Origin of the sequence: Amycolatopsis ruanii, assembly GCF_003385175.1 — a bacterium.
GTDB lineage: Bacteria > Actinomycetota > Actinomycetes > Mycobacteriales > Pseudonocardiaceae > Amycolatopsis_E > Amycolatopsis_E thermalba.
Map to the genome: position 1 here is coordinate 1 of NZ_PQHY01000063.1, position 40,435 is coordinate 40,435.

The 40,435-nt window shown below is 72.3% G+C and carries 48 protein-coding genes and 1 pseudogene; 24 read left to right on the plus strand and 25 right to left on the minus strand.

Features of this window, described 5'->3' with window-relative positions; genetic code table 11:
* Positions 1-334: 334 nt before the first annotated feature.
* Positions 335-1,090, minus strand: coding sequence for an acyltransferase (locus D0D28_RS26925; protein WP_116113472.1), 756 nt, complete (start codon positions 1,088-1,090; stop codon positions 335-337).
* A gap of 11 nt (positions 1,091-1,101) precedes the next feature.
* On the opposite strand from D0D28_RS26925, the gene D0D28_RS26930 reads away from it, so the two are divergent.
* Positions 1,102-2,064, plus strand: a complete 963-nt coding sequence (locus D0D28_RS26930; RefSeq protein ID WP_094009007.1) for a nucleoside hydrolase — start codon at positions 1,102-1,104, stop codon at positions 2,062-2,064.
* A 6-nt stretch (positions 2,065-2,070) separates the two neighbouring features.
* On the opposite strand, the gene D0D28_RS26935 is transcribed toward D0D28_RS26930, so the two are convergent.
* On the minus strand, positions 2,071-2,475 hold the full coding sequence (locus D0D28_RS26935; protein ID WP_116113475.1) for a VOC family protein: 405 nt from the start codon (positions 2,473-2,475) through the stop codon (positions 2,071-2,073).
* An 84-nt stretch (positions 2,476-2,559) separates the two neighbouring features.
* Here D0D28_RS26935 and D0D28_RS26940 point away from each other — a divergent pair, with 84 nt between their 5' ends.
* The gene (locus D0D28_RS26940) at positions 2,560-3,528 is read left to right on the plus strand and encodes a helix-turn-helix transcriptional regulator (RefSeq protein ID WP_205413367.1); all 969 of its coding nucleotides are present in this window, start codon (positions 2,560-2,562) and stop codon (positions 3,526-3,528) included.
* Here D0D28_RS26940 and D0D28_RS26945 read toward each other — a convergent pair whose 3' ends face one another.
* Positions 3,529-5,025, minus strand: a complete 1,497-nt coding sequence (locus tag D0D28_RS26945) for a plasmid pRiA4b ORF-3 family protein (RefSeq protein ID WP_240323370.1) — start codon at positions 5,023-5,025, stop codon at positions 3,529-3,531.
* Between the two features lie 122 nt (positions 5,026-5,147).
* On the opposite strand from D0D28_RS26945, the gene D0D28_RS26950 reads away from it, so the two are divergent.
* Positions 5,148-5,561: a hypothetical protein gene (locus D0D28_RS26950; protein ID WP_240323371.1), complete on the plus strand. Its 414-nt coding sequence runs from the start codon at positions 5,148-5,150 to the stop codon at positions 5,559-5,561.
* On the opposite strand, the gene D0D28_RS26955 is transcribed toward D0D28_RS26950, so the two are convergent.
* Positions 5,558-5,941: a nitroreductase/quinone reductase family protein gene (locus D0D28_RS26955; RefSeq protein ID WP_116113478.1), complete on the minus strand. Its 384-nt coding sequence runs from the start codon at positions 5,939-5,941 to the stop codon at positions 5,558-5,560. The genes D0D28_RS26950 and D0D28_RS26955 overlap by 4 nt on opposite strands.
* 83 nt (positions 5,942-6,024) lie before the next feature.
* Between D0D28_RS26955 and D0D28_RS26960 the strand changes: the two genes are divergently transcribed.
* The 5 genes from D0D28_RS26960 to D0D28_RS26980 all read left to right on the plus strand — a co-directional run bounded on the left by D0D28_RS26960 (position 6,025) and on the right by D0D28_RS26980 (position 9,525).
* A complete protein-coding gene (locus D0D28_RS26960) occupies positions 6,025-6,465 on the plus strand; it encodes a MarR family winged helix-turn-helix transcriptional regulator (protein WP_429727749.1) in 441 nt (146 codons plus the stop codon).
* On the plus strand, positions 6,462-7,268 hold the full coding sequence (locus tag D0D28_RS26965) for an ABC transporter ATP-binding protein (protein ID WP_116113484.1): 807 nt from the start codon (positions 6,462-6,464) through the stop codon (positions 7,266-7,268). Before D0D28_RS26960 ends, D0D28_RS26965 begins: the two co-directional genes overlap by 4 nt.
* A complete protein-coding gene (locus tag D0D28_RS26970) occupies positions 7,228-8,040 on the plus strand; it encodes an ABC transporter permease (protein WP_094009002.1) in 813 nt (270 codons plus the stop codon). Before D0D28_RS26965 ends, D0D28_RS26970 begins: the two co-directional genes overlap by 41 nt.
* An 81-nt stretch (positions 8,041-8,121) precedes the next feature.
* The gene (locus tag D0D28_RS26975; RefSeq protein ID WP_094009001.1) at positions 8,122-8,763 is read left to right on the plus strand and encodes a DUF4383 domain-containing protein; all 642 of its coding nucleotides are present in this window, start codon (positions 8,122-8,124) and stop codon (positions 8,761-8,763) included.
* Between the two features lie 21 nt (positions 8,764-8,784).
* A complete protein-coding gene (locus tag D0D28_RS26980; protein WP_094009000.1) occupies positions 8,785-9,525 on the plus strand; it encodes an SDR family NAD(P)-dependent oxidoreductase in 741 nt (246 codons plus the stop codon).
* Positions 9,526-9,576: 51 nt separating this feature from the next.
* Here the strand turns inward: D0D28_RS26980 and D0D28_RS26985 are convergent, their stop codons facing one another.
* On the minus strand, positions 9,577-10,377 hold the full coding sequence (locus tag D0D28_RS26985; RefSeq protein ID WP_116113486.1) for a hypothetical protein: 801 nt from the start codon (positions 10,375-10,377) through the stop codon (positions 9,577-9,579).
* A 179-nt stretch (positions 10,378-10,556) separates the two neighbouring features.
* On the opposite strand from D0D28_RS26985, the gene D0D28_RS26990 reads away from it, so the two are divergent.
* From D0D28_RS26990 to bcp, 3 genes are all read left to right on the plus strand, one after another.
* Positions 10,557-10,739 (plus strand): hypothetical protein, encoded by a 183-nt coding sequence (locus D0D28_RS26990; protein WP_116113528.1) that lies wholly within the window; start codon positions 10,557-10,559, stop codon positions 10,737-10,739.
* Between the two features lie 196 nt (positions 10,740-10,935).
* The gene (locus D0D28_RS26995) at positions 10,936-11,463 is read left to right on the plus strand and encodes a hypothetical protein (protein ID WP_429727748.1); all 528 of its coding nucleotides are present in this window, start codon (positions 10,936-10,938) and stop codon (positions 11,461-11,463) included.
* Between the two features lie 24 nt (positions 11,464-11,487).
* Entirely contained in the window at positions 11,488-11,967 is a 480-nt protein-coding gene (gene bcp, locus D0D28_RS27000) for a thioredoxin-dependent thiol peroxidase (protein ID WP_094008997.1), read from the plus strand.
* Positions 11,968-12,126: 159 nt separating this feature from the next.
* Here the strand turns inward: bcp and D0D28_RS27005 are convergent, their stop codons facing one another.
* Positions 12,127-12,837 carry a GntR family transcriptional regulator gene (locus D0D28_RS27005; RefSeq protein ID WP_116113491.1) on the minus strand — a complete coding sequence of 237 codons (711 nt, stop codon included), beginning with the start codon at positions 12,835-12,837 and terminating at the stop codon, positions 12,127-12,129.
* A gap of 196 nt (positions 12,838-13,033) precedes the next feature.
* Between D0D28_RS27005 and D0D28_RS27010 the strand changes: the two genes are divergently transcribed.
* From D0D28_RS27010 to D0D28_RS27025, 4 genes are read left to right on the plus strand one after another with little or no spacing between them, the layout of a single operon-like run.
* Positions 13,034-14,371: an MFS transporter gene (locus D0D28_RS27010; protein WP_094008995.1), complete on the plus strand. Its 1,338-nt coding sequence runs from the start codon at positions 13,034-13,036 to the stop codon at positions 14,369-14,371.
* Positions 14,368-15,144, plus strand: coding sequence for a LamB/YcsF family protein (locus tag D0D28_RS27015; RefSeq protein ID WP_017987380.1), 777 nt, complete (start codon positions 14,368-14,370; stop codon positions 15,142-15,144). Before D0D28_RS27010 ends, D0D28_RS27015 begins: the two co-directional genes overlap by 4 nt.
* Positions 15,141-15,761, plus strand: a complete 621-nt coding sequence (pxpB, locus tag D0D28_RS27020) for a 5-oxoprolinase subunit PxpB (RefSeq protein ID WP_094008994.1) — start codon at positions 15,141-15,143, stop codon at positions 15,759-15,761. The genes D0D28_RS27015 and pxpB overlap by 4 nt, the downstream gene beginning before the upstream one ends.
* Positions 15,758-16,636, plus strand: coding sequence for a biotin-dependent carboxyltransferase family protein (locus tag D0D28_RS27025; RefSeq protein WP_094008993.1), 879 nt, complete (start codon positions 15,758-15,760; stop codon positions 16,634-16,636). Before pxpB ends, D0D28_RS27025 begins: the two co-directional genes overlap by 4 nt.
* Positions 16,637-16,894: 258 nt before the next feature.
* Here D0D28_RS27025 and rdgB read toward each other — a convergent pair whose 3' ends face one another.
* Complete coding sequence (gene rdgB / locus D0D28_RS27030; RefSeq protein ID WP_116113493.1) at positions 16,895-17,512, minus strand: RdgB/HAM1 family non-canonical purine NTP pyrophosphatase; 618 nt, start codon at positions 17,510-17,512, stop codon at positions 16,895-16,897.
* Positions 17,509-18,285, minus strand: a complete 777-nt coding sequence (gene rph / locus D0D28_RS27035) for a ribonuclease PH (RefSeq protein ID WP_094008991.1) — start codon at positions 18,283-18,285, stop codon at positions 17,509-17,511. Before rph ends, rdgB begins: the two co-directional genes overlap by 4 nt.
* 35 nt (positions 18,286-18,320) lie before the next feature.
* Here rph and D0D28_RS27040 point away from each other — a divergent pair, with 35 nt between their 5' ends.
* Complete coding sequence (locus D0D28_RS27040) at positions 18,321-19,118, plus strand: hypothetical protein (protein WP_094008990.1); 798 nt, start codon at positions 18,321-18,323, stop codon at positions 19,116-19,118.
* 574 nt (positions 19,119-19,692) lie between these two features.
* Positions 19,693-19,812, plus strand: a pseudogene (locus D0D28_RS37055) (UPF0104 family protein); the annotation flags it as partial.
* A gap of 72 nt (positions 19,813-19,884) precedes the next feature.
* Here D0D28_RS37055 and D0D28_RS37060 read toward each other — a convergent pair.
* The 11 genes from D0D28_RS37060 to clpS form a co-directional block, all read right to left on the minus strand.
* A complete protein-coding gene (locus D0D28_RS37060) occupies positions 19,885-20,652 on the minus strand; it encodes an MBL fold metallo-hydrolase (RefSeq protein WP_094008989.1) in 768 nt (255 codons plus the stop codon).
* A gap of 19 nt (positions 20,653-20,671) precedes the next feature.
* A complete protein-coding gene (gene murI / locus D0D28_RS27055; protein WP_116113495.1) occupies positions 20,672-21,472 on the minus strand; it encodes a glutamate racemase in 801 nt (266 codons plus the stop codon).
* A complete protein-coding gene (locus tag D0D28_RS27060; RefSeq protein ID WP_094008987.1) occupies positions 21,469-22,092 on the minus strand; it encodes a rhomboid family intramembrane serine protease in 624 nt (207 codons plus the stop codon). The genes murI and D0D28_RS27060 overlap by 4 nt, the downstream gene beginning before the upstream one ends.
* A gap of 112 nt (positions 22,093-22,204) precedes the next feature.
* Complete coding sequence (locus D0D28_RS27065; RefSeq protein WP_094008986.1) at positions 22,205-23,155, minus strand: PLP-dependent cysteine synthase family protein; 951 nt, start codon at positions 23,153-23,155, stop codon at positions 22,205-22,207.
* Positions 23,156-23,158: 3 nt separating this feature from the next.
* Positions 23,159-23,437 carry a MoaD/ThiS family protein gene (locus D0D28_RS27070; RefSeq protein ID WP_094008985.1) on the minus strand — a complete coding sequence of 93 codons (279 nt, stop codon included), beginning with the start codon at positions 23,435-23,437 and terminating at the stop codon, positions 23,159-23,161.
* 54 nt (positions 23,438-23,491) lie between these two features.
* Complete coding sequence (locus tag D0D28_RS27075; RefSeq protein WP_017987367.1) at positions 23,492-23,908, minus strand: Mov34/MPN/PAD-1 family protein; 417 nt, start codon at positions 23,906-23,908, stop codon at positions 23,492-23,494.
* Position 23,909: 1 nt separating this feature from the next.
* The gene (locus tag D0D28_RS27080; RefSeq protein ID WP_116113498.1) at positions 23,910-24,410 is read right to left on the minus strand and encodes a hypothetical protein; all 501 of its coding nucleotides are present in this window, start codon (positions 24,408-24,410) and stop codon (positions 23,910-23,912) included.
* A 1-nt stretch (position 24,411) separates the two neighbouring features.
* A complete protein-coding gene (locus D0D28_RS27085; RefSeq protein WP_094008983.1) occupies positions 24,412-24,660 on the minus strand; it encodes an ATP-dependent Clp protease adaptor ClpS in 249 nt (82 codons plus the stop codon).
* A 24-nt stretch (positions 24,661-24,684) separates the two neighbouring features.
* On the minus strand, positions 24,685-25,674 hold the full coding sequence (locus D0D28_RS27090; RefSeq protein ID WP_094008982.1) for a P1 family peptidase: 990 nt from the start codon (positions 25,672-25,674) through the stop codon (positions 24,685-24,687).
* On the minus strand, positions 25,671-26,228 hold the full coding sequence (locus tag D0D28_RS27095) for a DUF2017 domain-containing protein (RefSeq protein ID WP_094008981.1): 558 nt from the start codon (positions 26,226-26,228) through the stop codon (positions 25,671-25,673). Before D0D28_RS27095 ends, D0D28_RS27090 begins: the two co-directional genes overlap by 4 nt.
* Positions 26,225-26,524 carry an ATP-dependent Clp protease adapter ClpS gene (gene clpS, locus D0D28_RS27100; protein ID WP_115944692.1) on the minus strand — a complete coding sequence of 100 codons (300 nt, stop codon included), beginning with the start codon at positions 26,522-26,524 and terminating at the stop codon, positions 26,225-26,227. Before clpS ends, D0D28_RS27095 begins: the two co-directional genes overlap by 4 nt.
* Before the next feature lie 97 nt (positions 26,525-26,621).
* Here clpS and D0D28_RS27105 point away from each other — a divergent pair, with 97 nt between their 5' ends.
* Genes D0D28_RS27105 through D0D28_RS27115 form a run of 3 tightly spaced genes read left to right on the plus strand, consistent with a single transcriptional unit; the run spans position 26,622 to position 29,154 of the window.
* Positions 26,622-27,926: a nicotinate phosphoribosyltransferase gene (locus D0D28_RS27105; protein ID WP_094008979.1), complete on the plus strand. Its 1,305-nt coding sequence runs from the start codon at positions 26,622-26,624 to the stop codon at positions 27,924-27,926.
* The gene (locus D0D28_RS27110) at positions 27,926-28,495 is read left to right on the plus strand and encodes an isochorismatase family protein (RefSeq protein WP_116113500.1); all 570 of its coding nucleotides are present in this window, start codon (positions 27,926-27,928) and stop codon (positions 28,493-28,495) included. Before D0D28_RS27105 ends, D0D28_RS27110 begins: the two co-directional genes overlap by 1 nt.
* Positions 28,495-29,154 (plus strand): bifunctional 4-hydroxy-2-oxoglutarate aldolase/2-dehydro-3-deoxy-phosphogluconate aldolase, encoded by a 660-nt coding sequence (locus D0D28_RS27115; RefSeq protein ID WP_094008977.1) that lies wholly within the window; start codon positions 28,495-28,497, stop codon positions 29,152-29,154. Before D0D28_RS27110 ends, D0D28_RS27115 begins: the two co-directional genes overlap by 1 nt.
* A gap of 274 nt (positions 29,155-29,428) precedes the next feature.
* Here the strand turns inward: D0D28_RS27115 and D0D28_RS27120 are convergent, their stop codons facing one another.
* On the minus strand, positions 29,429-30,079 hold the full coding sequence (locus tag D0D28_RS27120) for a hypothetical protein (RefSeq protein WP_116113503.1): 651 nt from the start codon (positions 30,077-30,079) through the stop codon (positions 29,429-29,431).
* Positions 30,080-30,241: 162 nt separating this feature from the next.
* Between D0D28_RS27120 and D0D28_RS27125 the strand changes: the two genes are divergently transcribed.
* Positions 30,242-32,287 carry an ATP-dependent DNA helicase gene (locus tag D0D28_RS27125; RefSeq protein WP_116113505.1) on the plus strand — a complete coding sequence of 682 codons (2,046 nt, stop codon included), beginning with the start codon at positions 30,242-30,244 and terminating at the stop codon, positions 32,285-32,287.
* A gap of 274 nt (positions 32,288-32,561) precedes the next feature.
* Here D0D28_RS27125 and D0D28_RS27130 read toward each other — a convergent pair whose 3' ends face one another.
* The 4 genes from D0D28_RS27130 to ctaD are packed head-to-tail and all read right to left on the minus strand — an operon-like array spanning position 32,562 to position 36,762.
* Positions 32,562-32,957 (minus strand): OsmC family protein, encoded by a 396-nt coding sequence (locus tag D0D28_RS27130; RefSeq protein WP_116113507.1) that lies wholly within the window; start codon positions 32,955-32,957, stop codon positions 32,562-32,564.
* Positions 32,958-32,976: 19 nt separating this feature from the next.
* Positions 32,977-33,732 (minus strand): peptidyl-tRNA hydrolase, encoded by a 756-nt coding sequence (locus D0D28_RS27135; protein ID WP_116113509.1) that lies wholly within the window; start codon positions 33,730-33,732, stop codon positions 32,977-32,979.
* Positions 33,729-34,952: a phosphoserine phosphatase SerB gene (gene serB, locus D0D28_RS27140; RefSeq protein ID WP_094008972.1), complete on the minus strand. Its 1,224-nt coding sequence runs from the start codon at positions 34,950-34,952 to the stop codon at positions 33,729-33,731. Before serB ends, D0D28_RS27135 begins: the two co-directional genes overlap by 4 nt.
* Before the next feature lie 28 nt (positions 34,953-34,980).
* Positions 34,981-36,762, minus strand: a complete 1,782-nt coding sequence (gene ctaD, locus D0D28_RS27145; protein ID WP_116113512.1) for an aa3-type cytochrome oxidase subunit I — start codon at positions 36,760-36,762, stop codon at positions 34,981-34,983.
* 110 nt (positions 36,763-36,872) lie between these two features.
* Here ctaD and D0D28_RS27150 point away from each other — a divergent pair, with 110 nt between their 5' ends.
* Complete coding sequence (locus D0D28_RS27150; RefSeq protein ID WP_162831203.1) at positions 36,873-37,706, plus strand: phosphotransferase; 834 nt, start codon at positions 36,873-36,875, stop codon at positions 37,704-37,706.
* Positions 37,707-37,716: 10 nt separating this feature from the next.
* Positions 37,717-38,427 (plus strand): maleylpyruvate isomerase family mycothiol-dependent enzyme, encoded by a 711-nt coding sequence (locus D0D28_RS27155; protein WP_116113517.1) that lies wholly within the window; start codon positions 37,717-37,719, stop codon positions 38,425-38,427.
* Positions 38,428-39,005: 578 nt separating this feature from the next.
* Here D0D28_RS27155 and D0D28_RS27160 read toward each other — a convergent pair.
* Complete coding sequence (locus D0D28_RS27160; protein ID WP_116113520.1) at positions 39,006-39,758, minus strand: alpha/beta fold hydrolase; 753 nt, start codon at positions 39,756-39,758, stop codon at positions 39,006-39,008.
* Between the two features lie 39 nt (positions 39,759-39,797).
* Here D0D28_RS27160 and D0D28_RS27165 point away from each other — a divergent pair, with 39 nt between their 5' ends.
* A complete protein-coding gene (locus D0D28_RS27165) occupies positions 39,798-40,307 on the plus strand; it encodes a GNAT family N-acetyltransferase (RefSeq protein ID WP_094006551.1) in 510 nt (169 codons plus the stop codon).
* Positions 40,308-40,435 lie beyond the last annotated feature (128 nt).

Below are 40,435 nucleotides of genomic sequence, written 5' to 3' on the forward strand. Positions count from 1 at the left end.
TCTTCCGCCGCTGCACCCAGTTCCGCAACGTCTGTGCCTCATCAACGGACAAGGCCAACTCAGGCAGCTTCGGATTCGGCATGCCGCACCCTACAGCTGAACTCGAATTAACGACTCAGGACACTAGAGGGCGGGAGTGATCGGCCAGCGCGGGTGTGCAGGAAGGTGTAGCCGCCGCCGTCGCGGTGGCGCGGTAGCCTGCGGCCAGGACTTAGCCGGACCGGGCCGATCTTGTGCTCGCGACCTAGGTCGACGACCAGGGGACCAACCCGTGCTAGACCCTTGTGGCCAGCCCCTCGCCCACCGCCACCCTCAACGGAGCCGCTACGCGGCGCTAGCTTTGCTCGAGGGTCTTCTGCAGCGCCTTGTTCGCCTTGCGGGCCATGTCGGCGATGGCCTCGCGGCGTTCGGCGTCGGCTTCGTAGTCGGCGCGGCGGTCGCGCACCACGCGCGCCGGGGAGCCGACCGCGATGGCGTAGTCGGGGATGTCGCCGCGCACCACGGCGTGTGCGCCGAGGACGCAACCGCGGCCGACGCGGGTGCCGCGCAGCACCGAAACCTTCGTGCCGATCCAGGTGTCCGGCCCGATGCGGACCGGGGTCTTCACGATCCCCTGGTCCTTGATCGGCAGGTTGATGTCCGCCGTGATGTGGTCGAAGTCACAGATGTAGACCCAGTCGGCCACCAGGGTCGCCGCGCCGAGCTCGATGTCGAGGTAGCAGTTGATGACGTTCTGGCGCCCGAAGACGGCCTTGTTCCCGATGCGCAGCGAGCCCTCGTGGCAGCGGATCGCGTTGCCGTCGCCGATGTGCACCCAGCGCCCGATCTCCAGGCGGCCGTAACCGGGGCGGCAGTGGATCTCCACGTCCTTGCCGAGGAACACCATGCCGCGCAGGATGACGTGCGGGTTCGCCAGCCGGAACTTCAGCAGCCGCCAGTACCGCACCAGGTACCAGGGGGTGTAGGCGCGGTTGCGCAGGACCCAGCGCAGCGAATCGGCGGTCAGGAACTTCGCCTGACGAGGGTCGCGCCGGGCGCGGCGCCACGCCTGCACCCGGGACAGCACCGGCGATCCCCACATCGATGTCATAGGTTGACAGTATGCCGACACCGTTGATCATCGATACCGACCCGGGCGTGGACGACGCCTTCGCGATCGCGCTGGCGGCGCTGAGCGAGGACGTCGACCTGCTGGGGGTCACGACGGTCTTCGGCAACGTCCCGCTCGAAGCGACCACCCGCAACGCGCGCCGCGTGCTGGCGCTGTGCGGGCGCGCGGACGTGCCGGTGGCGGCCGGGGCCGCGCGGCCGCTGGTGCACGCCCAGCTGCACCGCGCCAGCCACGTGCACGGGTCGGACGGGTTGTCCGGACGCTCGGCCGCGCTGCCCGAGCCGGGCCGGGCGCTGGAGCCGGGCGGTGCGATGAGCCTGCTGGTGTCGTTGCTGGAGGCCGCCGACGAGCCGGTGACGATCGCGCCGATCGGGCCGCTGACGAACATCGCGCTGCTGCTCGCCGCGCACCCCGAGGTGCGGGAGAAGATCGGCCGCATCGTCGTCATGGGCGGCGGGCTGGCCGGCGGCAACACGACGGGTGCGGCGGAGTTCAACATCTGGAGCGACCCGGAGGCGGCGCGGCGGGTGCTGGTCGAGGAGACCGTGCCGTGCGTGCTGGTGCCGATGGACCTGACCTACCGGTGCGCGGTGGACCGCACGTGGCTGGGCAAGCTGGCCGCGTCCGGGCCGATCGGCGCCGCACTGGAGGCGCTGACACCGGACTACGTCGCGCACTACCGCAAGGCCCTCGGGTGGGACGGCGTGGTGCTGCACGACGCGGTCGCCGTCGCGGAGGCGATCCGGCCGGGCATCCTGCGGACCGAGACCTACCCGGTCGAGGTGGAGTGCTCGCTGGGCCCGGCCCGCGGCGCCACGCTGGTCGACCGGCGCCGGCAGGCCCTGCGCGAGGACGCGGAAGGCGATGTGGCGCCCGGCCGGATCGAGGTCGCGGTGGACACCGAGCTGGAGGGGCTGCGGGCCTTCATCCTGGAGCGGCTGGCGCGCGGCTGAAGCCGGTCAGTGCGCGAGCCTCGCCCTGGCCTCTTCGGTGAGCGGCGCGAAGAAGTTGACCAGGTTGCCGTCGGGGTCGCGGAACAGCAGCGACCGGTTGCCCCACGGCATCGTCGTCGGCTTCTGCACGATCTCGGGGACGACCGCCAGCGCCGTCAGCCGTTCGTACGCCCGGTCCACGTCCTCGACGAGGAACTCCAGGATCGCGCTCCGGTTCGACTCGGGCACGGCCGCCCCGGGGCTGAACAGCGCCATCGTCTCGGCGCCGCCGATCGCCAGCGTGCACGAAGATCCGGCGAACTCGGCGAACTGCTCGGCGAGCCACCGCGCCCGGAGGCCGGTCACCTGCTCGTAGAACTCGGCGAGGCGGGCGACGTCGTCGGTGATGACGCGGACGGAGAGAAGCTGCACGGCGGGTTCCTTTCTGCGGAGGGACACCGGCCACGCTAGAGGCGATAGTGGACAGGATCCGCCCGGTATTGCGAGGATCTTCGGGTGACCCGGCCGATCGCCCGAGTGCTGGCCCTGCTGGAGATCCTCCAGAGCGGTGGGACCCGGACCGTCGCCGAGCTCGCCGGGCGGCTCGACGTCGACGAGCGCACCGTCCGCCGCTACGTCGATCACCTCCGCGACCTCGACGTCCCGGTCCGCGCGGTGCGCGGACGGCACGGCGGATACCGGCTGTCGCCCGGCTACCGGATGCCCCCGCTGATGCTCACCGACGAGGAGGCGCTCGCCGTCCTGCTCGGTCTGGTCGCGGGGCGGCGAGCCGGCCTGATCACCACGTCGGTCGCGGCCGCCGAGAGCGCGGTCGCGAAGATCCGGCGGGTGCTGCCCGACGCCGTCGGGCAGCGGCTCGACGCGCTGCTGGAGATCGCCGGCTTCACCGCGCCCCCACGACCGGCGCTCACGGCGGAGGCCGGGGTGCTGCTCACCGTGGCGGAGGCGGCGCGGGATAGCCGGCCGCTCGAAATCGCTTACACCGCGGGCCATGGCGGCGCCAGCGAACGCGTCGTCCACCCGTACGGGGTGGTGGCGCACTCCGGGCGGTGGTACCTGAGCGGCTTCGACTCCGCCGGCGGGCAGGTGCGCACGTTCCGGATCGACCGGATCAGGACCGTCGAAATCGGCGCCGGAACATTCGACGTGCCGGCGGGATTCGACCCTGCCGAGCGGGTGCTCAGCGCCCTCGCCGAGACGCCGTACGAGCACGAGGTGTCCGTGCGGATCCGCTCGGCGCCCGAACGGATCCGCTCCGTCTTCCCGCCGTCCGTCGCGTCGCTGGAGACGATCACCGGCGGCGAGCCCTGGGTGCGGGCCCGGATCCGGGCGCAGCGGCTCGACTGGATACCGCCCCTGCTCGCGGCGCTCGACCAGCCGTTCGTCGTCGAGCAGCCCGGCGCGCTCCGCGACCTGGTCCGGGCACTGGCAGAAAGGCTGGCCCGCCATGCCGCGGACGGCTGATCACCAGGGGTGCGCGGGGTGCGGGATGCGCACGGCGGCCAGGCGCTTGTTCCGGGCGGAAACGCTTTCCCCGGCCTTGGACACGCTCGTGCAGCGCGGATAGCTCAGCTGCGGGTCGGGGTCGAGGATCTTCTCGCACGTGACGGAGTGCTCGACCGCGCCCACGAAGAACCGCAGGCTCGTCCCCGGCCGCACCAGCACGTGCGACAACCGCACGTCGTGCTCGTCGCGGTCCTCGCCCAGGCCGAAGAACGGGTCGGCGTACCGCACACCGTCGGCCTCGAAGTGGTGCTCCTCGCCGTCCGCGTCGAGCGCCTCGGCGAAGACGTCGAGCGTCACGCTCGCCGGGATCACCAATCGCCACCACTGCGGCGGCTTCCGGCCGGTCACGGTGATCTTCAGCTGGTACACGGTCAGCCGCACCGACTCGGCGAACGCCCGCAGCTCACGGCGCAACGCCGTCGCCTCGGGCTCCAGCGCGTCGAGCCCGCCGCGGTCGCGTACGTAGTGGTACGCCTCCTCGACCCCGCTGCGCTCCCGCGCGGACAACGCGTACTCGGTGACCAGCCGCCGCCGCTCCGCTCCGGACAACCCCGGGCCCTCGTCCCACATCTCCAGCATCGCCGCGGCGTGCGGGCGCACGTTGCGGTAACTCAGCGCGACGTGCCAGGCCGGCAGCACCTCGTCGCCGAAACCGGCGACCACCTCGATGGCCGCCACGCGCTCGACCGGTGACGCGAACTCCGCGGCGTGCAGCAGTTGCGCGGCGCCGTCCACCGGGCGCCTGCCCTCGAACCAGCGCAGTGCCTGGTGCCACGCCTCGTCGGCGGGCAGCGGCGCGAGACGGCCCAGCAGCTGCGCGGCGCGCAGCTCGGGCGTGACCGGCCGCGGTTCACGAGCGGCCCACTCGTCTAGCGCCCACTGGCCCAGCGGCGTGACCTTCCGGTCGCCGTCCAGCGCGCCGAACTCGGTGAGCACGTCCAGTGCGGCGTCGAGCGGGAACAGTTCCGCGCCACCGAAACTCGAAGCGACCGCGTCGCCGTCCTCGCTGCCCTTGAGCAGCCGGTGCACCGAGAACACCAGGTCGTCCAGCAGCGGGCCGTTGGCCAGCGCGGTCAGCACCGCCCGGCACAACGCGAACGCGCCACGACGGCGTGGATCGGCCGACTCGGCCCGCAGGACCGCGTCGAGGCCCTTGAGCCACAGCTGCGCCGGATCGTCGTGCGGCGGGCGCGCGACCGCCTCCGCGACACCGACCTCGATCAGCCCCGCGCCTTCCGCGGCCACCCACGGCCGGTGGATCGTGACGACGTCCGCGGCCGAGCGGACCTTCTCCCCCACCTCGACGCCCAGCGCCCCGGCGACCGAGGGAACGTCGGCGGGCCGCAGAACTCCTTTGGGGGTAACGGGTCTCCCGTCGCCGACCCAGCTCGCCAGGGCCCTCGTCCGGGACAGCGCGGGGCACTGACTCGCCAATGTGGAGATTCCGGTACTCACCCGCAGGACTTTAGCGAGCAGGCCCCGCCACCCGGACGGGTGTTTCCGTCCACAGTAGAGATGTCGACAAGTCGATCATGCGCGATGGGCTGAGCTCTGGTCACCAGCGGCGGGACGCACGTGTGGCTCGACGCCGGCCGGGCACCCTCGCCGAGCTGCGCCGCCACACCGGCCTGGACCGGCTCGCCGCCATCTGGATCTCGCACCTGCTCACCGCGTACTACGGCGCCCTGTTCGCCGACCTCGAACTGGTCGCGCCGATCCCGCTGTTCGGCCCACCCGGGATCACCGGCAGGCTGGCGGACTTCCCGACCAACCGAGATCGGGCCGATACGTTCACCGCCACGGCCGTCGAGCACGGCATGCCGGCGTTCGGCGTGCGGATCGAGGCGGGCGCGGCGTCGCTGGCCTACTCCGGGGACACCGCGCCCTGCCCCGCGGTGGCGGCGCCGGCCAAGAACTGCGACGCGCTGCTGTGCGAGGTCGGCGGCCCGGTCGCCTACGCCGCTCCCGGCGCGGTCTTCCACCTGCCCTAATCGAGGTCGACGCGCACCGTCAGCAGCGCGATCCCCAGGCGGCGCACGATCATGCTGTTGCCCGCCGGCAGTTTCTTCAGCCGCTCGTGCGGGTCGTCGCCGGGCAGGAGGTGGGCGGTGCCGGTGCGCCAGACGCGGCCCAGCCGCACGCGCACCTTCGGGTTGGCCTCGATGTTGCGGATGTAGGACGCCCGCCGCCCGTCGCCGGAGACGAACCAGAAGGCGCCGTCGACGACCTTCCCGCCGACCGGAGTGTGCCGGGGCTGACCGGTGCGCCTGCCGATCGTTTCGAGGACCACCTGGCCGGGCAGGCGCTTCGCCAGCGGGTTGACCAGCCGGTGGAACGCGTCGGCCGCGCGCTTCTTGCGATCAGGATTCACCCTTCACGAATACTCCGCTTCCTCCGGAAAGCGAAATTAGTGAGCGTTGCTAATAGCTCCGAGTCAGAGCTACCTTGGCGGACGTGCGAGAACTGGCCGAGAACCTGATGACGACCACGGCCGCGCTGCGGCGGGTCGTCCGGCGGCGCGTGCGGGACACGCTGCCGCACGCGCCCCTGCGTCCGGCGCAGATCGAACTGCTCCGCGTGGTCGAGAAACACCCCGGCATCGGCGTCGCCGCCGCCGCGCGTGCCCTGCACCTGGCCGGCAATTCGGTCAGCTCGCTGGTCAACCAGCTCGTCGACGCCGGACTGCTGGACCGGCGGATCGATCCCGGCGACCGCCGGGCCGCGCGGCTGGAGCTGACCGGCCCGGCGCGGGACCGGCTGGCGAACTGGCGGCGCACCCGCACCGAGTTCGTGACCTCGGCGATCGCGTGCCTGCCGGCCGGGGACCGCGACGCGCTCGAAGCCGCGCTGCCCGCGCTCGACCGGCTGATCGCCGCGATCCAGGAGGGGAAATGACCACACCCGCGGTGCGCTGCACCGGGCTCCGGCACGCCTTCGGTGACGCGGTCGCCGTCGACGGCGTCGACCTGGAGATCCCGGCGGGCCAGGTCTTCGGGCTGCTCGGCCCCAACGGCGCGGGCAAGACCACCGCCATCCGCATGATCACCACGCTGCTGCCGGTCAAGGCCGGCGCGATCGAGGTGTTCGGCCTCGACGCCACGCACCGGAAGATGCGCGTGCGGCGGCTGATCGGCTATGTGCCGCAACAACTTTCCGCCGACGGCTCGCTCAGCGGGCGGGAGAACGTGGCGCTGTTCGCCCGCCTCTTCGACGTCCCGCGACGCGAGCGCGCCGAGCAGGTCGAGACCGCACTCGGCGCCGTGGGCCTGCTGGACGACGCCGACCGCACGGCCGCGACCTACTCCGGCGGCATGATCCGCCGCCTCGAACTGGCGCAGGCGCTGGTCAGCGCGCCCCGGCTGCTGATACTCGACGAGCCGACCATCGGGCTCGACCCGGTCGCCCGCACCGGCGTGTGGGAGCGCATCGAACAGGTCCGCGCCGAGACCGGCATGACCGTGCTGGTGACCACGCACTACATGGACGAGGCCGAGCAGCACTGCGACCAGGTCGCGCTCATGCACCGCGGCCGGATCCGCGCGCAGGGCAGCCCGGCGGAGCTCCGGGCCCGGCTGGGGCCGGAGTCCACTCTGGACGATGTCTTCCGGGCGGTCACCGGTGACGCGTTCGACGACGCCGACAAGGGAGGGATGCGCGATGTCCGCGCCGCTCGCCGCACCGCACGCCGCCTGGGCTGACCCGCGGCCGGTCCGCCGCCTGCTGTCCAGGGTGGGCACGATGTGCCTGGTGGAGCTGCAGAAGCTGCGCCGCGACCGCTCCGAACTCATCACCCGCGCGATCCAGCCCGCGCTGTGGCTGCTGATCTTCGGCGAGACCTTCACCCGGCTGCGCGCGATCCCCACCGGGGACACGCCTTACCTGGACTTCCTCGCCCCCGGCATCCTCGCGCAGTCCGCGTTGTTCATCGCGATCTTCTACGGCATCCAGATCATCTGGGAACGCGACGCCGGTGTGCTCGGCAAGCTGCTCGTCACGCCGACCCCGCGCGCCGCGCTGGTCACCGGCAAGGCGTTCGCGGCCGGGGTGCGGGCGTTCGCGCAGGCGGTGATCGTGCTGATCCTCGCGGCGGTCCTCGGCGTCGGCCTCACCGCGAACCCGCTGAAGCTGCTCGGCGCCGCGCTCACCGTGGTGCTCGGCTCGGCGTTCTTCTGCTGCCTGTCGATCGTGATCGCCGGGCTCGTGCTGTCCCGCGAACGGCTGATGGGCATCGGGCAGGCGATCACGATGCCGTTGTTCTTCGGGTCCAACGCGCTCTACCCGGTGGATCTGATGCCCGATTGGCTGCGCGTGCTCAGCCACGTCAACCCGCTCAGTTACGAGGTGGACGCGCTGCGCGGGCTGCTGATCGGCACCCCCTCCCACGTCTGGGTGGACTCCGGGGTGCTCGCCGCTTCCGCCGCGATCGCCATCGGGGTCGCGTCCGCCCTGCTCGGGCGGCTGGTCCGGTGAGTTTGCCCGATTCCACCACCGGGTAACCCGTCGGGCACATCACGCAACCGTGGTGTCCGTCGGACAAAGGGGACAGGCGACATGTCTCGTTCGGAACAAGCCCGCGTCCGGGCGGCCGGCTTCCAGCCGGTCCAGGTGCTCGCCGCGCTCGTCGGTCTGGTCTACCTCGTGATCGGCATCATCGGGTTCGTGCGCACCGGCTTCGGTGACTTCACCGGCAACCCGGACCACATGCTGATGGGCTTCATGATCAACCCGCTGCACAACCTGGTGCACGTGGTGGTCGGCGTGCTGGGCCTGCTGTTCGCCGCGTCGTCGGCGTCGGCCCGCACCTTCGGCTGGATCCTGTTCATCGGCTTCGGCCTGGTGACCATCTGGGGCCTGATGATCACCGGGGTGATCGCGTCCAACCCGGTATCCGGGCTGGGCAACCCGCTCAACCTCAACGCGGCCGACAACTGGCTGCACGGGGCGAGCGCGGTGCTGGGCCTGATCATGGCAGTCATGCCCGCGCGCAAGAAGGTGCACGTCGAGAGCACCGACAGCGGTGCCGCGACGATGCAGCAGCCGATGGCCACCGGCGACGTGCCCGGCAACGCGGACGTCCCGACGCGTCCGGTGCCGCAGCAGACCGGGTCGCCGGAGGCCGCCGCCCAGCAGCAGACCGGACGGCACCGCCCGTCGCGGTGGCGCATGCACCGGCCGGGCCACACCACCCACTGATCGTCGGGCAGACTGCCCCGCGTGAGCGGAACGGTGCTGGTGCTCGGCGGGCGCAGTGAGATCGGCCTCGCCGTGGCACGGAAACTCGTGGACGGCGAGCGGAAGTTCGTACTGGCGGCCCGGCGCAGCGGCGACCTCGATGACGAAGAGGCGTCGCTGCGCCGGGCCGGCGCGTCCGAGGTGGCGCGGGTCGAGTTCGACGCCGACGACGTGGCGCGGCACCGCGAGGTGCTGGACGCGGTGGTCGCCGAGCACGGTCCACTGGAGACGGTCGTGGTCGCGTTCGGGATCCTGGGCGACCAGGAGCGGGCCGAGCGCGACGCGGCGCACGCGATGGCCGTGATCCACACGGACTACGTCGCCCACGTGAGCGTCCTGACCGAGCTGGCGAACCTGTTGCGCGCGCAGGGCAGCGGGCAGCTCGTGGTGTTCTCCTCGGTCGCCGGGGTGCGGGTGCGGCGGGCCAACTACGTGTACGGCTCGGCGAAGGCCGGGCTGGACGGGTTCGCCGGCGGCCTGGCCGACGCGTTGCACGGCAGCGGCGTGCGGCTGCTGCTGGTGCGCCCGGGGTTCGTGATCGGGCGGATGACCGAGGGCATGTCGCCCGCCCCGTTCTCCAGCACGCCCGAACAGGTCGCGACGGCGACCGTGCGCGCGCTGCGGCGGGGACGCGGGGAGGTCTGGGTGCCGCCCGTGCTGCGCCCGGTGTTCTTCCTGATGCGCCTGCTGCCGCGCGCGATCTGGCGGCGCATGCCCCGCTGAACACGCCGAAGGCCACTCCCGCGGGAGTGGCCTTCGGTTCGCGTCGAGGGGTCAGCCGCCGAGCAGACCGCCGACCAGGCCGCCCACGGTGCCCAGCAGGCCGCCGTTCCTCTTGCTGGTCGGCTGGGTCGTCGTTCCCGGCGAGCTGCTCGGCTGCTCCGAGGTCGGCTCGGTCGTGGTCGGCGAGGTCGTGGTCGTCCGCGGAGTGGTGGTCTGGGGCTGGGTCCGGCTCGTGCCCGCGGCGGGCGCCGGGGCGGCCGAGGTGGTCGTCGGCGCGGCCGTCGTGCCACGGCTGCTCGTCGACTGGCCGGTGCGCGCCTGGCCGCTCGCGCCGGCGGCGCCGCCCTGCTGGGCCGCCTGCGGCTGGGCCTGCGAGGACGCGCTGCCCGACGGCGGCAGCTCGGCGCTGCTGGTCGAGGTCGGCGTGCTGCTGGCCAGCAACTGCTGCTGGGGAGCGGCGATCGTGCTCGTCGGGGTGTGGCCGGTCCTGGTGTCCGGGCCGCCGCCCGCTCCGCCCGGCGCGGCCGCGTCGTGCAGCTGGCCGGTGGTCAGGGTGCTGACCGCAACACCGGCCAGGGCCGCCACGCCCGCGGCGAGCGCGCCGATGCGGCCGGCCTTGCGCTTGTCCCACCGGCTGCCCGGCTCGCTCTCCCGGCGCAGGATGCTGGCCGCCGGGATGCGCACGGTGGGCGCCTCGGCCATCTCGGGCGTGATGCCGGAGTCGTCCACGGGCTCCTTCGGCAGCTTGATCGCGGTGAACTCCTGCGTGACGCCTTCCCGGCGCAGCAACTCCGCGACACTGATCTGCCGCGTCGTGGCACTCGCCCGAGTGTCTTTGTCGTCGCTCGTCACGCTGAACCTCTCCGAAGCCGCTTACTGCCCGCGACATGATTACTGTTGTTATCAGTTCGTTGCCTCAGGTCGTGATCGAGCTCACATCCGATAGGCCAAATGTCGTACGCACGGTGACAAACCGATAGCTCAGACGGCCCGTTACTGTGACCGTGATCGCGCAGCAGGCGGAGGTGAACGTGGCGGGCCGCAACCCCTTGAAGTGGGTGAGCAGCGTGGCGGACTGGTTCGAGCAACGCGGCGTCTACGTGCCCGGCGAGGACAACCACACGGTCGACCCGTGGCGCGATTTCGGCTGGCTGATCGTGGCGTGGCTGGTCGGCTGCGGCACCTTCATCCTCTTCCTCGCGATGGCGGTCTGAACCCGCCGGGGTGAGCGCGATCACGGCTGGTGCCGCTCCGGTCACGGATCGGCCACATCCCGACACCAGGTCCGCGTCAACCCCGCGCGGTGACTCGCACGCACTCGCGAGTAGGGACAGAGTGGAGCGCGCCCGGCGGAAATACCTACCCCGAACGGACCAGCCGGGCGGCTGAAGAAGTGAGGAAGTGGCCCCTGTGCGCACCCCGAGGCACGCGATGGCCGCGCTCGTCCTGGTGGCGGTGACCGCTTGCGGTGCGCCGGCGCAGGTCGAGGGCGGGTCGACGAGCACCGGTGGTGACGTGGCCATCCCGCAGGCGGTTCCCGCGCTGCACACCCTGGACTTCGGCGGCCAGTTCCGGTTCGGCGACGGGGTCGCGGTGTCGGTGTCCGCGCCGAAGCCGTTCAAGCCCAGCGAGAGCGCGTATCCACGCAGCGACCGGGCGGTGGCGTTCGAGATCATCATCCGCAACGACGGCGACCAGCCGTACCGGCTGTCCGGGCTGAGCGTGACGGCGACCGTCGGGGACGTGCCGTCGAAGCAGGTGGTGGACTCGACGCAGGGGTACAGCGGAATCGTCGACGCGGGCAAGGACGTGCAACCCGGGCGCGACGTGCGGGTGAACCTGGCCTTCGCCGCGCCGCCCGAGCCCGCCGAGATGCGGCTGACCCTGCGGCCGACCGCGACCAGCCCGGTGATCGCCGTGTACTGCGGGCCCGCCTGACCGGCGCCCGGATACGCTCGGGGCATGACTGACCCGCAGCGTCTCACCGCCGGCGACAAGGCCCCCGACTTCACCCTTCCCGACAGCACGGGCACGCAGGTCTCGCTGTCGGACTTCCGGGGCAGGCACGTCGTCGTGTACTTCTACCCCGCGGCGGGCACGCCCGGGTGCACCAAGCAGGCCTGCGACTTCCGGGACAACCTCGGCGAGCTCGACGGCGCCGGCTACCAGGTGCTCGGCGTGTCGCCGGACAAGCCGGAGAAGCTGGCGAAGTTCGCCGAGGCGGAGCGGCTGACGTTCCCGCTGCTGTCCGATCCGGACAAGACGGTGCTCACGGAGTGGGGCGCGTTCGGCGAGAAGAAGAACTACGGCCGGATCGTGCAGGGCGTGATCCGCTCGACGTTCGTGATCGACCCCGAGGGCACGATCGTCAAGGCGATGTACAACGTCCGGGCGACCGGCCACGTCGCCAAGCTGCTGAAGGACCTGAAGATCTCCGCCTGACCGCGGAACTCGCCACCCCGAACGCAGAACTCGCCACTCGGAGCGTGGGACTCACCGCCCCGAACGTGGGACTCGCGGCGGCCGCGAGTCCCACGCTCCCGCACGCGAGTCCCACGCTCGGGAGCGTGAGTTCTGCACTCGGGAGTGCGAGTTCTGCGCTCACATCACCCGGCGGTAGGCCTCCACCAGCTGCTTCTCCGCGTCGTCCAGGTAAGCGGCCAGCTGGCGCTCCGCCGTGGCGCCGTCGCCGGTGCGCAGCGTCTCCAGGATCTCCCGGTTCCGCTCCAGGTAAGGCTCGTGGAAGGGCTGCGGGTCGGCCATCACGTGGAACACCAGCCGCAGCTCGGCGAGCAGCCCGCGGACCAGCTCGTCCACCCGGGGGCTGCCGGCGAGCGTGATCAGCGCCTGGTGGAAGTGGATGTTGGCGGTGCCGAGCTCGCGCCAGGCCTGACGCTTCTTGGCGTCCTCGCCGTCGGCCACCGCGGCCTCCACCGCCTGCAGCTTGTCCCCCGGCGGGCTGGTGATCTCCCGCAGCACGGCGCACTGCACGAGCTTGCGCACCTTGTACAGGTCGATCACGTCCTCGACCGACAGCCGCCGCACGAAGACGCCCCGGTTCAGCTCGTGCACCAGCAGCTTCTCGTGCGTGAGCAGCCGGAACGCCTCACGCAGCGTGTTCCGCGAGACGCCCAGCGCCCCGCCGATCGCCTCCTCGGACAGGCGGCTGCCGGGCTCGAAGAAGCCCTCGGTGATGCGCCCCCGCAGGATGTCCGCCAGCCGTTCGGCCGTGCTGGTGCGCCCCAGCAGCAGGCGATCGGCCTCGAGCCCGGTGCTGGGGATCGAGCCCGTGGACTCGGCGTCGGTGGTCACGCGGGGCCTCCGTGTTTTCAGGGGTCGGACCGTGTAACGGAAACTTAACCAGTCCATCGAAGGACGGTCCAACCTGCGACTTGTTCTACGAAAAGTCTATCCAGACGCTTCGAAGCCAGATCGATGTTCCTCGAAAGTATTGACGGATCGTTCAACAATCCCTAACTTCATGACCTACCTCACTCCCCTTCGATGGATGGACATCGTGATGACCGCTTCGACTGAGCCCACGGACAAGCGCTCACTGCGCCGCGCGTTCGTGGCTAGCCTGTCCGGCACCACTCTCGAGTACTACGACTTCGCGGCCTACTCGGTGGCGGCCGCGACGTTGTTCGGCACGCTGTTTTTCCCGTCGGGCGACGCCCTCGTCGGCACGATGGCCGCGTTCTCGACCTACGCCGTCGGTTACCTGGCCCGGCCGCTCGGTGGGTTCATCTTCGGCCGCCTCGGCGACAAGCTGGGCCGCAAGCAGGTCCTGGTGTTCACCCTGCTGCTGACCGGTATCGCCACCTTCCTGATCGGCATCCTGCCGACCCACGCCTCCATCGGCGGCTGGGCCGCCGTGATCCTGGTGCTGCTGCGGTTCGCGCAGGGTGTCGGTGTCGGTGGCGAGTGGGGCGGCGCGGTGCTGCTGTCCAGTGAGTTCGGCGATCCGAAGAAGCGCGGCTTCTGGGCCTCCGCCGCCCAGATCGGCCCGCCGGCGGGCAACCTGCTGGCCAACGGTGTGATCGCGCTGCTGGCTGCGGTGATGTCGAAGGCGGCGTTCGAGTCCTGGGGCTGGCGCATCGCGTTCCTGCTGTCCGGTGTTCTGGTCATCTTCGGCCTGTGGCTGCGGATGAAGCTCGAGGAGACCCCGGTCTTCAAGAAGATCGCCGAGAAGGGCGAGGCGCCGACGGCCCCGCTGAAGGAGGTCTTCACCAAGGAGCCGCGGGCCCTGATCGCCGGCATCCTGGTCCGCGTCTGCCCGGACGTCCTCTACTCCCTGTTCACCGTCTTCGTCCTCACCTACATGACCACCGAGCTCGGCATGAGCCGCAGCGAGGGCCTCACCGCGGTGATGATCGGTTCGGCCTTCCAGCTGTTCCTGATGCCGGCCGCGGGCGCGCTGTCCGACCGCATCAACCGGCGCACGCTCTACACGGTGGGCACGATCGCCGCGGCCGTGTGGCCGTTCATCTTCTTCCCGATGGCGAGCACCGGGTCGTTCCTCGCCGTCGCGGTCGGCATGGTGATCGCGCTGGCCATCCACGCCCTGCTGTACGGCCCGCAGGCCGCGCTCATCACCGAGCAGTTCACCGCCCGGCTGCGCTACACCGGCAGCTCGCTGGCCTACACGCTGGCCGGCCCGATCGGTGGCGCCGTGGCCCCGCTGATCTTCACCGCCCTGCTGGCCGCCTACGACTCGTGGTTCGCGGTGGCGCTGTACCTGGTGGCGACCGCGGTCCTGACCGGGATCGGCATCGCGCTGTCCCGCCAGGCGCCCGAGGAGGAGCCGGTCGTGACCACGGCCGAGACGGTGGAAGTCGCACGATGAGCGCCCCCGCGACCACCGCCACCATCGATTTGAACTGCGACGTGGGCGAAGGGTTCGGCGCCTGGCGGATCGCCGATGACGAAGCCCTGCTGGACGTCGTGACCGGCGCCAACGTGGCCTGCGGCTTCCACGCCGGTGACCCCTCGACCATGCGGCACGTGTGCGAGGCGGCGGTGAAGCGCGGGGTCACCATCGGAGCCCACGTCGGGTACCGGGACCTGGCCGGCTTCGGCCGCCGGTTCCTCGACGTGGACCCCGTCGAACTGATCGACGAGATCCTCTACCAGCTGGGCGCGCTCGACGCGCTGGCCGGCGCGTCGGGCGGCGAGATCGCCTACGTCAAGCCGCACGGCGCGCTGTACAACGCCATCGCCACGCACGAGAAGCAGGCGGGCGCGGTGGCCGAGGCGGTGTGGCAGTACGACCCGACGCTGCCCGTGCTCGGGCAGCCGGGGTCCCGGTGGCTGGCGCGGGCCGCCGAGGCCGGGCTGACCACCATCGCCGAGGCGTTCGCCGACCGCGGTTACTCGCCCGACGGGCGGCTCCTCCCCCGGCGCGAGCCGGGGGCGGTGCTGACCGACGCGGACGAGGTGGCGCGGCGGTGCGTGCGGCTGGTGCGGGACGGCGAGGTGGTGGCCGTGGACGGCACGGTCATCCCCCTCCAGGCGGGCTCGCTGTGCGTGCACAGCGACACCCCGGGCGCGGTGGAACTGGCCACCGCGGCCCGGACCGCGCTGGTGTCGGCCGGGGTCGAGGTGCGGAGCTTCGCATGAACATCCGGCGATGCGGGGACCAGGCGCTGCTGGTGGACGTCGGGGACACCGGCGGGATCGACGCGGTGCTCGGCCTGTACTCCGCGCTGTCCGACCCTCGTCCCGACGGCGTGACGGAACTGGTGCCGGCGGCGCGCACCCTCCTGGTGCGCTTCGACCCGGCCGTGATCGGCGCCGGCGAGCTGGCGGAGCTGCTGGCGGGCACCGAACCGGTGCCCGCCCAGGCGATGCGCGGCGAGCTGGTGGAGATCCCCGTGTACTACGACGGCGCCGACCTGGCCGAGGTCGGCAAGCACACCGGCCTCGGCGCGGACGGTGTCGTCGAGATGCACACCGCCGCCGAGTACACGGTGGCGTTCGGCGGGTTCGCGCCCGGTTTCGGTTACCTGACCGGGCTGCACCCGAAGCTGCACCTGCCGCGGCGGGCCACGCCGCGGACGCACGTGCCGGCCGGGGCGGTCGCCATCGCCGGTGAGTTCACCGGCATCTACCCGCGGTCGTCGCCCGGTGGCTGGCAGCTGGTCGGCCGGACCGAGGTCCCGCTGTGGGACCCGGCCCGCAGGCCGCCCGCCCTGCTGCGGCCGGGCACCCGCATCCGCTTCCGGGAGGTTCGATGATCGAGGTGGTGCGGCCGGGTCCGCTGACCACGGTGCAGGACCTGGGACGTCCCGGACTGGCCGCCTTGGGGGTCGGCCGGTCCGGGGCGGCCGACCGGCGCTCGGCCGCGCTGGCCAACCGGCTCGTCGGCAACCTGGACGGCGCCGCGGTGCTGGAGACCACCTTCGGCGGTCTGGTGCTGCGGTTCCGGCAGGTCGCGCGGGTCGTGGTGACCGGCGCGCCGTGCCCGATCCGGCGCGGCAGCCGCGGAGAGGCGATGAACGCGCCGTTCACCGTGTGGCCGGGCGAGGAGCTGACGCTGGGTGCGCCGACCTCCGGGCTGCGCACCTACCTCGCGGTGCGCGGCGGGATCGGGGTGGACAAGGTGCTGGAGTCCCGCTCGACGGATCTGCTGGCCGGGCTCGGCCCGGCGGCGCTGAGCGAGGGCGACGTGCTGCCCATCGGCACCGACGAGTGCGGCCCGCTGCCGTCGGTCGAGGTCGCGCCGGTGCCCGATCCGGCCGGGTTCGCGCTGACGGTGCGGGTGATGCCCGGCCCGCGGGACGACTGGTTCACCCCGGAGGCGCTGAAGACCTTTTCGACGGCGACCTACGAGGTGACGTCGGAGAGCAACCGCGTCGGCGTCCGGCTCACCGGTCCGGCGCTGGAACGGTCCCGGGAGGGCGAGCTGCTCAGCGAGGGCATGGTGCCGGGCGCGATCCAGGTGCCGCCCTCGGGGCTGCCGCTGGTGTTCCTCGCCGACCACCCGGTGACCGGTGGGTACCCGGTGATCGGCGTCGTGCTGACCGACGACCTGCCGGTGATGGCCCAGGCGCGGCCGGGGCAGACCGTCTCGTTCCGCCTCGTGCCCGCCGATCTCCCGGCGGCCGCCTGAACTCCCGGAGGCCACCTGCGCTGGGTGGCCTCCGGGGCTCCACTGCTCAGCGTCCGGCCGGCTCGCAGGCGCTATAGCGGGCGCGGCCCGCACGGCGCCGCCAACACGCGCAACCCGCAAACTCCCCCGAGCACCCGGGCCAGGTGGCTGCCAGGCTCGAACTTCAGCGTCCAGCGACTTCGCACCGCGGGCAGCACCGCGCGCAACCCGCGAACTCCCCGGGAGCCACCCGAGCCACGTAGCTCCCGGGCTCCAACCTCAGCTTCCGGCCAGCTCGCGCAACGCGGGCAGCAGCGCTCGCAGCGCGCGGCCGCGGTGGGAGGCCGCGTCCTTCTCCGCCGGTGCCATCTCCGCCGACGTGCGGGTCTCCCCCTCCGGCACGAAGACCGGGTCGTACCCGAAGCCGTTGCTACCGCGCGGCTTCCGCACCAGCCGCCCGCGCCACTCGCCGCGGACGACCGTCTCCTCCCCGCCCGGCAGCACCAGCGCGGCCGCGCACACGAAGCCCGCGCCCCGGCGCTCGTCCGGCGTGTCGATGAGCTGCGCGAGCACCAGGTCCAGGTTCGCCTGGTCGTCGCCGTGCCGGCCGGCCCCGCGTGCGGACAGCACACCGGGCATCCCGTTCAGCGCGTCGACCGCCAGGCCGGAGTCGTCCGCGATCGCGGGCAGCCCGGTGGCCGCGACGGCGTCCCTGGCCTTGGCGACCGCGTTCTCCTCGAACGTCGCGCCGGTTTCCGGCGCCTCGGGGAACTCCGGCACGTCGGACAGGCCGACCACTTCGAGCCCCGCAGCACCGTCAAGGCCCTCCGCGGCGAGGATGCGCCGCAGCTCGCCGAGCTTCTTGGCGTTGCGCGTGGCGAGCAGGACCCGGGTCACTTCGAGCCCTTCTTCTTGCCCGCCACCGGCTCCGGCAGCTCGTACGGGTACGGCTCGGCCAGCGCCGCCGACTGCAACCGGGTCAGCTCCGCGCACCCGGTCTGCGCCAGGTCCAGCATCTTGTCCAAAGTGGAACGGGTGAAGGTGGCGCCCTCGCCGGTGCCCTGCACCTCGATCAGCGTCCCGGCGTCGGTGGCCACGACGTTCATGTCCACCTCGGCCCGCGAGTCCTCCTCGTAGGGCAGGTCCAGGCGCACGCGCCCGTCCACCACGCCGACGCTGACCGCGGACACCATCGCCGAAAGCGGTTGCGGGTCGGCCAGCCGCCCGGCCGCCGCGAGCCAGGTGACGGCGTCGGCCAGCGCCACGTAGGCGCCGGTGATCGCGGCCGTGCGGGTGCCGCCGTCGGCCTGGATCACGTCGCAGTCGAGCTGGATCGTGTTCTCGCCGAGCGCGGCCAGGTCGATGCAGGCCCGCAGGGAGCGGCCGATGAGCCTGCTGATCTCGTGGGTCCGCCCGCCGATGCGCCCCTTGACCGACTCGCGGTCGCTGCGGTCGTGCGTGGCCGAGGGCAGCATGGCGTACTCGGCCGTGACCCAGCCCAGGCCTGATCCGGTCCGCCACCGCGGCACACCCTCGCTGACGCTCGCCGCGCAGAGCACCTTCGTGTTGCCGAACTCGATGAGCACCGAGCCGGCCGGCCACTGCTGGAATCCCCGCGTGATCTTCACGTCGCGGAGCTGGTCGTCGTTCCTGCCGTCTTTTCGCACCACGCGTGCAGCGTAGAACCCCGCTACTGTGCCTGTTCATGCGCGCCGCCTTCGCGACCCTGCTCGCCTGCCTGCTGTGCCTGACCGCCGCGCCGGCCACCGCGGCCACGACCACCTGCGCGAACACGCTGACCTGCACCGCCGAGGACATCAACGGCATGACGATCGCGCAGCGGCTGGCGTTCGTGCGCGCGCTCTCGGCCGGCCCGGCGGCCGACATCGTGCCGGGCTACGCGCCGCGCTGGCGCAACATCGAGGGCGTGCTGCGGTTCTTCGCCGACCGCGAGCTGGGCGAACCGGGCACCTGGGTGTCCTATGTGGATGCCGGGATCCTGGAGGGCATCGAACGGGGCATCGCGCTGGCCCGCGGGGACAGCACGGACACCTTCGGCAACCCCGGTGCGTCCTTGTGGGCGAGCTATCTCACCCGCCTGCGTGACGGACGCCTGTCCCTGCGGTCGGTGCACGACCGCGCGTGGAGCGAGGCCGAGCAGGCTTCCACCGAGTACGGCGTGGCGCTGGCCGAACGGGTGCACGGCGTCGCGGCGACGCCGGTCGAGGAGCGCTTCTACCAGTTCTCCGAGTTCTACCGCTGGACGCTGCGCAACCGCCCGATGCTGCTCGACCTGCTGACCCCGCCGGTCGGCCCCGGCGACCAGCGGCAGCTGACCTTCCTCGACTGGTTCACCGACGTCACCAACGACGTCCCCGCCCACCGCGGCTCGCACCTGGCCTACGACCTCGCCGAGTTCGACGTGCCCGGCGGGACGCTGAACTTCCTGGCGCTGTTCGCCGCCTACGCGGATGCCCTGGCCGAGGACTACCTCCCGGCGTAATTCATCGCCCGTTGACAAACTCGCGCACGAGAGGAGAATTCATCGTATAGTGAATTAGGGGGGTGCGTGATGCGGCGCGGACTCTGGACCGGCCTCGGGCTGGTGGCCGTCCTGGCGATCGTGGTCCTGCCCCTGCGCGACCGCCTTCCCTCGCCGTCGGCGGTCGGCGCCGCGCTGCGCGAGGCGGACCCCCGCTGGCTGGCCGTCGCGGCGGCCGCCGAGTTCGTGTCGATGGGCATGTTCGCCCGCCAGCAGCGACGGCTGCTCACCGCGTTCGGCGTGACCCTGCGACGCCGGCGCGTGCTGGCCCTGACCTACAGCCGCTCCGCCATCTCGATCAGCCTCCCCGCCGGGTCGGCCGTGTCCGCCGCGTACGCCTTCCAGCAGTTCCGGGCCGGTGGCGCGGACCGGAAGGCGGCGGCCGCGGTGATGGTCCTCTCCGGCGTCCTGTCGGCGCTCGCGCTGGCCGCGGCGACCGCGAACTGGCTCGGCGACCTGGTCTGCCTGATCGCGGCCTGCCCGCGCCGCCGGCATCGGCCTCGGCCCGCTCGAACTGGCGACGCTCTACCTCGCGGTGCAGCTCGTGCGGCAGATCCCGCTCACGCCGGGCGGCATCGGCGTCATCGAGGTCAGCCTGCTCACCGGCCTGGTCGCGGCGGGTGCCACGGAACCGGCCGCCGCCGCGGCCGCGCTGATCTACCGGCTGCTGTCCTGCTGGCTGATCATCCCGATCGGCCTGGCCTGCTGGGCGGCGCTGCGGCGGGCCTCAGATGTCGTAGACCGCGCCCCGCTCGACGAGCGTCGCGCCCGGGAACACCGCCCGCGCCTCGGCGAGGATGGCGTCGGAGTCGCTCCACGGCGCGACGTGCGTGATGAGCAGCCGCGCCACCCCCGCGTCCCGCGCCAGCTCGCCCGCCTGCTTGCCGGACAGGTGCACGCCCGGCGGCCGGTCCGCGGCGTCGGTCCAGGACGCCTCGGCGAGCAGCACGTCGACGTCGCGGACCAGGTCGGCGAGGGTGTCGCAGGGCCCGGTGTCGCCGGTGTAGGCCAGCGTCCGGCCGGCGTGGCGCACCCGTAGCCCGAACGCCTCGGTCGGGTGGTCGACCGGGACCGCGGTCACCTCGAACGGTCCGATCTTCACCGGCTCGGCGGACAGCGCGTGGAACTCGTAGACGTCGGACAGGTCGGTCTCGGCCAGTTCCGCCTCGTTCGGCGCGTACGCCATCGCCAGCCGCACCGGCGCGTTCGCCGGGCCGTGCACCGGCAGCCGGCGCGCGGTGGTGTCGTGGGGCGGGGCCGGGTGGTAGCGGCGCAGCACGGTGAGCGCGCTGAAATCCGCGCAGTGATCCGGGTGCAGGTGCGACAGCACGAGCGCGTCCAGGTCGAACGGGTCACACCACTTCTGCAGCTCGGCGAACACGCCGTTGCCGAACTCGAGGCCGAGCAGGAAGCCGTCCGCTTCGAGCAGGTACCCGGACGCGGGCTGGCCCGGGCCGGGAACGCTGCCCGAGCAACCGAGGATCGTCAGTCGCACGGAAGAACACCCTGCCAGCTCAGGCGCTGAGGGGCGAGAGCACGCCGGGCGCGAATCCCATGAAACGCTGCGCGAGCCGGACGAACGGCTCCGGCGAGCCGGTGGCGATGAACTCGTGCCGGGGCGGGGTGTCCCGTTCGGCCAGCATGTCCCGTTCGGTGAGCACGCGGACGACGTCCTTGGCGGTCTCCTCGGCACTGGACACGAGCGTGACGTCCGGGCCCATGACGATCTGCAGGACCCCGGTCAGCAACGGGTAGTGCGTGCAGCCCAGCACGAGCGTGTCGACCTCAGCGCGCAGCAGCGGTTCGAGGTACCCCTGGGCGAGGCCGAGCACCTGGCGCCCGGACGTGACCCCGCGCTCGACGAAGTCCACGAACCGGGGACACGCGACGCTGGTGACCGACACGTCCCGCGCGGCGGCGAAGGCGTCCTCGTAGGCGCGGGACCGGATGGTGCCCTCGGTGCCGATCACGCCGACCCGGCCGGTGTGGGTGGCGGCGACGGCCCGCCGCACCGCGGGCAGCACGACCTCGATCACCGGCACGTCGTAGCGCTCCCGCGCGTCCCGCAGGCACGCCGCCGACGCCGTGTTGCACGCGATGACCAGGGCCTTCACCCCGTCCTGGACGAGCTTGTCCAGCGCTTGGAGTGCGAGTTCCCGCGCCCGCGCGATCGGCAGCGGACCGTACGGGTTGTGCGCGGTGTCCCCGACGTACCGCAGCTGCTCGGGCGGCAGCTGGCCGAGGATCGCGCGGGCGACCGTCAGGCCCCCGACGCCGGAATCGAACACACCGATCGGGGCCTCACGACTGCTCACGGAGTCGAGGGTACCGCCCGCTTCCGCCCGGATCGCGCGGCGAACCAGGCGGCCAGTACCCCGCCGAGCGCACCGAACAGGTGCGCCTGCCACGAGATGCCGGGCTGGCCGGGCAGCACGCCCCACAGCATCCCGCCCCAGCCGATGATCAGCACCGCGGCGAGCACGATCTGCCAGAACGCGCGGTTGAACAGGCCGCGGACCAGCAGGTACGCCAGCCACCCGAAGGCGAGGCCGGACGCGCCGATGGTGATCGTGCCCGGCTCCGCGGTCAGCCACACGGCCAGCCCGCTGACCAGCCAGATCGTCGCGGTCACCAGCGCCCAGCGGGCGATTCCGCTCGCCATCGCGAGGAAGGCGAACACCACGACCGGCAGCGTGTTGGCCAGCAGGTGCGCCCAGCTGCCGTGCAGCAGCGGCGCCCACACCACGCCGTCCAGCCCGCCGAGCGAGCGCGGCGCGATGCCCTCGGCGTCGAGCCGGTTGTTCAGCACGACGTCGAGACCCTCGACGAGGTACAGCAGCGCGGTGAACGCCAGCACCACCAGCGCGGCGGTCTTCGGCTTCGCCGGCAGGACGCGCTTCGCCTGGTCGGCCTGAGGTGCGGGCAACGTGCTCATGACTCCACGGTACAAGCGGCGCGGACCCGCGGAATCGGGTGAAAACCCTGAATTGGCCGAGCAGCGAAACGCCCCTCTCCCGAGGCGGAAGAGGGGCGTTCCCCGGTCTCGCTCAGGCCCAGAGCTGCCCGTCGAGGCGCTCGGCGGCCTCGTCCAGCGTGCCGCTGTAGGCGCCGGTGGACAGGTACTTCCAGCCGGCGTCGGCGACGATGAACGCGATGTCGGCCTTCTCGCCCTTCGCGGCGGCCTTCTCGGCCACCCCGAGCGCGGCGTGCAGCACCGCGCCGGTCGAGATGCCGGCGAAGATGCCCTCGTGCTCCAGCAGCTCACGCGTGCGGCGCAGCGCGTCGTAGGCGCCCACCGAGTAGCGGCCGTTGAGCACGTCCGGGTCGTACAGCTCCGGCACGAACCCCTCGTCGAGGTTGCGCAGCCCGTACACCAGCTCGCCGTAGCGCGGCTCGGCAGCGATGATCTGCACGTCCGGCTTCTGCTCGTGCAGGTACCGGCCGACGCCGACCAGCGTGCCCGTGGTGCCCAGGCCACCGACGAAGTGGGTGATCGTCGGCAGGTCCTTGAGCAGCTCGGGACCGGTGCCGCGGTAGTGCGCGTCCGGGTTGGCCGGGTTGCCGTACTGGTAGAGCATCACCCAGTCCGGGTTCTTCTCGGCCAGCTCCTTGGCGCGCCGCACGGCCTCGTTCGAGCCGCCCGCCGCCGGCGAGAACACGATCCGCGCGCCGTAGGCCTGGAGCAGCTGCTTGCGCTCGGCCGAGGTGTTCTCCGGCATCACGCACACCAGGCCGTAGCCCTTGAGCTTGGCGGCCATCGCGAGCGAGATGCCGGTGTTGCCCGAGGTCGGCTCGAGGATCGTGGACCCACGGCGCAGCCTGCCGTCGCGCTCGGCGGCCTCGATCATGGCCAGCGCGGGCCGGTCCTTGATCGAGCCGGTCGGGTTGCGGTCCTCGAGCTTGGCCCACAGGCGCACGTCGTGCGTCGGGGACAGCCGGGGCAACCCCACCAGCGGCGTGCCGCCGAGGGCTTCGAGCAGCGATTCGTACCGGGCCATGACCTAGCTGGCGCCGCCGGCCACCGCGGGCAGGATGGTGACCGTGTCGCCGTCCTTGACCTCGGCGTCCAAGCCGCCGGCGAAGCGCACGTCCTCGTCGTTGACGTAGACGTTCACGAAGCGGTGGAGCTTGTCCTCCTTGACCAGGCGGGCCTTGAGGCCGCCGTGCCGGGACTCGATGTCGTCGATCACCTCGGCCACGGTCTTGCCGGACGCCTCGACCGACTTCTGACCACCCGTGTGCGTACGCAGGATGGTGGGGATGGACACGGTCACGGCCATGGGTAACTACCTCCGCTTGGGTTTCTTCCAGGACAGACGTCGGGCTGCCCGGCGTTATTCCGTGATCTCCACGGGCTCCTCGGTGACGACCCCGTCCACGATCCGGTACGACCGGAACTCGTGGGTTTCCGGGTCGCGGGTGGAGACCAGCACGTAGTGCGCGTCGGGCTCGGAGGCGTAGGACACGTCGGTGCGTGACGGGTAGGCCTCGGTCGCGGTGTGCGAGTGGTAGATCACGACCGGGACCTCGTCGTTCGCGTCCATCTCGCGGTAGAGCTTGAGCAGGTCACCGGAGTCGAACTCGTAGAACGTCGGCGAGCGCGCCGCGTTCAGCATCGGGATGAACCGCTCGGGGCGGTCGGAGCCCTCGGGACCGGCGATCACCCCGCACGCCTCGTCCGGGTGGTCCCGGCGGGCGTGGGCGACGATCTCGTCGACGAGTTCACGGCGGATCCGAAGCACGACGGACATCTTACGTGCCGGACACCGGGGGTTCACAGAGTGAGACTGCGCACGCCAGCGCCACGGCGTCCTGGGCGTGCGCGAGCCACCCGAGGGTGACGTCCCGCTCGCTGACCGGGAAGCGGTCCCAGGCACGGCCGTCCCGCCACCGGGGTTTCCGCAGGTAGAGCACCTGGGCGTGGCCGAAGGTGATCATCCAGGCCCGCAGCGAGGCCGGGTCGAGCGTGAACGCCGGGGTGCCCGGCCAGCCACGCACGATCGCCCGCACGGCGGTGGTCACGCGCTCGCGCATCGCCGCGCCGTGCCGCTCGCGGAACCCCCTGGCCTCGCGGATGAGCAGGTAGGCGTCGGGGAAGAGGTCCTCGTCGCGCAGCGGACGCCGGCCGCGGTGGCCGGTTTCCAGCGCCGTCAGCAGCTCCCCGGCGATCGCGTAGAGGCACTGGGCAACGTTCGGGGACATCTCGACCAGGACCTGGCCGTCCGGCAGCGCGTGCGCGTTCAGGAAGTCCACGTCAGACACCCTGCAACGTCGCGTGCAGACCGAGCACCTGCAGTTCGGCGACCAGCGCCTCGGCCTGGTCGCGGGAGGCGAACCGGGTCAGTTCGGCGATCCCCTGGTGGTGCACGACGCCGGCGAACTCCATGCCCCGCTCGACCGGCATCCCGAGCGTGCCGTGCAGTGCGTAGACCACCGACTGGTAGGAGTTCACGTGGTCGTTGTGCACCACGACCGCCCACTCCCGTTCCCGCTTCACGGCCATCAGATCGCCCCCACGGCAGCCGCGTTACTCGAACGCCTCCGGCCACACGTCCCGGTAGGCGGGCACCCCGGCCACGCCGCGGGCGCTCACCAGCCCGTGCACGCAGGCCCGCGCGAACACCCGCGCCGCGGCGGCGCACAGCTCGTCCAGCCCGGCCGCGCGTGTCGTCACCCCGAAGGGCCCTTCGGCCGCCGGCAGGTCCCGCGCGCCCGTGGCCAGGGCGAACACGGTGTCGCCGTCGAACATCGAGTGCGCCGGGCGCACCGCCCGCGCCAGGCCGTCCTGCGCCGCCACCGCGAGGCGACGGCACTCGGCCTTCGACAGGTCCGCGTCGACCGCCACCACGCCGATCGTGGTGTTCAGGTCCGTCTCCCGCCCGGGCACCGAGGCCGCCCGGTCCGGCCAGCGCGCCCCGAACTCGCCCGCCACCTCGTGGTCGGCCGCGAAGGGGCGCCCGGTCTCGAACGACACCGCCTCGCCGCGCGCGTTGACCACCGCCAGCGCGCCGACCACGAAGCCGCCCACGCGCTCGCTCGCCGTGCCGACCCCGCCCTTGAGCGACCCGACCACCGCCCCGGCGCCCGCGCCGACACTGCCCTGCTCGACCGCGACACCCGCCGCCTCGCACGCGGCGTAGCCGAAGGAGGCGTCCGGCCGGTTGCCCCACTCGCCGCGCGGCAGGTCGAAGATCACCGCGCCGGGCACGATCGGCACCACCTCGTGCGGTTCGGTGCCGACCGGAAACCCGCGGTCCTGCTCCCCGAGCCACCGCATCACCCCGTCGGCGGCCGCGAGCCCGTAGGCGCTGCCGCCGGACAGGCAGATCGCGTCGACGTGGCGGACCAGGTTCTCCGGCTCCAGCAGGTTGGTCTCGCGGGTGCCGGGCGCGCCGCCGCGCTGGTCGACCGCGCCGGTCGTGCCCGGCGGCGTGAGGACGACGGTGGTCCCGGTCGCCCAGCCGTCCCCGATCCGGTGGTGGTGCCCCACGAGCACCCCGGGCACGTCCGTGATCACGCGGTCAGCGCCTGGACGAGGCTCTCCTGCACCCAGGTCAGCCAGTGGTAGACCCCGAGGTGCGGCGCCCGCGGATCGTCCTCGGGCAGCTCGTCGGGCATGTCCTCGGTGACGTCGAGCGCGGTGCCCAGCGCCAGGCGGACGTCGTTGAGCGCGGACAGCCACGCGTCGGCCTGCTCGTAGGTCAGCTTCACGTCACCGCCGTCGCGCGGCAGGGTCTCCAGGACCACCGTGGCGACGCCGACCTTCGCGTCGACCAGCTCGGGCTCGTGCAGCGACCGCAGCGCGCTCGCCGAGTCCAGGACCTCCTGGCTGGGCGTGTCCGGGTCGATCTTGTGGTAGTCCGGCAGCAGGCGGGACAGCACCGGGTCGTCCGGCGACTGCGACGGGCCGGTGCGGATGCCGGTCAGCTCGGCCAGCGGGTCCTGCGGAGCCTCCTCGGCGCGCGCCCGCAGCATGTCCTCGAGCTGGCTCACCAGGCCGCGCAGCACCGCGGCCTCCTGCTGCTCGAACCCGGCGTGCACGCGGCCGCCCTTGCGCTGCCAGCCCCTCACGAAGCGTGCTCCATCGTCGCCCACAACCCCGCGGCGTGCAGTTTCGTCACGTCCGCCTCGACCTTCTCCTTGGTACCCGAGGACACCACCGCGCGCCCCTTGTGGTGCACGTCCAGCATCAGCTTGGTCGCGTGGTCGCGGCTGTAGCCGAACAGCTTCTGGAAGACGTACGTCACGTACGACATCAGGTTCACCGGGTCGTTCCAGACGATCGTCTGCCACGGCTGGTCTTCGGCGCCCGCCTCGGTGCCGAGTGGTTCAACCTGCGTCTGTTCGGATGCGACAGGCGTGGTCATGCGACCCATGGTGTCACGGAACCGGCATGACGTGGACCGGTGGTGGGTCTGTTCGGGTGATTCGGCCGAACGCGCAAGTACCTCATAGTCTGATCCCATGGGTTTCCCCGAGACGCACGGCAGCACCGCCCTGCTGACCGACCACTACGAGCTCACGATGCTGGGCAGCGCCCTCGCCGACGGCACCGGCGACCGCCAGTGCGTGTTCGAGGTGTTCGCCCGGCGGCTGCCGGCCGGACGGCGCTACGGCGTGGTCGCCGGCACCGGCCGGGTGCTGGAGGCGATCGCCGACTTCCGGTTCACCGACGCCGAGATCGACCAGCTCGCGGCCACCGCCGTGGTGGACGACGACACGCTGTCCTGGCTGGCGGACTACCGGTTCGGCGGTGACATCGACGGATACCCCGAGGGCGAGCTGTACTTCCCCGGCTCGCCGATCCTCACCGTACGGGGGACCTTCGCCGAGGCGGTCCTGCTGGAGACCGTCGCGTTGTCCATCCTCAACCACGACAGCGCCATCGCCTCCGCCGCGGCGCGCATGTCCTCGGCCGCGCACGGCAGGCCGATCATCGAGATGGGCGGCCGGCGCACCCACGAGATGGCCGCGGTCGCCGCCGCGCGCGCCGCCTACATCGGCGGGTTCGCGACCACCTCGAACCTGGAGGCCGGGCGCCGCTACGGCATCCCGACCCGCGGCACCGTGGCGCACGCGTTCATGCTGCTGCACGACAGCGAAGAGGACGCCTTCCGCGCCCAGGTCGAGAAGATGGGCACCGACACCACCCTTCTGGTCGACACCTACGACATCACCCGCGGCATCGAGACCGCGGTGCGCGTGGCCGGCACCGAGCTGGGCGCGATCCGCATCGACTCCGGCGACGTGGGCGTGCTGGCCCGCAAGGCGCGCGAGCAGCTGGACTCGCTGGGCGCGAAGGACACCCGGATCGTGGTGTCCGGCGACCTCGACGAGCACGCGATCGCGGCCCTGCGCGCGGAGCCGGTCGACGCCTACGGGGTGGGCACCTCGGTGGTCACCGGGTCCGGCGCGCCGACCGCGGGGATGGTCTACAAGCTGGTCGAGGTCGACGGCCGCCCGGTCGCCAAGCGCAGCGAGAACAAGGCCTCGCGCGGTGGCGAGAAGTCCGCGCTGCGCCGGCACAAGCCGACCGGGACGGCGCTGGAGGAGGTCGTCTACGCGGCCGGCCAGCGGCCCGAGGCCGGGGAGTACGACCGCGAGCTGCCGATCCCGCTGGTGCGCGGTGGCAAGCCGGTGGACGACCTGCCCACGCTGGAGGACAGCAGGCAGCGGCTGCGCGAGGGGCTGGTCAGCCTGCCGTGGGAGGGGCTCAAGCTCTCCAGCGGCGAACCCGCGATCCCCACCGTCTTCCCCCAGGAGGCGTGATGAGCAAGGCACTGATCGTCGTCGACGTGCAGAACGACTTCTGCGAGGGCGGTTCGCTCGCCGTGGCCGGCGGGGCCGAGGTGGCCGCGAAGATCAGCGAGCACCTCGCGCGCGGCGGCTACTCGGCGGTGGCCGCGACCCGCGACTACCACATCGACCCGGGCGCGCACTTCAGCGACAACCCGGACTACGTGCGGTCCTGGCCGCGCCACTGCGAGGCCGGGACGCCGGGCGCGTCGTTCCACCCCGCGCTCGACGTCGGCCCGATCACGGCGGTGTTCTCCAAGGGCCAGTACAGCGACGGCTACTCCGGGTTCGAGGGCCACACCGACGCCGGCGAGAAGCTGGCCGACTGGTTGCGCGAGCGGCGGATCACCGAGGGCGAGGTGGCCGGCATCGCGACCGACCACTGCGTGCGGGCGAGCGCGCTGGACGCGGCGGCGGCCGGGTTCTCGGTGCGGGTCCTGCTGGACCTCACCGCGGGTGTCGCGCGGGAGACCGTGGACGCGGCGCTGGAGCAACTGCGCGCGGTGGGTGTGGACCTCGTCGGCACCCCGCGGGTCGGCTGATGCGCACCGTGCTGCGGAAGCACAACAACCGCTTCCGGGAGCGGCTGGCGACCAGCCGCGTCATGGGGATCCTGCGGGCGGACTCGTCGGCCTGGTTCGCCGACGCGGGCCAGGTCCTCTACGAGGCGGGTCTCGGTGTGCTGGAGGTCGATCTGGCGACGCCGGGCGCGCTGGATGCGATCGGGGTGCTGCAGGTCGAACTGGGGCAGGACGCGTTGATCGGCGCGGGCGGGGTGCGCACGGTGTCCGCGGTGGACCGGTGCGCCGCGGCGGGCGTGGACTTCATCGCGAGCGCGACGTTCTCGCCCGACGTGCTGTGGCGCGCGCAGGAGTACGCGCTGCCGATCGTGTGCGGCGCGCTGACGCCCACGGAGGTCGACGCGGCCTGGCGGTACGGGCCGGCCGCGGTGAAGCTGTACCCGGCGGCCACCTCCGGCGGGGTGCGGTACCTGGAGGAGGTCCAGTCCACGCTGCCGGAGGTGCCGCTGGTGCCCGCGGGCGGCGTGTCGCTGTCCGATGTAGACGGCTACCTGGCCGCGGGCGCCCTCGCGGTCGGCGTCGGCTCGGCCCTCCTCGGCGACGCCCTCGACGGCGGCAGGCTGGACGAGCTGGCCAAGCGGGCATCACAGGTGGCGACCACCGCTGACCGCTACGCCTAGCGAGCACCGGCAGGCGGCGCCGCAGGTTTCCGGCACCGCCGCAACGCGGCCGGCCGCAGGCCCAGCGCCCCATCGCGCCGGCGGCCTCCGGCGCGCCCGGCGCCTCCACCCCACACGGGTGCGCTCAGCGCCAACGGTCCCCCATCCCCGCCGCATCGCGACCGGCAGGCGCGGGCCCCACGCCACCGGTCCCCACCATCGCAGCCCGGCCGGCCACCAACCCACAACGCTGCGGCCCGCCGCGCCGACTACCGCCGTCCCCCCGGCGCGCGCGTCAGAGCCCGAACGGCGCGCAGCTCGCCGATCCGACCAGGATGTCCCCGGAAGCCGGGCCGCCCTGCGGGAACAGCTTGATGTGCATCGCGTTCGTGGTCAGGCTGCCGTCCGCCGGCACCGGCACGATCAGCTCGTTCAGCACGACCTCCGCCATCGGCGGCGCGCCCGGCGTCGTGCCCGGGATGGTGATCACGTGGTTCGTCGGGATGTTCTGCGGCACCGTGATGCCGGTGACGGTGCCCAGCTGCATGTAGCCGTTGCTGCCGTTGGCCGTGGTGTTGCACCCCGCGCCGAACGTCCTGGCCTTGATCACCGGGCCGCCGAACTGCTGCAGCACGCTCGTCTCGAACCGCTGGCCGGTCACCTTCACACTCGCGGTGCCGTCCGGGTTGCGGGTGCACGTGGTGCTGCTCAGGCCGTACTTCGTGCGCGTGCCGACGGTGATCGGGTCGGTGCGGCCCTCCGCGGTGGCGTCCACGACGCACGGCGCGATCGGGTCCGAGTGCGCCGACACGCCGTCGACCGTGATGTCGACCGCCCCCACCGAACCGGCGCCGGTCGCCTCCGGCATCGCCGGCGCGCTCGCCGGCACGGCCACCGCCGCCCCGAGGAGGGCCGCCACCACCACGATTCGCCTGGCCCGCTGCATGAGCCGCTCCTTTCGCCTGAGGAAATCCCTCCTCGACAATCGGCAGGACACCCGGCCGGCGTGACCCACCCGGCCGGATGCCACCCGGACGAGTGGATCTCGATCTTTCCGGGAGCGGGGCGGTGGCCCGTTCCTGACGGTGGCCCCCGGTACCGTGTCCTGGTGGCCGTCCGTACTGCGTTCCCCGGTGTCAACGAGCTCCTCACGACCGCTGTCGAGGCGCTCGGCGGTGCGGAGCGCCCGGGGCAGGTCAAGATGGCCGAGGCGGTCGGCCGCGCGATCCGCACCGGCGAGCACCTGGCCGTGCAGGCGGGCACCGGCACCGGGAAGTCGCTGGCGTACCTGGTCCCGGCCATCCGGCACGCGGTCGAGAAGGACACCACGGTGGTCGTGTCGACGGCGACGATCGCGCTGCAGCGCCAGCTGCTGCGCGACGACCTGCCCCGCCTGGCGAAGGCGTTGAAGAAGCCGCTGGGCCGCCTGCCCACGTTCGCGATCCTCAAGGGCCGCCGCAACTACCTGTGCCTGCACCGGCTCGACTCGGGCGCGCCGGAGGAGCCGGAGGACCCGGCGCTGTTCGACCCGTTCGCGGTGTCGCGGCTGGGCAAGGAGGTCACGCGGCTGCGCGAGTGGGCCTCCGACACCGAGACCGGTGACCGCGACGAGCTGGTGCCGGGCGTGTCCGAGCAGGCGTGGCGGCAGGTGTCGGTCACCGCCAAGGAGTGCCTGGGCGTGGCGCGGTGCCCGATCGGCCAGGACTGCTTCGCGGAGCGGGCGCGCGGCGAGGCGGGCAAGGCGGACGTGGTGGTCACCAACCACGCGCTGCTGGCGATCGACGCGCTGCAGGGCTACCAGGTGCTGCCGGAGCACGACCTGGTGATCATCGACGAGGCGCACGAGCTGGTCGACCGGGTCACGTCGGTCGCGACCGGCGAGCTGACCTCGTCGGCGGTCGCGGTGGCGGTGCGGCGCTGCGGGAAGCTGATCGACGCCGACACGGCCGACCGGCTGCAGGAGGCTTCCGAAGGTCTGGCGATGATCCTGGAGGACCTGCCGGCCGGGCGGATGGACACGCTGCCGAAGGCGCTGGGCGGTGCGGTCGCCGCGGTGCGGGACGGGGCGCACGCGTGCCTGACCGCGCTGGGTTCGGACCGCAAGGAGGACGTCGAGGAGGCCACGGCCCGCAAGCTTGCGCGCTCGCAGCTGGAGGAGGTGCACGACACCGCGGTGCGGCTGCTGGAGGCGTTCGCCGAGGACACCGCGCACCAGCGGGACGTGGTGTGGCTGTCCAACGACAAGTTCTCGTTCGCCAACCGCCCGCCGATGCTGCACGTGGCTCCGCTGTCGGTGGCCGGTCTGCTGCGGGAGCGGGTGTTCGCGCAGAAGACGACGGTGCTGACGTCGGCGACGCTGGCGCTGGGCGGCGCGTTCGACACGCTGGCGCGGCAGTGGGGGCTGCCGCCGTCGCAGGCTCGGGTGGTGAAGGCCGAGGGCGCGGCGACGGACAAGGCCGCCCCGGCGGACGACGAGGAGCTGAAGTGGTCCGGTTTGGACGTCGGTTCGCCGTTCGACCACCGGCGCAACGGAATCCTGTACGTGGCGAAGCACCTGCCGCCGCCGGGCCGCGACGGTCTCGGTGAGCGGACGCTGGACGAGATCGCGTCGCTGATCGAGGCCGCCGGTGGGCGGACGCTGGGCCTGTTCTCGTCGATGCGCGCGGCGAAGCAGGCGACCGAGGCGCTGCGGGACCGGATCGAGTTCCCGATCCTGTGCCAGGGCGAGGACGCGACGTCGTTGCTGGTGACGAAGTTCGCGGAGGATGCGCGGACGTGCCTGTTCGGGACATTGTCGCTGTGGCAGGGCGTGGACGTGCCCGGGCCGTCGCTGCAACTGGTGATCGTCGACCGGATCCCGTTCCCGCGCCCGGACGACCCGGTGTCGTCCGCGCGCCAGCGGGCGGTGGAAGCCCGCGGCGGCAACGGTTTCCTGACGGTGGCGGCCACCCACGCGGCGCTGCTGCTGGCGCAGGGCACGGGCCGGCTGCACCGCTCGGTCGGCGACAGGGGCGTGGTGGCGGTGCTGGACTCACGCCTGGCAACGGCCCGCTACGGCGGCTTCCTGCGCTCCTCGCTCCCCCCGTTCTGGCCGACCTACGACCCAGAGGTAGCCAAAGCGGCGCTCAAACGCCTGGACGCCGCCGCCAGCTGACGAGAGACCACCGCGGACAACTCACAAGCTCCGACCCACACCCGCGAGTCCCACACTCACGCCCGCGAGTCCCACACTCACGCCCGCGAGTCCCACATTCGCGGCCGCGAGTCCCACACTCACGCCCGCGAGTCCCACGCTCGCGCAGCGAGCCACTTCCCTGGCTGCGAACCGCGCCCATGCGCGCGCCCCGCGGGTTCCGAGCTCACCCCCAGGGGCTCCGCCTCCGGCGGTCACGCTTCCCCACCCTGAACGCGCCGGCCACGAGGCGCTCCTACCCGGCGAACTCCTCCGTCACCGGGATCCCCTTCTTCAGCGTCCGCGACACCGTGCACAACCGCTCGATCGCCCGGTCCGCCGCCGCCACCAGCTTGTCGCGCTCGTCGGCCGGCAGGGTCGACAGGTCGACGTCGAAGAGCACGTGCACCGCGTCCAGTTCGGACGCGCCCTCCCGCCGATCAGCGCTCACCGCCACGCGCAGCGGCGCGTCCGTCCGGCGCGTGATCAGCTCCTCGGCCGTCACCGCCGCGCATCCGGCCGCCGCGATCTGCAGCAGCTCCGCCGGCGAGAACGCCCCGGGCGCCCCCTTCCGGCCGATCCGCACCGACGCACCACGCTCGTTGCGCCCGACGAACTCGTGCTCGCCTTCGCGGCGGACGTCCAGGCTCACACGCTCTCCTCGGTCGGGGTCAGCGCCACTGGGCGAGGACCGTGACGGTTCCGGGGTCGACCTCGGTGAACCCGGCGTCCCGCACGGCGACGACGCGCCGCTCACGCCAGGCGCCCGCGGGATCGTCGCCCGGGTGCAGTTGCTTCCACTGGGCCACCGTCGCGGTCCGCACCGCGCACGCGTAGCCCCGCTCGGCCCACGCGGCCAGCTCGTCGTCGCGGAGCATCGACGCGAGGATCATCGTGCCGTGCCCGACCTGCGCGGCCGCCTTGCCGACGGTCATCGACACCTCGGGGTTGAGCAGCATCAACGGCAGGTCGTCCGGCGCGGGACCAGGCTCGTCGGCGGGCAGGTCGCTGCCCGAGATCTGCAGGCGGCTGATCTCCTTCGGCACGTCGACGACCCGGCCCGGCACCAGCGCCCGCACCTCGGCCCCGCCGACCGACACGGTCACCCCGGGGAAGTCCTGCGCCGCGACCCAGTGCGCACCGCGAGCCCGCCGGGCGACCTTGCGGATGTGCCCGGACACCCAGTCGTGCACCGGCTCGTGCCACTCCCCGCCCGGCCGCGCGCGCTCGTCCAGGCAGACCGCGAGCGCCGCGGTGGCGGCGGCTTCGAGCAACGGAGTGCGCGACGGCGGTTCAGCCTTCTCCAGCCGCAGGATGACCGGCATCGCCCGGACCTCTTCGGGCGCGGCCTCCGGCAGCGCGGCCTCCTCCGCCGGCAGCCCGAGCCAGGTGGCGTACCGGGCGGCCAGCGGGCCGAGCACGCTCATGGCCGGGCGAGCGAGAGGCCGTCGGCCGCGTCCGCGGCCTCGACCTCCGCCCGGCTGACTCCGAGGACGAACAGCACGGCGTCGAGGTACGGGTGGGACAGCGCGGTGTCCGCGACCTCGCGCAGCGCGGGCTTCGCGTTGAACGCGACGCCCATTCCGGCCGCCTTGAGCATGTCGATGTCGTTGGCGCCGTCGCCGACCGCGACGCACTGGGCCAGCGGGATGCCGTAGTGGTCGGCGAACCGGCGAAGCGCGGTCGCCTTCCCGGCGCGGTCGATGATCTCGCCGACGACCCGCCCGGTCAGCTTGCCGCCCACGACCTCCAGCTCGTTGGCCGCGACGAAGTCGAGCCCGAGCTGGTCGGCGATCGGCTGGATGATCCGCGTGAACCCACCGGACACGACACCGCAGCGGAACCCGAGCCGCTTGAGCGTGCGGACCGTGGTGCGCGCGCCCGGGGTCAGCTGGATCTGCTCGCCCACCTCGTCGAGCACCGATTCGGGGAGCCCCGCCAGCAGCCCGACGCGCCGTTCGAGTGATTCGGTGAAGTTCAGCTCGCCACGCATGGCGGCCTCGGTGATCTCGCGGACCTTCGGCTCGACCCCCGCGTGCGCGGCCAGCATCTCGATGACCTCGCCCTGGATGAGGGTCGAGTCCACGTCGAACACGATCAGCCGCTTGGCCCGCCGCGCGAGCCCGCCGCGCTCGATGGCGATGTCCACGCCACCGGCGGACGCGACGTCCGCGACCGCGGCACGCAGCTCGGTGTCGGCCTGCTCGGTGTCCTCCGCGACCGACAGGTGCACCTCGAGCCCGGTGACCGGGTAGTCGGCGATGCGGCGGATCGCGTCGATGTTGGCGCCGAGCGCGGCCAGCCGTCCGGCGAAGTCGGTGAACGCGCGGGCGGTCAGCGGCCGCCCGAGGATCACGGCGACGTGTGTCGAGCCCTGCCGGGCGGGGGCGAACGGGTCCTCCCCGATCTCGTCCCCGACCCGGACGTCGACGTGCATGGCGACGGTGGCCATCGCCTGCTCGACGGACTCCTGCAGGCCCTCCGGGTCGTCAGCCACCGCGACCAGCACACCGAGGGTGAGCCGGCCGCGGATGACGACCTGTTCGACGTCGAGCATCTCGACCCCGTGCCGCGTGAGGGCGGCGAAGAGGACCGAGGTGACACCCGGCTTGTCCGGCCCGGTCGTCGTGATCAGCACCGGGGTCATGGTCTCGTTCCTACCCGGACGCCGCGGATCACTGCTCGCTCGCGTTGTCCTTGTCGTGGTCGCCCGGGATGACCGCGTCGGTGAGGGCCTGCGACGGGGCCTTGACCCCGGCGTGGACCTTCGGCTTGCCGAAAAAGCCGATCTCACCCTCGTGGTGCATCCGCTCGACCATGTGCGGGTAGTGCAGCTCGAACGCCGGCCGCTCGGAACGGATCCGGGGCAGCTCGGTGAAGTTGTGCCGCGGCGGCGGGCACGAGGTGGCCCACTCCAGCGAGTTGCCGTAGCCCCACGGGTCGTCCACCGTGACGAGCTCGCCGTAGCGGTAGCACTTGAACACGTTGTAGATGAACGGCAGGGTCGACGCGCCCAGGATGTAGGCGCCGATCGTCGAGATCGTGTTCAGCGTGGTGAAGCCGTCGCTGGCCAGGTAGTCGGCGTACCGGCGCGGCATGCCCTCCGCACCCAGCCAGTGCTGGACCAGGAACGTGGCGTGGAAGCCGAGGAACGTGGTCCAGAAGTGCAGCTTGCCCAGCTTCTCGTCGAGCATCCGCCCGGTGATCTTCGGGAACCAGAAGTAGATGCCGGCGAAGGTCGCGAACACGATCGTGCCGTAGAGCACGTAGTGGAAGTGCGCCACCACGAAGTAGCTGTCCGACACGTGGAAGTCGATGGCCGGGGCGGCCAGCAGGATGCCGGTCAGACCACCGAAGAGGAAGGTGACGAGGAAGCCGACCGAGAAGATCATCGGCGTCTCGAAGCTCAGCTGGCCCTTCCACATGGTGCCGATCCAGTTGAAGAACTTGACACCGGTCGGGACCGCGATCAGGAAGGTCATGAAGGAGAAGAACGGCAGCAGCACGGCACCCGTGGCGTACATGTGGTGCGCCCACACCGCGACCGACAGCGCCGCGATGCCCAGCGTCGCGAAGACCAGGCCCTTGTAGCCGAAGATCGGCTTGCGCGAGAACACCGGGATGATCTCGGAGACGATGCCGAAGAACGGCAGCGCGACGATGTACACCTCGGGGTGCCCGAAGAACCAGAACAGGTGCTGCCAGAGGATCACCCCGCCGTTGGCCGGGTCGAACACGTGCGCCCCGATGTGCCGGTCGGCCATCAGGCCCATCAGCGCCGCGGTCAGGATCGGGAAGGCGAGCAGCACCAGGATGCTGGTGACCAGGATGTTCCAGGTGAAGATCGGCATCCGGAACATGGTCATGCCGGGCGCGCGGAGGCACACGATCGTGGTGACCATGTTGACCGCACCGAGGATGGTGCCCAGACCGGAGACCGCGAGGCCGGCGATCCACATGTCCGCGCCGATGCCCGGCGAGTGGATGGCGTCCGACAGCGGGGTGTAGGCGAACCAGCCGAAGTCGGCGGCGCCACCCGGGGTCAGGAAGCCGGAGACGGTGATGATGCCGCCGAAGAGGTACAGCCAGTAGGAGAAGGCGTTCAGCCGCGGGAACGCCACGTCCGGCGAGCCGATCTGCAGCGGCATGACGAAGTTCGCGAACCCGAACAGGATCGGCGTCGCGTACAGCAGCAGCATGATCGTGCCGTGCATGGTGAACAGCTGGTTGTACTGCTCCTGCGACAGGAACTGCTGTCCCGGGCGCGCCAGCTCGGTGCGGATCAGCATCGCCATCGCGCCGCCCACCATGAAGAAGGCGAACGACGTGACCAGGTACATGATGCCGATCTGCTTGTGGTCCGTCGTGCGGAACAACCGCAGCAGCAACGAACCCTTGGCCTCCTGTCGCGCCGGGTACGGACGCGTGACAATCGGCTGCGGGGCTACGGCTGTCACTCCTGCCTCCAAGGTCCTCTTCGGTGTGTCAGCGGCCGCGGCGACGCGACCAGTCCGGATCGTATCCCTCGCCCCCGACACCGGTGCGCACCGGCTGGGAAGATCACGCCATGGGAGACCGGTACACGACCGCCGCCGTGGCGGCCGCGGTCGAGGTCGGCAAGAGGTTCCAGCTGCCCGCCGAGTACCCGGAAGTGCTGGCCACGCGGTCGAACGTGCTGGTGAGACTGGGTGCGATCGTGGCCAGGGTGCCCGGAACGACGCTGGTCGCGCGGCCCGGGGTGCTCCAGTCGCTGGCGCGCGAAGTGGCACTTTCGTCGTTCCTCGAGATGCGGGATTCTCCGGTCATACCGCCGTTCGAAAGCCCCGGTCCGCACCTCGCGAACGGCCTTCCGGTGACACTGTGGCGTTTCACACGTCACGACCCCGATCACGTCTTCTCCGCCGCCGAGGTGGCCTGGTCGCTGGCCGAGCTGCACGCCGCCCTGCGCGGCTTCCCGGACGAACTGGACGCGCCGGGCCCGCTGGCCGAGGCCCGGTCCTGGATCGCGCGGTTCGACCTGCCCGCGGAACTGGCGGACGAGGTCGAGGCGCTCGCGGCGGTCCTGCCCGACGGCCCGGCGCAGGCTCTGCACGGCGACGCGCATCCGGGCAACCTGCTGGCCACGGCGAGCGGGCCGCGCTGGCTCGACTTCGAGGACACGTGGGCCGGGCCGGTCCTCTGGGACCTGGCGTGCCTGGCGCTGACCTCCCGGATGAACGGCCGCGCCGCGGTCGCCGCGTACCCGGACGGCCCCGATCCGGACGAGCTGGCGCCGTGGGTGCGGCTGCGTGATCTGTTCGGGGTGTGCTGGCGGTTCGTGATCGCGCACCGGTTCCCCGACCGGCTCCCGGAAGCGCAGGCTGACCTGCGGCGATTCAAAACTGTCGGTGGGTCCCGCTAGCTTTTCGGGCATGGCAGAGCTCGGGTACCTGACCGCGTTGCGCAGGGACGGCGGCCGCTTGGCGGAAGCGGTGCGAGACCTGCGTGCGCCGGTGCCGGCGTGCCCGGGCTGGGACGTGGCCGAGCTGGTCTGGCACACCGGCGAGGTCCACTGGTTCTGGCAGCGGATCGCGTCCGGGGCGGTTTCCGGTCCGGACGACTACCGGGAGCCGTCGCGGCCGGCGGAGGGCGAGCTGGTGGCCTGGTTCGCCGAGGGCGTCGAGGTGCTGGCGGGCACCCTGTCGGCGCTCGATCCGGCCGAGCCCAGGTGGACGTGGGGCCGGCCGGACGCCGGGTTCATCCAGCGGCGGATGGCCCTGGAGACGGCGGTGCACTGCTGGGACGCGCTGTCGGCGGCGGGGCGGGACGAACCGGTCGAGCGGGAGCTCGCGGTGGACGGGATCGACGAGTTCCTCCGGTTCTTCCTCCCAGACGCCCCGCCGGCCGGCTTCCGGACCGACGTGCACCTGCACGCGACGGACGGTCCGGGCGAGTGGCTGGTCCGGCCGTCCGGCGCGGGCTGGTCGGTGACGAGCGAGCACACGAAGGCCACGACGGCGGTGCGCGGCACGGCGTCGGACCTGCTGCTCCTGCTGTGGCGCCGGAAGGGCCCTGAAGACGTCGAGGTACTCGGCGACGCCAGGGCGCTGGAGGAGTTCGTCGATGTTTCTCAACTGAATTAGCGAAGCTGCCGCGACGAGCCGGCGTGCGCAAGGGGGCGCGCCGGGCTTCGCTCGGCCTGGCGCGCACGTCGCCGGGCGCCCCGGCGACTGCGGCTGCGGCTGCACGCGTCGGCCGGCCCGGGTGGTTGGCTGACCCGGGAGGGCGGCCGGTACGGGTGGCCGGCTGGCACCAGTGGCTGGCTGGCACGGGTGGCCGGCCGGCACCGTTCCGCGATGGCCGGGGCTGCGCTGCCCGCCACAGCGGGCTCGGCTCAGCCGGGGCCAGCCCGCTGGGTACAACTGCGCGACCGCACGCGGTCGGCCGGCATGGGCGGCCGGTCGGCACGGCTGCCCGGGCTGGCACCGCTGGCCACCCGGCGCCCCTGGTCAGCCAGCACCGCCCGGCGATGGCCGCTGCGCTGCCCGCCACAGCAGACCCGGCCCAGCCGGGACCTCCGCCGGGCCGCCCCGGGAAGCTCGGCTCCCCTGCCGGCGCGGCACCCATCGGTGCCGTGTGCTTCTCAGCGCGTCCGGATACCGGTGAGGCCGGCGGCCCGCCCCAGCCGGGGCGGAAGCAACCCCGCCGGGCCGAGCGGCGCCTACGCGAACGGCCACCACCCCAGGATCGCCTCGGTCACCATCGCCGGCGCCTCCAACGGCGTCAGGTGCCCGGACTGGGGCACGACCACCAGCTCGCCCTTGGGCAGGGACTCGGCCATGGCCTGGGCGGCATCCGGTGGGGTGAGGCCGTCCTGCTCGCCCACCACGACCAGCGCGGGCACGTCGGCGGCGGCCAGCAGCTCGGTGGCATCCGGGCGGTTGGCCATCGCGCGGGCGGCCCACGCCACGCCCACCCCCTGCTGGCTGTCGACGAGGTCGCGCACCGTCTCCACCACGTCGGGGCGCGTCTCCCGGGTCTCGGCGCTGAGCAGGTTCGGCAGCATCGACTCGGCGAGCCAGCCGGTGACGCCCTCGGACTCCGCGCGCTTCGCCAGGTCCCGCCGGGCCTGGGCCGCCTCGGGCGAGTCCGCGGTCGCCTTCGTGTCGATGAGGACCAGGCCGGCGACGCGCTCGGGCGCGGCGCGCAGCACGGCCATGGTCACGTAGCCGCCCATGGAGCAGCCGCCGAGCACGACCTGCTCCAGGTCGAGCTTGTCCAGCAGGGCGATCACGTCCCGGGCCGCGTCCTCCAGACCGGGTTCGCGGTCGGTGCCGGGCAGCGGCGTCCGTCCGAGGCCCCGCTGGTCGGGCGTGATCAGGCGGTGCCGCGTGGTGAGTCCGTCACGCATGGGGTTCCACATGCGCGCGTCCACCGGGAAGGCGTGGAGGAGAACCAGGGGAAGATCAGCCATACCCGAGATTGTGCTGGACCAGCGCGATACCGTCGCCAGGTGAGCGTCGAGTGGCGGGAGATCCGCACGGACCGCCTCTTGCTGCGGCCGTTGGGCCCGCAGGACCGGGACGACGTCGTCGAGATCCAGACCGATCCGCGGACCAACCGCTACCACCCCGCGCCGCCCGGCCCGGAGGAGACCGAGGTCAAGCTCACGGCCTGGCTCGAGCACTGGAAGGCTCACGGGTTCGGCTACCTGGCGGTGGTGCCGCTCGACACCGGTGAAGTGGCGGGCATCGGCGGGCTGCAGCACCTGGAGTTCGGCGGCGCCCGGCTGCTGAACCTCTACTACCGGTTCCGGCCCGAGGCGTGGGGCCGCGGGTACGCGACGGAGATGGCCCGGGCGGTGATCGACTGGGCCGAGCGGGAGCTGCCCGAACTCCCGGTGCAGATCAGCGTGAACATCGCGAACGAGCCGTCGCTGCGGGTCGCCGAGCGGCTCGGGTTCACCGCCTACACCGAGACGTTCTACGACGGCGCGGTGTCCCGCCACTTCCGGAAGCTCTAGATGTATCCGGTCAGGACGTTGGTAGCGGCGTGTCTGGCTGAGTAAAGGAGAACCTCCGGTTGGGATGTGGCTTGTCTAAGGCCCACTCCGATCCGGAGGTTCTCGTGTTCCACGGTAGTGCCCGGCTG

Bases quoted from the DNA above. Each gene is read 5' to 3' on its own strand.
- bcp (WP_094008997.1), top strand. From the start codon at position 11,488: ATGACTGACCCGCAGCGTCTCACCGCCGGCGACAAGGCCCCCGACTTC.
- D0D28_RS27105 (WP_094008979.1), top strand. From the start codon at position 26,622: ATGGGTTTCCCCGAGACGCACGGCAGCACCGCCCTGCTGACCGACCAC.
- D0D28_RS26975 (WP_094009001.1), top strand. From the start codon at position 8,122: ATGTCTCGTTCGGAACAAGCCCGCGTCCGGGCGGCCGGCTTCCAGCCG.
- D0D28_RS26930 (WP_094009007.1), top strand. From the start codon at position 1,102: ATGCCGACACCGTTGATCATCGATACCGACCCGGGCGTGGACGACGCC.
- D0D28_RS27075 (WP_017987367.1), bottom strand. From the start codon at position 23,908: ATGTCCGTCGTGCTTCGGATCCGCCGTGAACTCGTCGACGAGATCGTC.
- serB (WP_094008972.1), bottom strand. From the start codon at position 34,952: ATGACCCCGGTGCTGATCACGACGACCGGGCCGGACAAGCCGGGTGTC.
- D0D28_RS27120 (WP_116113503.1), bottom strand. From the start codon at position 30,079: ATGCAGCGGGCCAGGCGAATCGTGGTGGTGGCGGCCCTCCTCGGGGCG.
- D0D28_RS26965 (WP_116113484.1), top strand. From the start codon at position 6,462: ATGACCACACCCGCGGTGCGCTGCACCGGGCTCCGGCACGCCTTCGGT.
- D0D28_RS27115 (WP_094008977.1), top strand. From the start codon at position 28,495: ATGCGCACCGTGCTGCGGAAGCACAACAACCGCTTCCGGGAGCGGCTG.
- D0D28_RS27015 (WP_017987380.1), top strand. From the start codon at position 14,368: ATGAGCGCCCCCGCGACCACCGCCACCATCGATTTGAACTGCGACGTG.
- D0D28_RS27135 (WP_116113509.1), bottom strand. From the start codon at position 33,732: ATGAGCGTGCTCGGCCCGCTGGCCGCCCGGTACGCCACCTGGCTCGGG.
- D0D28_RS27025 (WP_094008993.1), top strand. From the start codon at position 15,758: ATGATCGAGGTGGTGCGGCCGGGTCCGCTGACCACGGTGCAGGACCTG.
- D0D28_RS26970 (WP_094009002.1), top strand. From the start codon at position 7,228: ATGTCCGCGCCGCTCGCCGCACCGCACGCCGCCTGGGCTGACCCGCGG.
- pxpB (WP_094008994.1), top strand. From the start codon at position 15,141: ATGAACATCCGGCGATGCGGGGACCAGGCGCTGCTGGTGGACGTCGGG.
- clpS (WP_115944692.1), bottom strand. From the start codon at position 26,524: ATGACCACGCCTGTCGCATCCGAACAGACGCAGGTTGAACCACTCGGC.
- D0D28_RS27010 (WP_094008995.1), top strand. From the start codon at position 13,034: ATGGACATCGTGATGACCGCTTCGACTGAGCCCACGGACAAGCGCTCA.
- D0D28_RS27150 (WP_162831203.1), top strand. From the start codon at position 36,873: ATGGGAGACCGGTACACGACCGCCGCCGTGGCGGCCGCGGTCGAGGTC.
- D0D28_RS27070 (WP_094008985.1), bottom strand. From the start codon at position 23,437: ATGGCCGTGACCGTGTCCATCCCCACCATCCTGCGTACGCACACGGGT.
- D0D28_RS27040 (WP_094008990.1), top strand. From the start codon at position 18,321: ATGCGCGCCGCCTTCGCGACCCTGCTCGCCTGCCTGCTGTGCCTGACC.
- D0D28_RS27060 (WP_094008987.1), bottom strand. From the start codon at position 22,092: ATGAGCACGTTGCCCGCACCTCAGGCCGACCAGGCGAAGCGCGTCCTG.
- D0D28_RS27155 (WP_116113517.1), top strand. From the start codon at position 37,717: ATGGCAGAGCTCGGGTACCTGACCGCGTTGCGCAGGGACGGCGGCCGC.
- D0D28_RS26925 (WP_116113472.1), bottom strand. From the start codon at position 1,090: ATGACATCGATGTGGGGATCGCCGGTGCTGTCCCGGGTGCAGGCGTGG.
- D0D28_RS27065 (WP_094008986.1), bottom strand. From the start codon at position 23,155: ATGGCCCGGTACGAATCGCTGCTCGAAGCCCTCGGCGGCACGCCGCTG.
- D0D28_RS27160 (WP_116113520.1), bottom strand. From the start codon at position 39,758: ATGGCTGATCTTCCCCTGGTTCTCCTCCACGCCTTCCCGGTGGACGCG.
- D0D28_RS27085 (WP_094008983.1), bottom strand. From the start codon at position 24,660: ATGGCCGTGAAGCGGGAACGGGAGTGGGCGGTCGTGGTGCACAACGAC.
- D0D28_RS27110 (WP_116113500.1), top strand. From the start codon at position 27,926: ATGAGCAAGGCACTGATCGTCGTCGACGTGCAGAACGACTTCTGCGAG.